Genomic DNA, 57,671 nt, shown 5'->3' with positions numbered 1-57,671 from the left:
CCAGGTCCGGCATGGCGGCCGTGATTTTCAGCTTGTCCTGGCCATGCAGCTTGATATGGCGGTTCTTCTGGATCAGCTCGATGATGCGCATCGGGTCGATGGGGGGCTTGGCCATGAATTGCAAGGTGGCCGCCTCGCCATGCACATCGATCTTGACGATGCCCACGGTTTTCGCCGCGATGCGCAGGCGGTGCGTCTCGATCAGCGCTTTCACGGGATCGGGCAGCTTGCCGAAGCGGTCGATCAGCTCTTCCTGGATATCGTCGATTTTCTCTGGCGTGGCGCAGTTGGCCAGGCGCTTGTAGATCGACAGGCGTTCGTGCACGTCGCCGCAAAAATCGGCTGGCAGCAGGGCCGGCACGTGCAGGTTGATCTCGGTGGTCGAGGCCAGCGGCGCGGCCAGGTCCGGCTCCTTGCCGGCCTTCAGCGAGCGCACGGCTTCGTGCAGCATGTCCGAATACAGCTGGAAGCCGATTTCCGTCATCTCGCCCGACTGGCTCTCGCCCAGCACCTCGCCGGCGCCGCGGATTTCCAGGTCGTGCATGGCCAGGTAAAAGCCGCTGCCCAGTTCTTCCATCTGCTGGATGGCGTCCAGGCGGCGTTGCGCCAGTTTTGTCAGGCCCTGCACGTCGTGCACCAGCAGGTAGGCGTAGGCCTGGTGATGCGAACGGCCCACGCGGCCGCGCAGCTGGTGCAGCTGCGCCAGGCCGAACTTGTCGGCGCGGTGCATGATGATGGTGTTCGCCGTCGGCACGTCGATACCCGTTTCGATGATCGTCGTGCACAGCAAAATATTGAAACGCTGGGCGACGAAGTCGCGCATGACCTTTTCCAGGTCGCGCTCGTGCATCTGGCCGTGCGCCACGGCGATGCGCGCCTCGGGTAGCAGTTCCGTCAGCATGGCCAGGCGGTTCTGGATGGTTTCCACCTCGTTGTGCAGGAAGTAGATCTGGCCGCCGCGTTTGAGTTCGCGCAGGCACGCTTCGCGGATGATCGCTTCGCCTTCGCTGCGGACAAAAGTCTTGATGGCCAGGCGCTTTTGCGGCGCCGTGGCGATGATGGAAAAGTCGCGCAAGCCTTCCAGCGCCATGCCCAGGGTACGCGGGATCGGCGTGGCCGTCAGGGTCAGCACGTCCACTTCCGCGCGCAAGGCTTTCAATGCTTCCTTCTGGCGCACGCCGAACCTGTGTTCCTCGTCGATGATGACCAGGCCCAAACGGGTAAACTTCACGTCATCGGACAGCAGCTTGTGCGTGCCGATGACGATGTCGATGGTGCCGTCGGCCATGCCCTTGAACGCCTGCGTGATCTCCTTGCCGCTGCGGAAGCGCGACAATTCCGCGATGCGCACGGGCCAGTCGGCGAAGCGGTCGGCGAAGGTTTGCGCATGCTGCTCGGCCAGCAGGGTGGTGGGCGCCAGGATCGCTACCTGCTTGCCGCCCATCACGGCGATGAAGGCCGCGCGCAGGGCCACTTCCGTCTTGCCGAAGCCGACGTCGCCGCACACCAGGCGATCCATCGGTTTGCCCGAGGTCATGTCCTTGATGACGTTGCGGATAGCCTCGGCCTGGTCCGGCGTCTCGTCGAAGCCGAAGCTGTCGGCGAAGCGCTGGTAGTCGTGCGACGAGAACTCGAACGAGTGGCCCTGGCGCAGCGCGCGGCGCGCATACAGGTTGAGCAGTTCGGCGGCCGTGTCGCGCACCTGTTCGGCCGCGCGCTTTTTCGCTTTTTCCCACTGGCCCGAGCCGAGCGAGTGCAGCGGTGCGTCTTCCGGCGACGCGCCCGAATAGCGCGAGATCACATGCAGCTGCGACACCGGCACGTACAGCTTGGTGTCCTTGGCGTATTCGAGGTGCAGGAATTCCGTCTCGCCTTCGCCAAGGTCCATGCTGGTCAGGCCCATGTAGCGCCCGATGCCGTGGTTGATGTGCACCACCGGGTCGCCGATTTTCAGTTCCGACAGGTCGCGCACCATCGATTCGACCTGCGTCACGCCTTCCTGCTTCTTGGTGCCGACGCGGCGGCCGGAGCCGGCATACAGCTCGGTTTCCGTGATGAAGGCGAGATTGCCGTCCGGCGTGAACAGCTCGAAGCCCGCATGCAGCGGCGCCACGCCCAGCATCAGCTTGGCGTCGGACTGCAAAAAACCATCGCTGCCTTCCACCGGCGTCAGGTGCAGATCGTATTCGGTGAAGTACTGCTGCAAGGTTTCGCGGCGGCCGTTCGATTCGGCGCAGATCATCACGCGGCGGCCCGATTGCAGCAGATAGCTGCGCAGATTGGCCAGCGGGTCGTCGGCGCGGCGGTTGACGGCGATGTTCGGCACGGGCGCCGACAGTTCGGAGGCCAGCGCGTCGTTCGATTTCGCAATCGCCAGGCGCGGGTAGGGCTTGGCCAGGCCGAAGAACTGCTCGTCGGACAGGAACAGCGATTCGGGCGGCAAAATCGGCCGCTCGCGGTCGGCCTTCAAAAAGCGGTAGCGCGACTGGGTATCGGTCCAGAAGCGCCCGATGGCAGAGTCGATCTCGCCCACCAGGGCCAGCGAAGCGTCGGGCGGCAGGTAGTCGAACAGGGTGGCCGTCTGCTCGAAGAACAGGGGTAAATAATATTCGATGCCGGCCGAGGCGATGCCGCTGCTGATGTCCTTGTAGACCACCGAGCGCGACGGGTCGCCCTCGAACTGTTCGCGCCAGCGGTTGCGGAAGGTGGTGCGCGCCGCTTCGTCCATGGGAAATTCGCGCCCCGGCAGCAGCCGCACTTCGTGCACGGGATACAGCGAGCGCTGGGTGTCGGCGTCAAACGTGCGGATGGTCTCGATGGTGTCGCCGAACAGGTCCAGGCGGTAGGGCAGGCTTGACCCCATGGGGAACAGGTCGAGCAGGCCGCCGCGCACCGAGTATTCGCCGGGCGACATCACTTGCGACACATGACTGTAGCCGGCCAGGGTCAGCTGCGACTTCAGGCGCGCTTCGTCGAGCTTTTCGCCCTTCTTGAAGAAGAAGGTGTAGGCAGCGAGGAACGACGGCGGCGCCAGGCGCACCAGCGCCGTGGTGGCCGGCACGATCAGCACGTCGCACTGGCGCGTCTGGATTTCATGCAAGGTGGCCAGGCGCTCGGAGACCAGGTCCTGGTGCGGCGAAAAGGCGTCGTAGGGCAGGGTTTCCCAGTCCGGCAGCAGATGGCAGCGCAGTTCCTTGCCGCCGAACCACGGGATTTCATCGAGCAGGCGCTGGCCGTCGCTGGCTTGCGCCACCACCACGGCCAGCATCTGGCCCCGCGCTTTCAAGGCCAAAGCGGCCAGCGCCAGGGCATAGGCGTCGGATGAACCATACAGGGCGGGCAGCGCATAGCGGTTGCCGGGCTTGGGGAGGGCTTTTGTTAAGTCTAAGGACATGCAGGCGATGACACTAGTGGCAGAGGCAGTTGAATGGGACAGCTGTGGTGCGCGCAGCGCCGCCAGTGACGGCGCCGACAGGCGAGATTATAGACCATCGCCCGCACGGATATTTGCAATACCGAACGGTACATGCACCATCGGGATGGTGCCGCCCGCCGATTTCAGGTGGCTCAGCTGGTCGTCGAAGAAGATATGCGGCTTGAATACGGCCAGCACGCGCGACTTGTCCATGCCGCCCAGGAAAAACGTCTCGTCGGCCGCCACGCCCCAGCTTTTCAGGGTCGTCACCACGCGCTCGTGCGAGGGCGCGTTGCGCGCCGTGATGATGGCGATGCGCAAGATCTTCTTGTAGCCGGGGTCGCGCCGCTGCGCCTTTTCTTCCAGGCGCTGCATGGTGGCCAGCTTCTGGAACAGGTCGGCCAGGGGGCCGGGGCGGTGCGGCGTGCCCACGTTCAGGGTCTCATGGGCGTGGAATTCATCGACGTCATTGTTGCGCTTGAACACGGTTTCCGCTTCGTCGTCGGCGATCACGCCGTCGAAATCGAAGGCCACGCGCAGTTCTTCGTCGTTCTCGTCGTCTTCCGTGCGCGACGGCAGCACCAGGCCGGCCGGATAGTTGCAGGCCAGCGCGCTGCGCACGTCGCCTTCATTCGCGCTGAGGAACAGCGAGGCGTTGAAGGCCGGCAGGTAGGGGTAGGGCGACTTGCCCGTCATGAAGGCGGCGCGCGAAATATCCAGGCCGTAGTGGGCGATCGAGTGCATCACGCGCAAACCCGTTTCCGGCGAATTGCGTGAAAACAGCACCACTTCCACGGGCGACTGGCGCGGATAGTGTTTGTTGATGTTCAGGAAGCGGCGGATGAAGGGAAAGGCCACGCCGCGCGGCAAGACCGTGTCGATATGCGTTTCCTGGTACTTGCGATATTCCTCGGGGCCGTTGTCGAGGTAGACCTGGTGCGATTCGGCCAGGTCGAACAGGGCGCTGGAAGCGACCCCGATCACCAGTTTGTGTTCGATAGGATATGCCATGGTCTGCCTGTTGTTTGCTTGTTGCTCATCTTATACGACTATCAACTGCGCAGCCAATAGTGGCACGCGGCGATTTTCTGCACCAAAGCGGGGCGCCAGGCCATTTTTTTTGTCCGCTGTGCAACACGCGCCACAGTAAAGAAATAAATCTTGTTTTGTATCAAGTATGTATCAGCTAGAAACATATTTTTCCTCTATGCTTGCAATTATGAATTCTCGCCAATTGTAACGAAGCGTACGCCCCAACCCCGCCACCTTTATACAAGTGTCAGCCGTTCTACCCGAACATGCCAGCCTCAACCTTGCCAGCAGCAGTTTTGACTAATAAAGGACCTAGCCATGTTTAAGAATTTACTGATCAAATGGAAGTTGGCGACCCTCGTCGCCGTGATGATGGCGGCCTTGCTGGTGGTGGGCATCTGCGGTTACACGGGCATCGCCTCCGTGGGCAACGCCGTCAATGAGGTCGGTGTGGTGCGCCTGCCGTCGATCCAGGGGCTGATGATGATGAGCGAGGGCCAGACGGCCGTCGCTGCCGCCACCCTGACGGCCGCCATCTATGAAAACAATTACCAGGCACAAGACAAGTTCGCGGAAGCGCTGCAGCTGCGCACCAAGGCCTGGAGCAATATCGAGGCGGGCCGCAAGCTGTACGAGCCGCTGCCGCAAACGCCGGAGGAAGCCGTGCTGTGGAAGCGTTTCCTGGAGGAGTGGGCCGCCTGGAAGGGCGATGACGACAAGGTGCGCGCCATCCTGCGCCAGCTGGCCGACAACCGCGACGAGCCGCAGCAAAAGACCCTGTTCGTGGCGTTCTACCAGCAGTACCAGAATTCGCGCGCGCTGTTCGGCAAGGCCGAAGGCACGCTCAACGAGATCATCAAGCTCAATAACGGCGTGGCCGACGCCAGTGTCAAGGATGGCAGCGCTGCCGTGGTGCGTTCGGAAAGCCTGATGCTCATCCTTGGCTTGCTGGCTGCGGCGCTGGGCATGGGCTGCGCCGCCTACATCACGCGCGCCATCACGCAGCCGATCAATGCGGCCGTGAAAGTGGCGCAAACGGTGGCTTCGGGAGACCTGACCAGCCAGATCGAGGTGCATACGACGGAAGAGACGGGCCAGCTGCTGCAGGCGCTGAAAGACATGAATTCCAGCCTGGTCAACATCGTCGGCCAGGTGCGCAGCGGCACCGAAACGATCGCCACGGCGTCGTCGGAAATTGCCAGCGGCAACCTGGACCTGTCCTCGCGCACGGAAGAGCAGGCCAGTTCGCTGGAAGAGACGGCATCGTCGATGGAGGAGCTGACCGCCACCGTGCGGCAGAACGCCGACAACGCCCAGCAGGCCAACCAGCTGGCGCTGAGTGCTTCCGGCGTCGCCGTCAAGGGCGGTGAGGTGGTGGGCAAGGTGGTCCAGACCATGGACGCCATCAACGATTCCTCGCGCAAGATCGTCGACATCATTTCCGTCATCGACGGCATCGCTTTCCAGACGAATATCCTGGCTCTGAACGCGGCCGTGGAAGCGGCGCGCGCGGGCGAGCAGGGACGCGGCTTTGCCGTGGTGGCGACGGAAGTGCGTAATCTGGCCCAAAGATCCGCTGGCGCAGCGAAAGAAATCAAGACCCTGATCGGCGACTCCGTGGTGGCGGTCGATGCGGGCAGCAAGCTGGTGGCCGAGGCGGGCAGCACGATGGCCGAAATCGTCTCCAGCGTGCAGCGCGTGACGGACATCATGGCGGAAATCAGCCTGGCCACGCAGGAGCAGAGCTCGGGCATCGACCAGATCAACCAGGCCATCGGCCAGATGGACCAGGTGACGCAGCAAAATGCGGCCCTGGTGGAAGAGGCGGCCGCCGCGGCCGAATCGCTGCAGGAGCAATCGGGCCAGCTGGCCGGGGTGGTCAGCGTCTTCAAGCTCGCTGGCGCACAGGTGCCTGCCACGCGCGCAAACGCGAACGCAAAGCCGCCCGCGCCGCGCGCCGTGATGGCCCGCGCCGCGCCGAAGCGTCCGGCACCGCGTCCGCCATCGCGACCTGCCGCGGGACGCCCGGCCCTGCACGCCGTGCCGTCCTCGCGCCACAGCACGCCGCGCGACGACGAGTGGGAAGTGTTCTGATGGCGTGACGGCGCCAGCATGCGCTACCGGACGGCCGCCTTGTGCGGCCGTTTTTACATGCGTACCCAGGCGCGCACTGCGGTGACTGCTTACTAAAAGAATAGGGTTATATAAATAGCTGTTTTGCCATCTAAGCAAATCTTTTCAAAACTTAACGCGACATTGCTTGTGAGATAACTCACACTGCTTGCCGTACCACCCCTTGTTCCCGCCTCGGCCACATCCCGGCTGCCCCCTTCGCCTGTTGCGTCCGGCCATACGTGGCAGGCGGCAGCCATTGCCGTCAGCCTTGCAGGCGAGTCCGGCGCGATGACCGATGCACCACACTGAAGGATGCGAATAGATGGCAAATATGAAAATCGGCACGCGTCTGCGCTGCTCCTTTGCGTTGTTGACCTTGCTGTTGCTGGCGACTGCCGTGCTGGGCGTGCTGCGCTTGTCGAGCCTGGAACTGCGCATGCGCGACGTGATCGATGATAAATATCCGAAAACCGTGCTGGCCAACGACATCATCAAGAATGTCAACATCATCGCGCGCTCCTCGCGCAATCTGCTCTTGATGAGCGAGCCGCAGCAGTTGGCGCAGGAACGCGCCCGCATCGCCCGCGCGGGCGCCGAAACGGAAAAGGAACTGGCGCAGCTGGAAAAGGTGGTGCTGTCGCCGCAGGGCCGCCAGCTGATGGTGGCCGTGAAGCAGGCGGGCGCCGCCTTCAACGGCGGGCGCGACAAGGTACTGGCCCTGCTGCAAGAGGGCGCGCGCGACGCAGCGGCCAGTTTGCTGCTCGGCACCGTGCGCGGAGACCAGCTGCGCTACATGGCGGCGCTGGAAAGCCTCATCGCGCACCAGCATGAGCTGATGGAGCAGGCCGGTGCCCAGGTGGACGCGGAATACGCCACGGCGCGCAACATGTTGCTGGCGCTGAGCGCGCTGGCCGTGCTCTTCTCGCTCGTTACGGCCTGGCTGGTCACGCGCAGCATCGTCACGCCCCTGCACTATGCCTTGAGCGTGGCGCAGACCGTGGCCGCCGGCGACCTGACATCGACCTTCGGCCGCCATGGCGGCGATGAAACGGGCAAGCTGCTCGACGCGCTGTGCATCATGAACGGCAACCTGCTCGAGATCGTGCGGCAGGTGCGCGGCGGCACGGACACCATTGCCACGGCCTCGTCGCAGATCGCGGCCGGCAATATCGACCTGTCGTCGCGCACCGAGGAGCAGGCCAGCGCGCTCGAACAGACCGCGTCGGCGATGGAGGAACTGAGCTCCACCGTGCAGCAGAACGCGGACAATGCACGCCATGCCAGCGTGCTGGCCATCGAGGCGGCGAATATCGCCGGCGCCGGCGGGCAAGCCGTGGGGCAGGTCATTCACACCATGGACGCCATCAGCGCTTCCTCGGCGCAGATCGCCGACATCATCGGCGTGATCGACATGCTGGCCTTCCAGACGAATATCCTGGCCCTGAACGCGGCCGTGGAAGCGGCGCGCGCGGGCGAGCAGGGTCGCGGCTTTGCCGTCGTGGCGACGGAAGTGCGCAACCTCGCGCAGCGCAGCGCGGCGGCGGCGCGCGATATCCGCGCCCTGATCGCCAATTCCACCTTGCAGGTCGATGCGGGTGCGGCCCTTGTCGCGCAGGCCGGCGCCACCATGCAGGAAGTGGTGGCGGCCGTGGGGCGCGTGAGCCAGATGGTGGCCGACATCACGGCCGCCAGCGCCGAGCAAAGCACGGGTATCGGCCAGGTCAGCCAGGCGGTGCTGCAGATGGATGAAGTGACGCAGCAGAATGCCGCCCTGGTGGAGGAAGCGGCGGCCGCATCGCAATCACTGGAAGGCGAGGCGGCGAAGCTGCTGCAGGTGGTCAGCGTATTTCGCTTGCAGCAGGGGCCGGCGCGCACCTTGCCACGCGGCAGCGCGCCGGCCGTGCCGCGCCTGCTGGCCTAGTGGCGCGCCTGGCAAGGTTCTGGCTCTGCTGCGTCGCGCTGTGGCGGGCGCGGCGCCAGGTGCGGGATGGGCGCGGCGGAAATAAACCGGCATCGGTGCGCAGCCGCGAGTTGCAGGCGCGCCTGGACAGCGCCATCGTCGACGGCGAATTCTGCTTCCACTACCAGGGCAAGTTCGATACGGCACAACTACGTCTGATTGGCCTGGAAGCGCTGCTGCGCTGGGACCATCCGCGCCATGGCCTGATCTACCCGAACGCCTTCATCGGCCTGGCCGAGCAGACTGACGCCATCGTCGCGCTGGGTAATTGGGGCATCGACGCCGCCTGCCGCCAACTGGCGCAGTGGCGCGCGGCGGGCTTGCCCCTGGTGCCTGTCGCCGTGAATGTCTCGGCGAGCCAGCTGTGCCAGGCGCACTTGCCCGACTTCGTGCTGCGCTGCCTGCAGCGCCACGCCATTCCTGCCGGCCTGCTGGAGCTGGAAGTGACGGAAAGCTGCTGCATCGACGACATGGCGCAGGCGACGCAGGTATTGCGCCGCCTGCGCGCGCTGGGCCTGGCCATTTCGCTCGACGATTATGGCACCGGTCATGCGGGATTGAGTCATGTCAGGATGCTGCCGATTCACACCATCAAGATCGACCGCTCCTTCATCGCCGACCTGGGGAGCAGTGACAGCGACACTGTGATCGTCGCCTCGACGATTGCCATGGCGCGCGGCCTGGGCTTGCAAGTGCTGGCCGAGGGCGTGGAAAACGGCGAACAGCTGGCGCAGCTGCGGCGCCTGGGTTGCCCCCAGGTGCAAGGCTTCTACCTGCACCGCCCGGCGCCCGTGGCCGATGTGGCCGCGCTGCTGGCCGCTGGCGCGCCGGCCGGCCGTGTAACAGCGTCGCAACATGGCGCCATGCGGCGTGGCGCGGATGCTCAGTAAAATATGGCTACTGCCAGCCGCATGCCTGAACACTTTCTCCCCCATGCAAGAATGATAAACAGTCCCGTCCCGGCCTATGTATTCGGCCCGTTTCGCCTTTTGCCGCTAGAACGGCTGTTGTTCGAGGGCGACCGCGCGCTGCGCCTGGGCAGCAGGGCCATGGACTTGCTGCTGGCCCTGCTGGAGCGCGCCGGCGACATCGTCGACAAGCATGAACTGGTGACCATCGTCTGGCCCCACGCCGTGGTCGATGACGCGACCTTGCGCGTGCACCTGGCGGCGCTGCGCAAGGCGCTCGGCGATGGCCGCGATGGCCAGCGCTACATCACCACCATTCCCGGGCGCGGCTACGGCTTCCTGGCGCCGCTGGCGCACACGGGCCGGCCGGCGCCCGGTATGGCGGGCGTGGAGCCGCGGCATAACCTGCCCGTCATGTTGACGCGCATGCTGGGCCGCGCCGAGGCGCTGCAAACGATGGCCAACCAGCTGCTGCAATTGCGCCTGCTGTGCATTGCCGGTCCGGGCGGCATCGGCAAGACCACCCTTGCCGTCGTCCTGGCCACGCGCGTGCTGCGCCGCTATGCCGACGGCGTGTGTTTCGTCGACCTGTCGCCGCTGGACGAGGGCCGCCTGGTGCCGCTGGCGCTGGCCACGGCGCTGGGCGTGGCGGTGCCGGCCGGCGACGCCATGCCGGTCCTGCTGGCCTACCTGCGCCAGCGCCACATGCTGATCGTGCTCGATAACTGCGAACACGTGATCGGCGCTGCCGCCACGCTGGCCGATGCCTTGCTCAAGGGCGCACCGCTGCTGCATGTGCTGGCCACCAGCCGTGAGCCGTTGCGCATCACCAGCGAGCAGTTGCTGCGCCTGCCCGCGCTGGAATTGCCGCCGGCCGATGCCGTGCCCGATGCGGCGGCGGCCCGGCATTTCGCCGCGGTGCAGCTGTTTTGCGAACGCTGCGCGGCCGTCGACGATGCTTTCGTGCTGGCCGACGCCGACGTGCCCGTGGTGGTGGATATCTGCCGGCGACTCGATGGCATCCCGCTGGCGCTGGAGCTGGCGGCCGGGCGCATCGGCCATTTCGGCTTGCACGAGTTGCGCCGCCAGCTCGATGACCGCTTTCGCCTGCTCACGCGTGGCGCGCGCAACATGCCCTTGCGCCACCAGACCCTGCGCGCCACCCTGGACTGGAGCTACGGCTTGCTCGATGCGCAAGAGCGCCAGGTGCTGCAGGCGCTGAGCGTGTTCAAGAACCGTTTCCGCCTGGAGTCGGCCAGCGCCGTGGCGGGTTGCGACGTGTTCGATACGCTGGCCGACCTGGCGGCCAAGTCCTTGGTCAGCATCGAGTTTTGCCGCCAGCACGTGTATTACCGGCTGCTCGACACCACGCGCGCCTACGCTAGCGCGCAGCTGTCGGCGAGCGGGGGCGCCGGCGCCGTGCTGCTGCGCCATGCGCGCCATTGCCTGGGCCTGGCGGGACGCATCGCCGCCGACTGGGAAAGCATGGCGCCGGCGCACTGGAGCGCGCGCTACGGCCGCCATGTCGATGACCTGCGCGCCGCCATCGACTGGGCTTTCGGCGAGGACGGTGACGTGGCGCTGGGCGTGGCCCTGACCTTGGCCGCACAAACCCTGTTCTATCAGCTGTCGCTGATGGATGAATACCGCGTGCGCGTCGAGCGGGCGCTCGAGCGCATGGCCACGCATGCGCTGGAGGACCCCGACAGCGAGATGCGGCTGCACGCCTCGCTGGCGCACCTGCTGCTGCATACGCAGGGCGTCACTGGCACCATGCTGCGTTCGTTCCAGCGCGGCTATGCGCTGGCCATGCGCACGGACGACGACAGCCGCCGTGCCGAAGCGATTTGCGGCATGTGGATCTGCAGCCTGAAGATGGCCGATTTCCAGGGCGCCGAGAATTACGTGGCCGAGCTTGCCGCCCTGTGCGCAGCGCGCGATGACACGGCGATGCGGCTGGTACTGGCGCGCATGCGCTCGGCGGGCGAGTATCTGCGCGGGCGGTACGCGCGGTCGGCGGCGCTGGCGCGCATGGTGCTGGCGCACCCCGAGGGCGTCGGACAGCTTGGTTTCAACAATGCCTTGCTGGCCGACCACCAGGTTTGCCTGCGCGGCACCCTGGCGCGCTGCCTGTGGATGCAGGGCCGTCCCGACGACGCGCTGGCGCTGGCGCGCGAGGCGGTGACGGTGGGCTTCGAACATAATGGCGTCACGCTGTGCGTGGCGCTGGCCATCAATGCCATTCCCGTCGCCCTGTGGTGCGGGCAGCGGGGACAGGCGCATGCCTGGATTTGCCTGCTGTGCGAGCATGCGGCCCGCTATGGCCTGCTGTACTGGAGCGCCTGGGGCGCCGCCTACCAGCGCCTGCTCGATGCGGGCGAGGCGCTAACGGAGTTCCCCTGGCCCTCGGTGCGCAGCTGGCCGATACAGATCGATTTGATGGCCACCTTGCACGACGCCGCCGCCGATAGCCATGCGCTGCGGCGCGCGCGCACGGGCCAGGCGCCGTGGAGCGCACCGGAAGTGCTGCGCCGCGACGCGCATCACCGCTGGCGGGCGTTGGCGCAAGGCGATGCGGCTGGCCTGGAAGCGGTTCGCGCGCAGCTGGAAGAGGCGCTGCTTCTGGCCAGGGGCCAGCAGGCGCCGGGCTGGGAGCTGCGCTGCGCCACCAGCCTGGCGGCCGTGCTGCAGGGGCAAGGCTGCTGCGCCGCCGCGCATGCCTTGCTGGCCCCTGTACATGCCGGCTACGCACAGGGGCACGACACGGCGGACGTGATGGCGGCAGCAGCTTTGCTGGCACAGTTGCTGGCGCAGCTGGCTTGAACGCTATTCGTAGGCGCCCAGCCGGCGCTGTTCCTCCGGCGTGAAACTGGCGTCGCGCAGCTGTTGCAGCGCTGCCGCATCCTGTGCGCCGCCGGGCAGGCCCGCCTGCTGCGCCTTCTGCGCTTGATACGCGATGATGCGCTGCTGCCACCGCGATTCCTCGCGGTCCAGTTCCGCCAGGCGCGCCGCCGCCGCTGGCGTGAAGGTGCTGGCGCGCAGGCGGTAGACTTCATTCTCGCCGCCGCCCTGGGCCCGCAGCGCCTTCACGGATTCATCCAGCTGCGCCACCCTGGCCGGTGCATCGCGCGCATCGCGCTGGGCCGGCGACAGCTTCTGGTCCAGCGCGGCCAGTTGCGCCTGGCGCTGCGCCTCGTCCAGCGTGGCGTCGCCGAGTATCGTCATGCGCGCCACGGCGTCGTCGTCATACGCGTCGCTGGCGCCGAACAGGCCCGCGCTTTCCTCGGGCGTAAAGTATTTGCCGCGCAAGGCGCGCATCGCTTGCAGGCGGGCGTGCGCCGCCAGGGCCGCATCGGCTTGCGCCGGCAAGGCTTGTTCCGCGCCGGCCAGCGCCTGCTTGTAGGCCAGGTACGCGCCCAGCAGGCGCTTCGCTTCGCGGGCGGGGATAGGCGCCAGGCGCTTGTCGAGTTCCGCCTCGATCTGGCTGCGGATGGCGGCCAGCGGCTTTTCACCCAGGCCCGCCAGGTAGTAGTCGAACAGGTGGCCCAGTTCCGCGTCGACCACCAGCTTGTCGCCGGCGGCCACCGTCACGTTGCCATCGGGCCGCGTGCCTTGCATCGAGCGCACGAACGCGAACAGGTCCGGTTCCGGCTTTTCCGGCGGCGGGGCGGGCGGTTCGCCCGGGCGCAGCACAAGGTACAGGGCCAGGGCCGCCAGGCTGGCGCCGATGATCCATTTCGCGTTCGTGCGCATCGTCGCCTCCTTACAGTCCCAGGCCTTGCAGGCGGTTGGCTTGCTGGCGGAAGACGGTGACGGGGTTCGTTTCGAACAGGTTGACGATGCCGACGAACTGGTTGACTTCATCGAGGTGGTTCATGGCGTAGTCGTCGCGGATCACCTTGCCCAGGTGGCTGGAGCAGCTGCTGACCAGACCATCGTTCTTGACGCCGCCGAAGGCCAGGCTGATGGCGGCCAGCAGCGGGTCGCCCACGTCGAGCACATTCGTGTACGGTTGCGCGCCGCTCCACGAAAAGTAATGCACGCCTTGCACCTGGTAGGCGCCTTCGCCGCAGGCGGAGGTGGGCACGCCTTGCGGGTGGCGGCTATTAAAAGCCAGCGAGCCGGCCGTGGACAGGGAGGTGAGCGAGGCACCCGCGTTTTGCGGCAAGCCCTTGTTACCCGACAAAATGCCGATCAGGGAGGCGAGCGCATTGCCCAGCGCGCCGCTGGTGTTGGGAATGGCGCCGCTGAGGATGTCGGCTACTTTCGAACCCTTGTTGACGCCGGCCACGCTGGTGACGGACGCCACCAGGTCGGGGCGCACGGAAGCGACATAGCGGGCCGTGGGGCCGCCGTGGCTGTGGCCGATCAAGTTGACCTTGGCCGCGCCCGTGGCGGCGAGGATTTGCCGCACCTGCGACAGCAGCTGCTCGCCGCGCACTTCGGTGCTGTTGGCGGCCGACACGGTGGTCACGTACACTTGCGCGCCGCCGCTGCGCAGGGCGGCGGGCACGCCATAGAAATATTCGACGGGGCCGAGCTTGTCGAAGCCGAACAGGCCGTGCACCAGCACGATCGGGTACTTCGTTTGCGTGTAGCCGGCGGCGCTGGCGCTGCCGGGCACGATGGCGAGGATGAGCAGGAGGGTCGATAGCAGTTGCCAAAAGCGTGTCTTCATTTTGTCTCCGTTATTTGAAATAGTATGGAAATGTCGATGCTGTAGCGATGTGCCGTGCGCCGCTGCACATTCTATCGATGCATTAAATATAGCGAGCGCTCGGTTTTTTGAATGTAGCACCGCTGGATTTAAATTGCTGTGAATTGCATGATGCAGCGCAATAACTGTGGCAATTTGGCCTTGCGTCTGTGCCCATTGCATGCTTGAAAGGTCACAGTTGTTTTCCTGAGCTATAATCGGCCCGGCATCAGCCGTCCCGCCGTCTTGCAGCGCCGCTCAGGCGCTGTCTTACATTGCTCATACACCGTTACTTGGGAATGCACTTGTCGACCCATTTCAATTTTGAACAGTTTCAGCAGATGACGCCTTTAAATGGCGAAAACATCTGGGAATATATTCTTGACCGCCACGCGGAACGTATTGGCGTCAAACGCCGCAAGCCGGCGCTGGAAAATCTCGAACGCATCTTCGTCGCCACCTTCCGCCTGGCCAATGACGTGGGCTTCCGTGCCATGAGCTTGCGCGACCTGTGCCGCGAAACGGGGCTGTCGATGGGCGGCCTGTATGGCTACATCACCAGCAAGGACCAACTGGCCGAAATGATCGAGGACGTGGTGCGCCACGCCACGCAAGCCTTGCCGCTGCTGTTTGCCGACGTGAAGTCGCCGCTGGACCGGCTGGAGGCGATGATACGCTCGTCGATCTACCTGTCCGAAGTGCTGCAGCCGTGGTTTTATTTTGTCTTCATGGATTCGCGCGTGCTGCAGGTGGAGCAGCGCAGCATGGCGAAGAATTCGGAACTGTATGTACAGACCCTGATCGCCGCCACCATCGCCGAAATCGAGCCGAAGCCGCAGGGCGATCCGACCTTGCTGGCCGCCCACTGCCTGGCCCTGTTCCAGGATTGGTACGTGAAGCGCTGGAAGTACCGCGCGGCGAAGGTGAATGTCGACGATTTCGCCGACAGCGTCGTCAGTACGGTGCGCGGGTATTTGAGTATGGGCGGCGTAGGTCGGATTAGCGGGGCCGCCGAGGCGTAGCGTAATCCGACACGCGCGGACGGCGGCTCATGTCGGGTTACGCCGTTCCGGCTAACCCGACCTACTGATCAGTTCGTGGTTTCTATGGGCAGCGTCTCCGGCACGGCCGCCGGATCCGTCGGCGTTTCCACGTCCATGTCCAGGGTCTTGACGCCATTCATGTCGATGAATTCATCGTACAGCCACTCACCATCGACCTGGCTCAGGCCCGCCGGCACGGCGCGCGTGATTTGCGGGCGCGTGGAGAGCGCGGTGCGCATGTAGTCGATCCAGATCGGCATGGCCAGGGTGGAACCAAATTCGCGCCCGCCCAAGGACTTGGGCTCGTCATAGCCCATCCACGCCACCGCCACGATGCCGCCGCCGTAGCCGGCGAACCAGCCGTCGACGGCGTCGCTGGTGGTACCCGTCTTGCCGGCGATGTCGCTGCGTCCCAGTTTTTTCGTCGCCGCCGCGCCCGTGCCGGTGCGAGCCACTTCGCGCAGCATGCTGTCCATCACGAAGGCGTTGCGCGGGTCCAGCGCCAGGGTCTTGTCGTCGTTCGGCGCAGGCGGCTTGGTTTGCATCAATACCGTGCCCCTGGCGTCGACGATGCGGTCGATCAGGTAGGGCTCCACCTGGTGGCCGCCATTGGCGAACAGGGCGTAGGCGCCCGCCATCTGCACGGGCGTGACGGAACCCGTACCCAGCGCCATGGTGAGATTGCTGGGCTGGCGCTTTGGATCGAAGCCGAATTTTTCCAGGAAGTCGTGCGTGGTCGACACGCCCAGCGCGCGCAGGATGCGCACCGAGGCCACGTTCTTCGATTGCGCCAGCGCGTAGCGCATGGTGATGGGGCCGTCGAACTTGAAGTCGTCATTCTGCGGCGCCCACACCTTGCCGCCCGCCTGCATTTCCAGGGGCACGTCGTTGATCAGGGTGGCCGGCGAAAAGCCTTTTTCCAGCGCCGCCGAATACACGAAGGGCTTCATGGCCGAACCGGGCTGGCGCCAGGCTTGCGTGACGTGGTTGAATTTTTGCAGATTGTAGTCGAAGCCGCCCACCATGGCGTGGTAGGCGCCCGTTTCCGCGTCCAGCGAGACGAAGGCGGCGGCCACCAGCGGCACTTGCGTGATGGCCCAGTTGCCCTTGGCATCTTTGGCGATGCGAATCACGGCGCCCGGGCGCAGCTTGATGCCGGCGCTCGCCTTGGCGGAGAGCGCGGGGGCGGCAAAGCGCAAGCCATCGCCCGTGATAGCCTTGGTGTCGCCGTCGCCCGTGTCGGCCAGCACCTTGCCGCTGGCCACTTGGGTGACGACGGCGGCGATCAGGCCGTCGCTGTCGGGGCGTTTTTGCAGCGCAGCATCGATGGCGTCGTCGCGCTGTTCCGGGTCAGTCGGCATGTCGATGAAGGTTTCCGGGCCGCGATAGCCGTGGCGCTGGTCGTAGGCGATGACGTTGCGGCGCGTCGACGCGTAGGCCGCGTCCTGATCGGCTTTCAGGATCGTCGTATAGACGCTGATGCCCTTGGTGTAACTGTCTTCCTTGAACTGCGCATACACCGCCTGGCGCGCCAGTTCGGCCACGTATTCGGCGTGCGTATCAAAACCCTGCTTGCCGCGGGTATTGAAATGCAACGGCTGCGCCAGCGCTTGCTGGTACTGGCCTTCGCTGATGTAATCGAGTTCGCGCATGCGTTTCAAGACCAGCTGCTGGCGCGCGTGCGCCTTCTTCGGGTTGCTGATCGGGTTGTGGCGCGAGGGGTTTTGCGGCAAGCCCGCCAGCATGGCCATTTCCGCGATCGACAGCTCATTCAGCGGCTTGCCGAAGTAGGTCTGCGCTGCGCTGCCGAAACCGAACGAGCGCTGGCCCAGGTACATCTGGTTCATGTACAGCTCGAGAATCTGCTCTTTCGACAGGGCCGACTCGATTTTGAGGGCCAGCATGATTTCATTGAGCTTGCGCGAGGCGACTTTTTCGCGCGTCAGGAAGAAGTTGCGCGCCACCTGCATGGTGATGGTGGAGCCGCCGCCGTGGCCGAAGCCGTGGCGCAGGTTCGACAGCACGGCGCCGCCGGCGCGCACGAAGTCGATGCCGTGGTGTTCGTAGAAGCGGCTGTCCTCGATGGCCAGCAGGGCCTTTTTCATCATCTCCGGCACTTGCGCAATCGGCACGAAGTCGCGGTGCTCCTCGCCGAATTCGCCGATCAGCACATTGTCGGCCGTGTACACGCGCAGCGGGATTTTCGGCTGGTAGTCGGTGATGACGTCCAGGTCGGGCAGGCGCGGGCGCACGTACAGGAACAGCCAGGCGGCCAGCAGCACGGCGGCGGCCAGCGCGGCACCGCCGGCGAGGATGAAGCTGCGCACGATGGCGCGGCGGGAAGGCCAGGGGAATCCGGATCGTTTGGCAGTCAAGGCAGTCTCACGTAAGCGTGCAAGGCACGGTGGCAGCGATTATAGACCAATGCGCCAGCGCTTCCTGTGCGGGCGAGGCGGCGGGGCCGGCCTCAAAAAACCTTTTCATCGAAACGCGGCTGTGCGATAGTCTCGGCTTCAAGCAAATAGCCCGGATCTCGATCCGGGCTGTTTATTTTATACAATTAAGGATTTATTTATGGCAAAAGATGCAATGCCGAGCGCCGTGAAGCCGTATATTCCGGCCGATGCGAAGCTGCCCGAGATGACCTTCCGCGCGCTGTTCATGGGCGTCATCCTGGGGATGGTCTTTGGCGCCTCCTCGCTGTACCTGGTGCTGAAAGTGGGCCTGACCGTCAGTGCCTCGATTCCCGTCGCCGTGATTGCCATCACCCTGTTTGGCCTGGCCAAGAAGGTGGGCGGCAAGGATTCGTCGATCCTGGAAAACAGCATCACGCAAACGGCTGGTTCGGCCGGCGAGTCGCTGGCCTTCGGCCTGGGCGTGACCATGCCGGCCATTCTGATCCTCGGCTTCGACCTGGAAATCTCGCGCGTCATGCTGGTCGGTATCCTCGGTGGCTTGCTGGGCATCCTGATGATGATCCCCATGCGCCGCACCATGATCGTCGACCAGCACAAGGAACTCAAATTCCCCGAAGGCACGGCTTGCGCCGAAGTGCTGAAGGCGGCCGCCACGGAAGAATCGCGCATCGCCGCCGGCGAAAGCATCGAGAAGGATTCGGCCGCCGCACTGGATGCCAAGCGCCGCGCCAAGATCATCTTCGGCGGCTTCGCCGTCGGCTTGCTGTATAAAGTCTTCAATATCTCGTTCAAGGGCTGGAGAGACACGCCGGGCGTGGAATTTGCCGCGCCGCTGAAGGGCGGCTCCATCGGCGCCGAAATTTCCCCTGAATTGCTGGGCGTGGGCTACATCATCGGCCCGCGCATCGCCGCCACCATGGCGGCCGGCGGCGTGCTGTCTTATTTGCTGCTGATCCCGATGATCAAGTTCTTCGGCGACAGCCTGACCACTGTGCTCTCGCCGGGTACCAAGTTGATCAGCGAAATGGGCGCCGACGACGTGCGCAGCGCCTACGTGCTGTACATCGGCGCGGGCGCCGTGGCCGCCGGCGGCCTGATTTCGCTGGTGCGCGCCATGCCCATGATCTGGCGCAGCCTGTCGGCCGGCCTGAAAGGCATCGGCAAGGGCGTCAAGAACAATTCCACCCTGCGCACGGATCAGGATATCCCCCTGAAATGGGTCATCATCGGCTGCCTGTCCATCATCGCCGTGATCACCTTCGCCACGCCGCTGCACATGAATTTCCTCGGCGCGCTGCTGATTCTCGTCTTCGGCTTTTTGTTCGCCACCGTGTCGTCGCGCCTGACGGGCGAAATCGGCTCGTCATCGAACCCGATCTCCGGCATGGCCGTGGCCACCTTGCTGTTTACTTGCCTGATCTTCCTGATCATGGGCTGGACGGGCGGGCGTTACTATGTGACCGCCTTGTCGGTGGGTGCCATCGTGTGTATCGCCGCCAGCAATGCCGGCACCACGTCGCAGGATTTGAAAACGGGCTACCTGGTGGGCGCCACGCCGCGCCTGCAGCAATACGCGATTCTGGCGGGCGCGCTGTCGTCGGCCCTGATCCTCGGTCCGATTTTGCTGAAACTGAACGAAGCGAGCACCGTCTACGTGCCGGCTGCGCAAGTGGCGCCTGGCCTGACGGTCGACGCGTCCAAGCTGACGGTGACGGGCGAGTTGCATGGCCCGCAAGCCGAGACGGACCACAACACGTATAAAGTCTGGCAAAAGACCGATACCGTGGGCGGCCCGGCCGGCAAGTATTTCGTCAAGGACGATGGCCAGCTGGCTTACCTGGTCGATCCGGGCATCAATGGTCATTACAGCAAGCGTCCGGACGGTTCGGAAGTGAAGAAATACGACGCGCCGAAGGCCGTGCTGATGTCCTACATCATCAAGGGCATCCTCGACCAGCAACTGCCGTGGACCCTGGTGCTGTTTGGCGTGATGATCGCCGTGGTGCTGGAAATGGCCGGCATCCCGTCGCTGGCGTTTTCCGTGGGCGTGTACCTGCCGCTGTCGTCGACCTTGCCGATCTTCGTCGGTGGCCTGGTGCGCTGGCTGGCGGACCGCCGCAACAACAAGCTGGAACACAATGCAAAACTGAACGAGGAAGAGCGCCAACTGGCGGGCGACCGCAGTTCGGGCGTGCTGCTCGCGTCCGGCTACATCGCCGGCGGCGCGCTGGCCGGCATCATCATCGCCATCACGGCCGGCGTGCTCACGCACTTCGACCAGATGATGGCCGACTGGGCCGAGCACGGCAACCCGTTCTACGCGGGCCTGCATTCGGATGCGCTCTCGCTGCTGCCGTATGCGGTCATCATCGTGCTGCTGTATATCGTGGCGCGCGAGAAGAAAGCGGGCAGTTCGCAGGCTTGATGTTGTAGCCAGCCCAAGGAAAACCGCCCGGTGTCATGACGATCCGGGCGGTTTTTTTATGCGTGCCCGATGGGCCGCGCCGCCAACTGCGCCGCGCTGGCGTAGATCGTCACGTGTTCGGACGCCAGCTGGTGCAGGTGCGCATAAAACGCCTGCGCGGGAATGCACCACGACGCCGCGTCGCCAACTTGCCCATTGACGCGCAGGCCGGCGGCATCGAATTCGCGCGCAAAATAATCGCGCAAGTCATCCCGGCTTGCATGGTCGATGCGGCGCTGGGCGACGGCTTGGTCGAACGGGCGCACGGGCACCTCCCAGCGCCGGCCGGCGTGGTCCAGGCAGGCCAGCAGCTTTACATCGTGTTCCCACACGGGCACGGGAAAGGCGTCGCCCATGGCGTCTTCCAGCGTGTGATAGAACGTCACGGGTCCCATGGAAATGCCCAGGCCCAGCACCTTTGCGTGCTCGCAGCCGATGAAGCGCTGCCAGGGAGAGCCCATGCCGAAGATCGAGGGGGAGCGGTGGTGCGCCTCGGTGAGATCGGCGGCATGGCGGCCCCACGCGGACACGGAGTGAGTCGGGTGGATGCTGCGCCGGACATTGGCGCTGGCGAGGAACGCTTCGGGCAACCGCCCCATGTGCGTGCCATGGCGGCGCGGGTCGAATACATAGTCCGGCATGGCGCAGGTGGCGCGCACGGTGCCGCCGGGCAGATAGTAGGTGGGCAGCAGCAGGGTGCCTTGCGGGCCGACGGCGTCCTGCAGGGCATGGACCACGGTCGCCGCGCCGCCTTCCACATAGCCCAGGCTTTTCAGCGAGGAATGCACGAAGAGCGTATCGCCGTGCGCGATGCCCAGCCGCGCCAGACCGGCGGCCAAGCTGGTGCGCGTCACGTGGGGCCTGCTCTGGCGCAGGTGCCGTACGCTGGCGGCGCGGCGCCACGCTTCCAGCGCGGCATGGATGGCGCTTTTTGTCTTTTCAAGCATCGCCAATTTGTATTTCCAGCAGGTTGGCATCGATGCAGAACTTGGCGGCCCAGTTCAGGTAAGCCCAGGTGCCGTAATCGCCATCGACGGGAAACGAGCCCTTGACGCCGCCGCGTGCGTGCGCGGGACCGTCGATGCTGATCGAGCGCCGCACGTAACGGTTCAGCCGGCGCCCCGCGTCGAGGTAGCGCCGCTCGCCGGTGATCCGATACAACAGGAACAAACAATGCGCGATTTGCGCGGACCCCGTGAGGCAGGCGTAATCGGCGGCGGGCTGGAAGTCGGGACCGAGGCGGCCCGCCAGGTAGCCATCGGCCGCCACGGCGTTGGCGATGCCCGTGCCGGTGCGCACGGCGGCGTCCAGCAGGTCGGCGCGCCCCGCAAAGCGGTGCGCTTCGAGCACGCCGCGCAAGGCGTAGCCGATGGTGTGGGTCAGGGGCAGCAGCGGGTTGTCCAGGCAGTTCGAATCGAACCAGCCATTGGGACGCTGTTTTGTCAACGCCCAGTCGACCTGGCGCAGGCCCGCCGCGCCATAGCCGTGGCCCGGCGCGATGCGGTCCGCTTCGAACAAGCCCCAGGCCACGTGCGTTTCGTAGGCCTTGTCGCCGGGCCTGGCGAACGGCGTCGGATGCCGGCGCCAGCAACCGTCGGCATCCTGGCTGTCGCGCAGCCATCTTGCCGCGCGCTGCATGGCGTCCTGGTAGGGCGCGCCGTACGCCTCGACGCCGGCGGCCAGGCCAAGCAGGATCTGGCCCGTGTTGAAGGTAACGGGCACGCGTGGCAGCGAATCGATCTTCCCGCCCTGGAAACCGCCTTCGGGGAACTGGATGGCCACGCACCAATCGAGCATGCGCCGCGCCCGCCCGTGCAGGCCAGCGTCGCCCATGCGCTGCGCCAGGGTGATCAGGGTGGGGATGATGTAGCCGGTGGTCTCCGGGTAGGAGCTGGCCCAGCCTGTCAGCAGGCTGTAGTCGCGCGCGACGCCGCCGTCGTTGGAACTGGAATGGTCCTGTGCCGCGCACAGCCAGGCGGTGCAGGCCTTGACGACGGCTTGCGGGCCGGGGTCGACGGCGGGCAGGCCGCGCCGATCCGACAGCCGCTCCATGCGCGCCGCCGGCAGGCTCGCTTGCGGCGCCAGAGTGTTCCTGATCTTCTTGAGCAAGGTGCGCATGGCAGTAATGGCTGGTGGTGGGCTCAGGCTACTGTAGCGCCAGCGGCGGGCAGGGCTATTGACTTGCCGCAAGGATTAGCCCTCGCGTCGCTGCCGCTGGAATTGACGCATAATGGATACTCTACCAACGTCGACGAGGCCCGCCATGAACAGCGTCACGCTTGAATACACTGTCGTCACCAATCCCGACTCCTTTGTCGGCTTCAAGTATTACGTCAAGGCGGGGCAGGCATTCGATGCCGATGATTTCGCCTATTCCTACAAGCTGAACCGGTCCGACCTGGACCCGGACAGCGTGCTGGCCACCCGCGAGGCGGCGGCCAGCCTGCAACCGGGCGAGTGGCTGACGGTGTCGCATTCGATGGCGGCGTAGCGCGCAAGCTGTGCGCTTCTCCCCGGCGGACTGTGGCGGCCCGCCAAGTAAGAGATATCGGCGCTGCGGATCGCAAGGCAGGATTCGGCTGTTGCGTCGGAAGCCAGTGTCAGGGCAGGGTATCGTCGGCACTGATCTTGCCGAGCTGCTCACTTCTGCCTATAATTGAGAATAATTCTCATTAAGTTTGCGCTATACGCCAGACCTGCCGCTCCATGTCCGCCGACCACGTCTCTCTGCATGACTTCGATGACATCGCCATTCTGTATCGCCAGCACCACGGCTGGTTGCGCGGCTGGCTGCAGCGCAAGGTGGGCAACGCCTTCGACGCGGCCGACCTGGCACAGGCCACCTTCCTGCGCGTGCTCGCGCCGCAGGGCATGCAAGGCGTGCAGGAGCCGCGCGCCTACCTGACGACCATCGCCCGTAACCTGCTGATCAATCATGTGCGCCGGCGCGCCATCGAGCAGGCCTACCTCGATGCCCTTGCCCTGATGCCGGAACCGGTGGCGCCGCCGCCCGAGGTGCGCCTGATGTTCCTGGAACGGCTGGTGGAGCTGGATCGGCGCCTGGCCGCGCTGCCTGCGCAGACACGGCAAGCATTCCTGCTGGTGCAGCTCGACGGCATGGGGCAGCAGGAGGTCGCCGCCGAGCTGGGAATTTCCCTGTCCACCGTCAAGCGGCATCTGGCCAGGGCGGCCCTGCGCTGTTTTTTCCCGGAGCAGCACGATGAGTGAGGATGTGCAGGCCCCCTTGGGCGGAGCAGACGCTGCCGCACGCGTGGCGCCTGCCGTGGCGCGGCAGGCCGTGCAGTGGTGGCTGGCGCTGCAGGGTGGCGACGCCACTGCGGTACAGCTCAATGCATGGCGGCGCTGGCGCGCCGAGGACGCCGAACATGAACTGGCCTGGCAGCGTATCGAGGCGGTCAGCGGCCAGCTGGCCGGCATTCCGCCGCCGTTGGCTGGCGCCGCCCTGGCCGCGCCCGCAGGCGCCCATCGGCGCCGCGCGGTGCGCCTGCTGACGGTGCTGGTGGTTGTGGGCGGCAGCGCCGCCATGCTGCGCCAGGGCTCCGCATGGCAGGCGTGGAGCGCCGATGCCAGCACGGCCACGGGCGAGCGGCGCACCTTGCGCCTGCCGGACGGCGGCACGCTGGTGCTCAATACCGATAGCGCCATCCAACTGCGCTATGACGCCAGCGCGCGCGTGGTGCAGCTGCTGCGCGGCGAGGTACTGGTGCAGACGGCGCCCGATGCACAGCGGCGGCCCTTCCTCGTGCACACCGCCGATGGCACGGCGCGGGCGCTGGGCACGCGGTTTATCGTGCGCCAGCACGACGGCTTCGTGCAGGTCGGCGTGCTGGAGGGCGCCGTCGAGCTGCAGCCTGCGGCGGCCCACGCCCAGTCACGCGTGTTGCAGGCGGGCGAGGAGGGCAGTTTTACCCGCGACGGCGTGGGCGCGGCGCACATCCTCGATGCCACTGCTGGTGCCTGGACCGACGGCATGCTGGTCGCCGCGCACATGCGCCTGGACGCCTTCCTGCAGGAGTTGTCGCGCCACCGGCGCGGCCACCTGGGATGCGACCCGGCGCTGGCGCATCTGCTGGTGTCGGGCGCCTATCCGCTGGCCGATACCGACAAGGTACTGCTGGCGCTGACGCAAGCCTTTCCCGTCGAGCTGCATTACCTGACGCGTTACTGGGTCACGCTGCGGCCACGCGCGTCGAAAAATTAAACTGAAAATACATGGACTGTTTTTGCACGCCGCCTTGTCAAGGGAAGTGAGGGCGCAGGTTTTGGCCCGTTCCACCCATCCCATGATACGAAGGCATGCCATGAACGATCGCAGCACACTTCATCCATCCACGCGCTTGCGCGCACCGGGCCTGCTGGCAATGACGCCGCTCGCCCACCTGGTACATGCCCTGTGCCTGGGCGCACTGGCCAGCCTGGCCGGCGGGCCGGCGCAGGCGCAGACGGTCGGGCAGGCAGAGGCCCTGCGCCACTACGCCATCCCGGCGGGGCCGCTGGAAGCGACATTGAACCGGCTCGGGCGTGAGGCGGGCTTGCTGATCGCCTTTGGCTCGGCGGCGACGGAAGGCTTGCGCAGCGGCGGCGTCAGCGGCAGCTATGCGGTGGACGATGCGCTCGCTCGCGTACTGGCCGGCACCGGACTCGCTGCCGTGCGCACGGCCGGTGGGGGCTATGCGTTGCGCGCCGCCACCGCGTCCGCTACCGGCGCGGCGGCGGACGGCGTGCAGACGATGGCGCCCGTGACCGTCAGCGCGCAGGCGGAAGAGGAAAACCCGTGGGGCAAGGTGAGCGGCTATGTGGCGCGGCGGGGCAGTACGGCCACCAAGACCGATGCTTCCTTGCTGGAAGTGCCGCAATCGGTGTCCGTCATCACGCGCGACCGCATGGATGACCAGGGCGTGCGTACCCTGAACGACGCCATCCAGTACACGGCCGGCTTGCGCAGCAACACGGCAGGCGCCAATCCCGCCGATGACAGCCTGTCGGTGCGCGGCTTCAGCCAGTTTTCGGGCGCGTTCTACCTGGACGGCATGCGCCTGATGCCCATGGGGACGCTGGGCTTCTTTGGCGTCGAGCCGTATGGTGCCGAACGCGTGGAAGTGCTGAAGGGGCCCTCGTCCGTGTTGTACGGCCAGAATGCGCCGGGCGGCATCGTCAATTTCGTCGCCAAGCGCCCTGCGGCGGACCAGCTGAACCAGGTCGAACTATCGCTTGGCAGCTACGCGCGCAAGCAGCTGGCCCTCGACATGGGCGGCAAGCTGGCGGACGATGGCAGCCTGCAGTACCGCCTGGTGGGGCTGGCGCGTGATGCGGACCAGCAGATCGATTACATGAAGGACGACCGCTACTATCTGGCGCCCAGCCTGACGTGGGCACCGAACGCCCGCACCAGCATCACCTTGCTGGGCTTTATCCAGAAGAATCGCGCCATGCAATCGTCGAATGTCCAGTGGGAGGCCTTGAACGGCAGTAATCCCAACGGCCGCCTGCCGCTGACGCGTTTCCTGGGGGAGCCCGGCTTCGACCACGAGGAGACGAACGTGGCATCCGCTGGCTACGCGGCGCGCCACACCTTCGACAGCGGATGGACGGTCAGGCAGAACTTCCGCTACCTGCACGCGGATAACCATGAACAGTATATGTTTCGTTACGGCAATTTAATCGACAAGGCGATCACCAACCGCGAGATCGATACGCGCGACGGCAAGGGCAGCGTGTACTCGCTCGACACCAGCGTGACGGGCCAGGTGGCGACCGGCGCGTTGCGCCATGAAGTCGTTGCCGGCATCGATTACAGCCGCAGCAATACTTCGTTCAGCTCGTATATCGCCGACGGTCCGCAGATCGATATCTACCGCCCCGTCTACGGCAGCGCGCTGGACCTGGCGGTGCTGGCGCCCGACGCCCTGCGCCGCGAGCATAACCGGCAGCTGGGCGCGTACCTGCAAGACCGTGCGCAGTACCGCAACTGGGTCTTCACCGTGGGCGGGCGCCAGGACTGGACGCGCCAGGAGCAGCGCAACCTGCTGACATCGCCATCGACCACGACCTTGCGCAAGCCCAGGGCATTCACGGGCCGCGCCGGCATCACCTACCTGGCGGCGAACGGGCTGGCGCCTTACGCCAGCTACAGCGAATCGTTCTCGCCCGTTTCCGGTGCCGACCGCCTTGACCGTCCATTCGAGCCGGAAACGGCCCGGCAAGTGGAGGTTGGCGTGAAATATGCGCCGGGCGCGCATCTGTCCGTGACTGCCGCCGCATTCGAACTGCGCCGCCAGAACGTGCTGACGACGGACCCGGACGACCCGAATTTTTCGATCCAGCAGGGGGAGGTGCGCTCGCGCGGTATCGAGCTGGAAGTGGCGGCACAGCCGAGCAGCCAGCTGAAACTGCTGGCGTCCCTGACCTACAATCCCCTGAAAGTGACGAAGGCGAATCCCGACATGTGGGGCACGAATGTGCAGGGCAAGTCGCCGTATGAAGTGCCCAGGCAGATGGCGTCCGCCTGGGCCGACTACGCCTTCGCGGGCAGCTTGCGTGGCCTGTCGGCCGGCGCCGGCGTGCGCCATGTCGGCGCCAGCTGGGGCGATGCGGACAATACCTTCCAGGCGCCGGCGTTCACGCTGGCCGACCTGTCGCTGCGCTATGACCTGGGCCAGGCACGCAGCGACTGGCGTGGCCTGAGCGTCAGCATGACGGTCAAGAACCTGTTCGACAAATACCATGTCGCCTCATGTTTCTCGGCACGGGCCTGCAATTATGGCGAGCAGCGCAACGTCGGTGTGCGCATGGCCTACCTTTGGTAGCGCGCCTTACGCTGGATCAAACCAGGCACGCAGTTCATCCTCGGCGCGCTGCGCCGCCGCCTGCGTCAAGGTCAGCACGATGATCTTTTCCTGTGCCGGGCGATGCCCATCGCCGTCGGCCAGCTCGATGACTTGCTCGAAACTCGTGTAGTCGTGGCCGAATTCACGCGGGCATTGCTGCACGATGCGCGCCGCCTTGCCAGCGTTGCGGTCGGCCAGGTTGACGATGGGATTGCCGTCATGGAACGGCTGGCCATTCGCAAACGCGGTGCGCAGATACGGCGCGCATTGGCCGTCGAGGAAGGCCAGGCGTGCCTGCCACCAGGCCTCTGCCGCCGCATACGCGGCCTGGTCCTCGAGAAAATCGGCAAACAGGAAATCGTCCATCATATTTTCGCGGCTAGATGCCGAACACTTTCAAAATGGCGTCCGTCAACCCCTCGAACCAGCTGCCCACCTTGCCCGGCTGCTTGCCGTGGCGCGGGGTTTCCTCGTACAGGTAGACGCCATTCTTGCCGTCGAAGCGGTCGTTGAGCAGTGCCTGCTGGCCGCGCAGGTAGGGGAGGAAGGTTTCGCTGCGCATCGTCGAGTACAGCACGTCGGTGCTAAAACCCAGGGTGGCGGACTGGCTGATGGCGCGGCCCTGGCCCGCTCGCTCCAGGCGCACGCCGCGGCAGCCGCGCACGATCAGCGTGACGGGGCCGCGAAAGACGATGAAGCGCAGCTGCAGGGTGAGCCAGGCATGCAGGCTGCCCAGGCGCCAGTGGCTCGATATCGCCAGCGGCTGGTTCGAGTCGCAGATCAATCCCACCAGGCCCCGTGGCTGGAATACCAATGCGCTGCCGGCCGGCAGGTGGACCACGGCGATCTCCAGCAGCGGATCGTCGCTGGCGGAAATCGTCACGGATGCAGTCACGTCGCTGTGCAGGCGCGTCAGCGCCACCATGCCGGCCGCCAGGCTGGTGAACGGGAAGCGCCAGTCCAGCAGCCACTGCGTGCGCTTGGTGCTGCTGACGGGCGACGACTGCAGGTATGCGGGGTGGATCAGCATCTGCTGGCCCGGCTGCAGCAGCAATGCCTGCGAGACGGCGGAAATGCGCGATTCGCCCTGCGGCGGCAGGGGCAGGCTGGCATCGCCGGCTTGCAGCGCGCGCGCGATCGACAGCGGCGGCAAGCGCGCGGCCAGGGGCGCCAGCACGAAGTAAAAGAAGGCCTTGATGGCGACGGGCAGAAGGATGGCCGACAGCACCAGCAGGGCGGCCGTGGGCGCCACGTCCAGCACGGGCGCGCGCCAGCGGGCGATCCAGTTGCGCGCCAGCTGCGCCTCGCTCGTGGCGATGGCCGCCTGCACGGGCGCCAGTGCGCCGGCCAGTGCCGCGTTGTCGATGGCGAATGGGGCGGGGCGGGCCGCATTGTTGGTGCGCGCGCGCTGCGCTGCCCAGGCGCGATACGCTTGCAGGTTGATGTCGCGCAAGCGCTGACCTTCCGCTTCGAGGCGCGACAGCTGCGCGTAAGCGTCGCTGCCAGGCAGGCGCGCCGCGACCGGGTGCTGCGCTTCCAGTTCCCGGCGCTGGCCCAGGTTGTGCTGCAGCGCGGCATACGCGCTGACGTGTTCCGCATGCAGGCGCGCCAGCGTGTACCGCGCATCTTCGCCGCTGATCGCCGCCTGCAGGGCGCTCAGATAACGGGCTTCCTGGGCCAGCACTTCGATTTCCACGCGGCGCGCCGCTTCATCTTGCGCATGCAAGGCCAGGGTGTTCGTGTCGGGCAGGGGAAGGGAAAACAGCGACGGTTGCTGCCGCGCGCGCAAGGCTGCCAGTTGCGTTTGCACTTGCTCCAGGCGGGCGGCGATGGCCGCTTGCGAGGCCGTTTGTGAGGCCTTTTGCAGGGCGTTGACGCGCAGCGTGGCCGCCTCGGCCAGGCCGGCGCCATGATGCTCGGCGCCGTCGGCGGCCAGCCTGAGCGCCGTGACGGTCTCGCTGCCGGCGCTGTAGGCGCGCCATTCGGCCAGCAGCGATCGTCCGGCCAGCAGGATGACGATGAACAGGGCGAACTGCAGCGCGTGGCGCAGCAGGAAGCGCAGCAGGGCCGTCAGCAGCAGGCGCAAGGAGATGCGTCCTTAGCTGGCCGCGCTATCGGCGTCGGCACAGCATTTCTTGTACTTCTTGCCGCTGCCGCAGTGGCACGGGTCGTTGCGCCCCGTTTTTGGCAGTTCACGCAGCACGGTGGCGCCCGGCTGGCTTTGTTTCAGGTGGCGCTGGCGCGCCCAGGCGGCGTTGATGGCGATGACCGCGGGAATCACGCCATCCATGGCCGTTTCGGCCGCATCGTCATCGAGTGCGCTGGCCGTGGCCAGGTGCTGGAACGGCGCCAGGTACTCCGGGTGGCTGACGGCCAGGGCCGCCCACTGGGGCTTGTCCAGACTCGTGCCAAGGACAAAACCGGCACACCAGGCGGGCACGCTCCATTCGGGGCCGCAGACGTAGATGGGCTCGAAGCTGTCCGGGTCTTTCGCCAGCCATTCGACCATGTAGGCGTGGTGGCGCCGGGCCAGGCTGGCCGCCCGTTCGCAGGCTTCGTCCTGTGCGGGCGCGGCGCTGCCGGCCACCTTGTCCCAGACCCATGCCAGCCATTGTTCCGGCGTGATCTGCTTCGGACTCAGGGCGATGGCCGTGAGGAAGCCTTCCAGCATCGATACGTCCATGGCGGCGCCGGCCAAGGCGGGCGCGGCCAGCAGGGTGTCGAGTTCGGCGTATTCGTCGTCGGAGAGGGGTGAGGTAGTGGAGATGCTGGACATGGGATTCTTTGTATAAGTTGGTGGATGGCCGCTGGCCCTGGCCGTATTGTACCGCCCGGCAAGGGGGAAACCGGCGCCGCCATGAAAAACGGCGGCCCGCAGGCCGCCGTCTTTATCCAAGGCAGAACGCTTACTTTACGCCGTGCATCAGTTTGTTGATCAGCGGTGCGATCAGGAACAGGATCACGCCGGCGCCCAGCAGGGACCAGAAGCCGAAGGTGTAGCCGGACAGGGCCGACTGCACCGACATGCCGCTGGTGCCGCTGACGTGGCTGGCGAAAATGCCCGACAGGTTGTTGCCGATACCGGTCGACAGGAACCAGCCGCCCATGCCCAGGCCAACCAGGCGCACTGGCGCCAGTTTGGTCACCATCGACAGGCCGATAGGCGACAGGCACAGCTCGCCGATCGATTGCAGTACGTACACTGAGGCCAGGGTCCAGAACGGGATCTTGTTATCGGCGCCAACCAGGCTCGACAAAGCGAAGATCAGCAGGCCGAAGGCCAGCGCATTGCCCAGCAAGCCCAGGCCGAATTTGCGCGGGATCGACGGATTGACGTTGTGGCGTGCCAGGAAGACCCAGACGGCGGCGATGATAGGCGCGAAGACGATGATGGCAACCGAATTGACGGTCTGGAAGTAGGCGGTCGGGAAGATCCAGAAGCCCAGGTCGCGGTTGACGATCTTGTCAGCCAGGAAGGTAAACGAGCTGCCAGCCTGTTCGAAGAACATCCAGAACAGGATGTTGAAGACAAAGATCAGCAGCATGGCGATGACGCGGTCACGCGCCACTTTACCGTTGCGTATGCCTTCGATCATCAGCATCACGGCCAGGCCGACGAACAGCACGGTCAGGACGATTTGCAGCTTTTCAGCGCCGACGGTCAGCAGGAAGTACATCAGCGGGATCACGCACAGGCAGCCCAGGGCGACCCAGATGACGCGCATCGGGTTGCCGGCACCGGCTTCCGGTGCGCCGATGCCCTTCAGGGCGCGGCGGCCGATGAAGAACCATACCAGGCTGATCAGCATGCCGAAACCGGAGGCCATGAAGACCATCTTGTACGCAGGCATGTCGCTAGTGCCGAAGATCGACCCGGCCAGCCATTGCGTGAAGATAGGGGCGGCCATGGCGCCCATGTTGATGCCCATGTAGAAGATCGTGAAGCCACTGTCGCGGCGCGGATCGGCGGTCGTGTACAGCTTGCCGACCATGGTCGAGATGTTCGGCTTGAACATGCCGTTACCGACGATCATGGTGGCCAGGCCCAGGTTGAAGATGTCCTGGTTCGGTACCGAGATGCAGAACAGGCCGGCAGCCATGAAGACGGCACCCAGCAGAATCGAGCGCTGGTAACCGATGACCCGGTCGGCGATGTAGCCGCCGAACAGGGCGCCGGCGTACACCAGCGCGAGGAAGGAACCGTAGGTAAGGTTGGCCGCTGCCTGTCCCGAACCGTCGCCGCCGTGGAACTGGGCAACGATGTACAGTACCAGCGCCCAGCGAACTCCGTAGAACGCGAAGCGTTCCCAGAATTCAGTCATGAACAACATCCACAATGGGCTTGGATGGCCCATAATCTGCTTGAACTCGGGAATAACGGCTTCCTTGTTGGGCGTAGTCGCACCGCTCATGCGGTTCCTCCTGAAAAATTATTATAGTCAATCGATACAACAAACTTATGGAAGCCTGCGGGCGGCGGGGACTCTCATGAAGAACCTCACGCACGGGAATTCCAATAGGCAGGCATTCTAATCTACAAATTGCGCTGAAAGAAGGTTTCCATTCGCATTAGCAAGAATGACTGTTTCATATTAATCAAACCGGTTTGCAGGCAAGGGCGGCCCGGGCGATTTTGCGGCGGCACAGCACAACTTGCCCGACTTGTCGTATATTAAGGTCGCAAGACCTTCGAGCATCGATTTTTAAAGGGATTTTTCGCATTATGGAACACGACGTTATCGATACTCTGGTTTCACCGGAAGGCCGCCTGGACGTGCTCTCCAAGACTGAAGTCAACAAACTGCTCGACACCAGCCAGGGCGGCCTGTACAACACTTTCCGCCGCTGCGCGCTGGCGGTCTTGAATTGCGGCAGCACCATCGACGATGGCCGCGCCTTGCTGGAGCGCTACCAATCGTTTGAAATCTCCATCATCCAGCGCGAGCGCGGCATCAAGCTCGACATCAAGGGCGCGCCAGCCATCGCCTTTGTCGATGGCAAGATGATCAAGGGCATCCACGAGCACCTGTTTGCCGTACTGCGCGACATCATCTTCGTCAGCGATGAAGTCACGGGCAACCCGAAGTTCGACTTGCAGAGCACGGAAGGCGTGACGGACGCCGTCTTCCACATCCTGCGCAACGCGAATGTGCTGCAAACCCAGCTCAACCCGAACCTGGTCGTCTGCTGGGGCGGCCATTCGATCAACCGCGCCGAATACAATTATTCGAAGGAAGTGGGCTACCAGCTGGGCTTGCGCGGCCTCGACATCTGCACCGGCTGCGGCCCGGGCGCCATGAAGGGCCCCATGAAGGGCGCCACCATCGGCCACGCCAAGCAGCGTTTGCACAATGGCCGCTACCTGGGCATCACCGAGCCGGGCATCATCGCGGCCGAATCACCGAATCCCATCGTCAATGACCTGGTCATCATGCCGGACATCGAAAAGCGCCTGGAAGCGTTCGTGCGCGCCGGTCACGGCATCGTCGTGTTCCCTGGCGGCGCGGGTACGGCCGAAGAGATCCTGTACATCCTGGGCATCTTGCTGCACCCGGACAATGCGGACATCCCGTTCCCGCTGATTTTCACGGGGCCGGAAACCTCGCGCGAGTACTTCGTGCAGATCAACCAGTTCATCAGCGACACCCTGGGCCCGGAAGCGCAGCAGCGCTATAAAATCATCATCGATGACCCGGAACTGGTGGCGCGCGAAATGCTCGAAGGCATACGCCTGGTGCGCGAGTTCCGCAAGGCGCACAGCGACGCGTATTATTTCAATTGGCTGCTGAAGATCGACCACGAGTTCCAGAAGCCGTTCCAGCCCACGCATGAAAACATGCGCAACCTGAGCCTGCACAAGAACCAGCCCACGCACTTGCTGGCGGCCCAGCTGCGCCGCGCGTTTTCCGGCGTGGTGGCGGGCAACGTCAAGGATGACGGCATCCGCTCGATCGAAGAGCATGGCAACTTCGAGATCCATGGCGATAAATCCATCGCCGGCCCCATGGATGCGCTGCTGGCCTCATTCGTGGCGCAGCACCGCATGAAACTGGCGGGTACGGCGTATGTGCCTTGCTATACCGTGGTCCAGTAAAACAGTCGTGACAGCATCGCGCCGCCCCCTCCGCATTTTCCGGGGCAGGGTGGCGCTTTTCACATTTGCCCCAGCGTGTGCTTTCGCCACCACAAGTCATCAAATCGCTTGCGTCATCGATGCGTGGGTGCTATCTTTGGAACCGGTTCCAAAATAAAAATATGAACGTCAACAGGTAGTGGAGAGCTAGCTTGGATTCAGTACGCGGCAATAAAAAAACCCTCTCCGGCGAGCCGGCACGGCCCGTGACCATCGCCCAGGTGGCGCGCGAGGCGGGCGTGTCGAAGACCAGCGTATCGCGCTTTCTCGGCGGTGAACTGGACGCTTTGTCCGAGAACATCCGCCAGCAGATCGAAAGCACCATCGCGCGCCTCGGCTACCAGCCGAACCAGATGGCGCGCGGCCTCAAGCGCGGCCGCACGCGCCTGATCGGCATGGTCGTGGCCGACATGCTCAATCCCTACACGGTGGCGGTGCTGCAAGGCGTGGAAGCGGCTTGCCAGCAACATGGCTATACCCTGATTTTGTGTAATACCGGCAATGACGAACAGCGCGAGCGGCAGTCGCTGGCCGCGCTGCGCTCGTACAGCGTGGAAGGGCTGATCGTCAACACGCAAGGGCGCAATATTCAGTCGTCCGACTTGCAGCAGGCGGACATGCCCATCGTGCTGGTCGACCGCCGCATCGAGGGCGCCGACTTCGACCTGGTGGGCCTGGACAATGTGCAGGCGGGCCGCCTGGCAACCCAACACTTGATCGAGCAGGGTTTCGACGCCATCGCCTTCGTCTCGCCGCCATTGACGGGCGTCAGTTCGCGCCTGATGCGCGCCGACGGTTTCCAGGCCGTGATGGCCGAGCATCCGGGCTGCGTGGGCGAAGTGCTGGCGGTGGACCTGGACGACCGGCCTTCCATCGACGCGCAGGTGCGTCTATGCTTGGCGCAGTGGCGCGGCCGCCGCGTGGCGCTGCTGGCGTCGAACGGCATGGTGGCGCTGGAACTGGCGCTGATGCTGCAGCGCCTGGCATTGCGCATGCCACAGGACGTGGGCTTGCTGGGCTTTGACGAATTGCCGTGGTCGCCATTGGCGGGCCTGAGCACGATCGAGCAGCAGACCTATGAAATCGGCTTTTCGGCGATGACGTGCATGCTGTCGCGCCTGCAGGGCGAGCAGTGCCCGCCGCGCGAGGTGCTGTTGCCAGGTAAGTTGATTGTACGTAATTCCACCCAGGGAGGAATTGCGGGCAAGGGCGGTGATTGACGGGGGGGAGGGCGTTGCCCTTTTTTTTGGGTAAGTTATGGAACCGGTTTCATAGAGTGTGTTCACGCTGGAAAGGGGCGTGGATAGTCAGGCAGGGCAATGGTTGGCATGCAGTTGGAGTGATACGGCAAGAGACGAAATAAATCGTCCATTTGACACTATTCCCGGAAGTGCCTCGACGAGGCCGGTACCGGGATCACAGGAGACGGAAACATGAAGATGACGACACTGTTCTATTCGAAGATACTGGCTTGCGCACTGGCTTGCGCACTGGCTTGCGCACTGGCAGCCACCTGCGCCCTCGGTGCGGCGGCCGATGCCGGCGCCCAGACGCTTGGCGACTTGATCAAAAAAGGCAAGCTGACCATCGGCGTGGTCAGCGGCACGCCGCCGTTTGGCAGCATCGACGCCAAGGGCGCGCCCGTCGGCTATGACGTCGATGTCGCCAACCTGATCGGTAAATACATGAACCTGCCCGTGGAAGTGGTGCCCCTGACGGCGCCCTCGCGCGTGCCGTCGCTGGAATCGGGCAAGGTCGATTTCCTCGTGGCGACCCTGGCGCCCACGCCGGAACGGGCCAAGACCCTGATGTTCACCATGCCCTACAGCGCGTTTGAACTGGCGATCGTCGCGCCGGTCGGCGGCAAATTCAAGGCCCTGGCCGATTTGAAAGGCAAGAAGGTGGGCGTGACGCGTGGCACCACGAATGACACGGCGCTGAGCCGCATGGCGCCGGCCGGCACGGCCATCGTGCGTTTCGAGGACGACGCCACCGTCACCCAGGCCTTGCTCAGCAAGCAGGTCGATGCCGTCTCTATCCCCAGCACGATGGCGCTCGACATCATCAAGACGCGCGGCGCGGGCAAGATCGAGGTCAGGTTCACGTATTCCGTGCAACCGAACTCGATGGCCGTGCGCCGCGGCGACTTCGAGCTGCACCAGTGGCTCAACAATTTCATCTACTACGTCAAGCTGAACGGCGAACTCGACGCCATCGCGCGCAAGTGGAGCGGCGCACCGCTGCCGCCATTGCCGACCTTCTGATACCGCAAGCCGCATAGGGAAAGTGTTTGTCCGTACGGCGCGCCACCGTGGTGGCGTCGCCGGGGATGCGCACGTAGATAAGGAGTTGAGTATGCCGTATGAATTTCATTTCGAACTCGTCATGCAATCGCTGGACCGCTTGTTGTGGGGCGCGGCACTGACGATACGCCTGAGCGCCCTGGCGATGGTGCTGGGACTGGCGGTGGGCGTGTGCGCCGCCGTCATCCTGAAGAATGGTCCCGCCTATGCCCGTGCTTTGGTGCGCGCGTATGTCGAGGTGATCCGCAGCACGCCGTTCCTGGTGCAGCTGTTCATCATTTACTTCGGCTTGCCGTCGCTGGGCTTGCAACTGGACGCGAACGGTGCCGCGCTCGTCGCCATGACGGTCAACCTGGGCGCCTATGCGGCGGAAATCGTGCGCGCCGGTATCGGCGCCGTGCATCCCTCGCAGCTGGAGGCGGCGCAGGCGCTGGGCATGACGCGCTGGCAAGTGATGCGCCATGTTGTGCTGCTGCCGGCGCTGGAAAAAGTGTATCCGGCGCTGGCCAGCCAGTTCACCTTGATGATGCTCGCCTCGAGCGTGGTGTCGGCCATTTCCGCCGAAGAGCTGACCGCCGCCGCCCACCTGCTCGACTCGGAAACCTTCCGCAGCTTCGAGATCTACATCGTCGTGATGGTGCTGTACATCCTGCTGGCCCTGCTGTTCCGCTTCAGCTTCTGGGTGTTGGGCCAGATCGTCTTCAAACGCCGCCGCCGTCTGGGCGCGGTGCGCATGGGAGCATGACATGATCAGTGACTTTTCCTGGGATAACCTGCAATTTCTGCTCGAGGCCACGCGCTGGACCATCGGCCTGTCGCTGATCGTCTTCATCACGGGCGGCATCGCCGGCTTCGCGGTGGCGCTGCTGCGCACGGCGCGCAGCCCGTTCCTGCGTTGCATCAGCGCCCTGTACATCCAGCTGGTCCAGGGCACGCCCGTGCTGATCGTGCTGTTTTTGACCTATTACGGCCTGGCTCTCTTTGGCTACAAGCTGTCGCCGATCATCGCGGCCGGCGCGGCGATGACGATCTTTGCCAGCGCCTACCTGGGCGAGATCTGGCGCGGCTGCATCGAAGGCGTGCAGCGGCAGCAGTGGGAAGCATCGGCCGCGCTGGCGCTGAACCGCTACCAGCAGCTGCGCTACGTCATCCTGCCGCAGGCGCTGCGCCATTCGCTGCCGCCGACGGTGGGCTTCATGGTGCAGATCATCAAGAATACCTCGATCACCTCGATCATCGGCGTGGTGGAACTGACGCGCGCAGGGCAACTGGTCAGCAACGCGACCTTCCTGCCTTTCATCGTCTTCCCCGTCGTCGCCCTGATCTACTTCGCGATGTGCTATCCGCTGTCGCGCTACAGCCATTCACTGGAAAGGAAATTCCATGCCCATCGTTGAAATCGACAATATCAGCAAGAGCTTCGGCGCCAATCACGTGCTCAAGGGCGTGTCATTCGCCGTCGAGCGGGGCCAGGTGATCGCCGTGATCGGCCGCAGCGGTTCCGGCAAGAGCACCATGCTGCGCTGTATCAACGGCCTGGAAACCATCGACAGCGGCAGCATCGTCGTGGCCGGCCATACGCTGACGGCACGCCAGGAGCATCTGCTCGACTTGCGCAAGGATGTCGGCATGGTCTTCCAGAGCTACAACCTGTTCCCCCACCTGACGGTGGAAGAAAATGTCATGCTGGCGCCGCGCATCGTCAAGAAGGTGCCCGATGCGCAAGGCCGCGCCACGGCGCTGCGCGTGCTCAAGCAGGTGGGCCTGGACCACAAGCGCGAGGCCTATCCCGAGCAGCTGTCGGGCGGCCAGCAGCAGCGCGTGGCGATCGCCCGTTCGCTGGCGATGGAACCGCAGGTGATGCTGTTCGACGAAGTGACGTCGGCGCTCGACCCGGAACTGACGCAGGAAGTGCTGAAGGTGATGGAAGAGCTGGCGCAGGCGGGCATGACGATGCTGCTGGTGACGCACGAGATGGAGTTCGCGCGGCGCATGGCCGACGTCACCGTCTTCATGCACCAGGGATTGGTGTGGGAGAGCGGGCCGTCGGAAGCCTTCTTCAGCAACCCGCAAACGCCTGAAGCGCGCCAGTTCGTCGGCGCGGGAGCGATCAAATGAGCCCCGTCCTGGTGGCGGCGTCGGCTTATGGCGCAAGCAGGGTCAGGCAGCTGGGGCAAAGCCATTTCATCGACGTGGTGGCCGATGCGGGCGGCGCCGGCATCGAGATCCGCCGTGAACTGTTCACTTCCGACTTGCCGGACCTGGCGCGCATGGGCGCGGCGGTGGCCGCGCGCGGCCTGTATTCCGTGTATTCCACGCCCATCGAATTGTGGGACGCGGACGGGCTGCTGCGGCACGAGCTGCTGCAGCAGATGCTGGACGAGGCGGCGCGCCTGGGGGCGCGTTACCTGAAGGTGTCGCTGGGCCACTACCCGGCCGCGCCGGACTTGCCGGCCTTGAAGGCCCGGCTGGTGGCGGCGCCCGTGGCGCTGCTGGTGGAAAACGACCAGACGGCCCATGGCGGCGCGCTGGCGGCGATGGCGCGCTTCCTGGCGGCGGCGCGCGAAGCCGGGCTGCCGGTGGGGTTGACGTTCGATATCGGCAACTGGCGCTGGGTGGGCGAGGATGCGCAGCTGGCGGCGCGCCTGCTGGCGCCGTACGTGCGCTATGTGCACTGCAAGGCCGTCCTGGAGGACGGGGGGCGGCTGTCCGCCTGCGCCGTCTCCGATGCCGATCCGGCCTGGCGCGCCGTCTTCGCGCATTTCGCGCCTGGCGTGCAGCGGGCCATCGAATTCCCGCTGGAGGGCGCCGACCTGGTGGCCGAAACGGGCCGCTACATCCAGATGCTGGAGGCCGCATGAGGGAACAAGAACTGACGCAAGGAGCGCACGCGCTCGACGTCGTCACCTACGGCGAAGCGATGGCGATGTTCGTTGCCGAGGAAACGGGCGACCTGGCGGCCGTGGCGCACTTCACGCGCCGCCTGGCCGGCGCCGAGACGAACGTCGCCATCGGCCTGGCGCGCCTGGGCTTGCGCGTCGGCTGGCTGAGCCGGGTGGGCGATGATTCCTTCGGCCGCTTCATCCGCGCCAGCGTGCAGGCCGAGGGCGTCGATTGCAGCCGGGTCGTCACCGTCGCCGGCCAGACCAGCGCCTTCCAGCTCAAGGCCCGGGCCGAGAACGGCGCCGACCCGATGGTCGAATACTTTCGCAAGGGTTCCGCCGCCAGCCGGCTGGCGCCCGAGCACTTCGACCCCGCCTATTTCCTGTCGGCGCGCCACCTGCACGCCACGGGCGTGGCGGCGGCGCTGTCCGCCACCAGCCTGGCGTTCGCCGGCCAGGCCATCGACTTCATGCGCGAGCATGGCCGCACGGTGTCGTTCGACCCGAACCTGCGGCCCACGCTGTGGCCGTCGCAAGCCGTCATGGTCGAACAGGTCAACCGCCTCGCCTGCAAGGCGGACTGGGTGCTGCCTGGCCTGGGCGAAGGAAAAATCCTCACCGGCCACGACCTGCCGCACGACATCGCCGGCCATTATTTGCAGCAGGGCGTGCGGCTGGTGGTCATCAAGCTGGGCGCCGACGGCGCCTATTACCGCACGGCCGAGGGCGACAGCGGCATGGTGCCGGGCGAGCGCGTGGCCAATGTGGTCGACACGGTGGGCGCCGGCGACGGCTTCGCGGCTGGCCTGGTCAGCGCCTTGCTGGAAGGCTTGCCGCTGGCGCAGGCGGTAGGGCGCGCCAACCGGGTCGGCGCCTTCGCCATCCAGGTGGCCGGCGACATGGAAGGCTTGCCGACCCGCGCCCAGCTCGACGCGCTGGTCCAATCTTGAATCGAACAGGGGAAACACTCGTGAAAAAACATGTGGTTGTATATAAAAAACTGGCCGAGCCGCTGCTGGCGCGCCTGCGCGCCGAATGCGAGGTGACGTACTTCGAGGCGATCGATGCGGGTAATCGGGCCGCGTTCGCCGACGCCATCCGCAGCGCGCATGGCTTGCTGGGTGCCAGCGTGCGCCTGGACCGCGAATTGCTGGACCCGGCCTTTGACCTGCGCATCATTTCCACCATATCGGTGGGCGTCGACCAGTTCGACGTCGATTACCTGCGCGAACGGGGCATCTTGCTGGCCAATACGCCCGACGTGCTGACGGAAACGACGGCCGACACGATTTTCGCGCTGATCCTGGCCAGCGCGCGGCGCGTCGTCGAACTGGCCGAATTCGTCAAGGCGGGAAGCTGGACGCGCAGCGTGGGCGAAAGCCAGTATGGCGTCAACGTGCACGGCAAAACCATCGGCATGCTGGGCATGGGCCGCATCGGCCGCGCCGTCGCCCGCCGCGCGGCGCTCGGTTTCGGCATGCAGGTGCTGTACGTGAATGGCGAAGCGGTGCCCGAGGTGGAGACGGCGCTGGGCGCGCGCCAGGTGGCGTTCGACGACTTGCTGGCCGGCTCCGATTTCGTCTGCGTGGTGCTGCCGCTGACGGCGCAGACGGAACGCATGATGGGCCGGCGCGAGTTCGCGCTGATGCGCCCCGGCGCCATCTTCATCAACGGTTCGCGCGGGCGCATCGTCGACGAGGCGGCGCTGATCGAGGCGCTGCAGCAGGGCACCATCCACGGCGCCGGTCTCGACGTGTTCGAGCGCGAACCGCTGGCGCCGGACAATCCGCTGCCGCGCATGGCCAATGTGGTGGCGCTGCCGCACATCGGCTCGGCCACGCACGAAACGCGCTACGCCATGGCGCAGCAGGCGGTGGACAACCTGCTGGCCGGCCTGCGCGGCGAGCGTCCGCGCCACCTGGTGAGCTAAGCGCAGTTTCCATCAAAAGACAGACAGGGCAAGACATGAAGAACAAGGTAGTAGGAGCAATGATCATCGGCGCGGGCGCCTGCGGCGGCCTGTGTAGCGCGCAGTCGAACGTGGCCATGTACGGCATCATGGATCTGGGCGTGGTGTCCGAAAGCGGCGGCCCCGGCGGCCGGGTGCTCAAGGTGACCAGCGGCATCGCCAACGGCTCAAGGCTCGGTTTCAAGGGCAGCGAAGACCTGGGCGGCGGCATGACGGCGATCTTTACGATGGATGCGGGCATCCTGGCCGACACGGGCGCTTCGGCCCAGGGCGGCCTGCTGTTCGGGCGCCAGGCATTCGTCGGCCTCGCCGGCGCGGCGGGCACCTTGCGCCTGGGCCGCCAGTACACCTTCATCGATAGCAGCCTGGGCGCGCTGGACCCGTTCTACCTGGGTTTTGCTGGCAGGATGAGCAACGTCTTCACGGCCGGCTACATCAGCCGGGTCGACAACAGCATCACCTACAGCTCGCCCGTGCGCGGCGGCCTTTCCGGCGAACTGGCGTACGGCTTCGGCGAAGTGCCCGGCGACGCTTCGGCCAGGCGCTACATGGGCGCGGCGGCCACCTATGCCAGCGGGCCGCTGTACCTGCGCATGGCGCACCAGGACGCCAACACACTGTCAACCGCGCTGGTGGCGGGAACGGCGAGGAACACGGTGCTGGGCGCCACCTGGGACTTCGGCGTGGTCAAGGCGCATGGCGCCGTCGCCATCAGCAAGAGCACGGCGGGCGCCGCCACCACGGTCGACAGCGCGGACCTGATGCTGGGCGCCACCGTGCCTTTTGGCCCGCACCGCGTGTTGTTCTCGTACGTGCGCCGCGACGACCGGCGCGCCGCCAACGGCGACGCTTCGCAGATCGGCATCGGCTACACGTATGCGCTGTCGAAGCGCAGCACCTTGTATGCGGCCTACGCGCATATCGACAACCGCAACGGTGCCGCCTACCTCGTGGGCAACGCCACCGACAACGGCACCGGCAACCAGGCCTGGAACCTGGGCCTGCGCCACACTTTTTAACTGGAGAATCGAATGAAGAAGATCGGATGGATTTTGGTTGGCGCCAGCACCGTGGCGCGCGAATGGATGGTCGACGCGATCGGCCAGCAGGGCGATGCGGAAGTGCTGGCCGTGGTCAGCCGGGACGCCGCGCGCGGCGCCGCCTTTGCCGAGCAGTTCGGCATAGCCGCCAGTTATACCGACCTCGATGCGGCGCTGGCCCATCCGGGCGCGGATGCCGTGTACATCAGCACCACCAACGAATGGCACATGGCGCAGACCTTGCAGGCGGCGCGCGCCGGCAAGCACGTGCTGTGCGAAAAGCCGCTGGCGCTGAACCTGGAGGACGCCCGCCGCATGGTCGATGGCTGCGCCGAAGCGGGCGTGGTGCTGGGGATTAACCACCACCTGCGCAACGCCGCCACGCACGGCAAGGTGCGCGAGCTGATACGCGCGGGCGAGATCGGCCAGCCCCTGTATTGCCGCGTGCTGCACGCGAACAACCTGCCGCAGCACCTGCGCGGCTGGCGCCTGGATGCGCCGGAGTCGGGCGGCGTCACGCTCGACATGTTCGTGCACGACGTCGACACCCTGCGCTTCCTGCTCGATGCGGAACCGCGCCACGTCACAGCCTGCGCCACCAGCGGCGGCATGACGGTGGCCGGGCTGGAGGAGGGCCTGATGGCCGTCATCGAGTTCGACAACGGCACCCTGGTGCAGGTGCACGACGCATACAACGCGCCGCATTCGCTGTCCGGCGTGGAAATCATCGGCACCAAAGGCACCATATTCGCCACCGGCGTGATGACGCAGCGCCCCGTCGGCAGCATCAGCCTGACGCGCGACGGCGGCAGCATCGACATCCCCGTCGAGCATGAAAACCTGTACGTGCGCTCGGTGCGTGCCTTCCAGCGCGCCATGCGCGGCGAAGGGCAGCCGGCCGCCACCGGCGGCGACGGCATGCGCGCGCTGGCCACGGCACTGGCGGCGCAGCAGGCCAGCCGCAGCCACCAGCGCGTGACCCTGGCCGGCTGATCGCAGTCCGCACAAGTAAAAAAGCCGCCTGATCTTGCGATCAGGCGGCTTTTTATTGGCTTGCGTCCGGGATTAGTCTTCGCGGCGCAAGTGAGGGAACAGCAGGACGTCGCGGATGTTCGGCGAATCCGTGATGATCATCATCAGGCGGTCGATGCCGATGCCGCAGCCGCCGGCTGGCGGCATGCCGTATTCCAGCGCGCGGATGTAGTCGGCGTCGTAGAACATCGCCTCTTCATCGCCGGCGTCCTTGGCGGCGACTTGTGCCAGGAAGCGGGCCGACTGGTCTTCCGCGTCGTTCAACTCGGAGAAACCGTTGGCGATCTCGCGGCCCACCATGAACAATTCAAAGCGTTCGGTGATGCCGGCCACCGTGTCGGAAGCGCGTGCCAGTGGCGACACTTCGACAGGGTAGTCGATGATGTAGGTCGGTTCCCACAGCTGCGCTTCTGCCGTCTCTTCGAACAGCGCCAGTTGCAGCGCGCCCAGGCCGGCCGTGGCGAACGGCTTGACGCCGAATTTCTTCAGCTCTTCCTTGATGAATTCCGCATCGTTCAACTGCTCCGGCGTGTAGCCCGGCGCGTATTTGTTGATCGCTTCGACGATGGTCAGGCGGTGGAACGGTTTTGCCAGATCGAGTTCGCGGCCGCCGTAGGTCAGGGTGGCGGTGCCGTGCGCGTCGATGGCGGCCTGGCGGATGACGGCTTCGGTAAAATCCATCAGCCATTTGTAGTCGGTGTAGGCCGCGTAGAATTCCATCATCGTAAATTCCGGGTTGTGACGGATCGACACGCCTTCGTTGCGGAAGTTGCGGTTGATTTCGAACACTCGGTCGAAGCCGCCCACGACCAGGCGCTTCAGGTACAGCTCGGGCGCGATACGCAGGAACATCTGCATGTCCAGCGCATTGTGGTGCGTGATGAATGGCTTGGCCGCCGCGCCGCCAGGGATCGTGTGCAGCATCGGCGTTTCCACTTCCATGAACTCGTTCTTTTCCATGAAGCGGCGGATCGACGAGATGGCGGCGGTACGCGCCTTGAAGGTGCGGCGCGTCTCTTCGTTCATGATCAGGTCGACGTAGCGCTGGCGGTACTTCGTTTCCTGATCGGCCAGGCCGTGGAATTTGTCCGGCAGCGGGCGCAGCGACTTGGTGATCAAACGCAGTTCGGTGACCTTGATGGTCAGTTCGTCCGTCTTGGTCTTGAACAGCGTGCCCGTCACGCCCAGGATGTCGCCCAGGTCATAGTGGTGCAGGGCGGCCATGGCCGCTTCGCCGGTGAGGTCCAGGGTGGCGTAGATCTGGATGCGGCCGTCGGCTTTCGGGCCGGAAGCGTCTTGCAGGGTGGCGAAAGCGGCTTTCTTGCCCGCTTCGCGCTTGAGCATCATGCGGCCGGCCAGCACCACGGTGACAGGTTCGGCTTCCAGCTCTTCGCGCGTCTTGCTGCCGTATTGCGCGTGCAGATCGGCCGCCTTGTGCTCGGGGCGGAAATCGTTCGGGAAGGCGATGCCTTGTTCGCGCAGTGCGGCCAGCTTGACGCGGCGCTCGGCGATGATCTTGTTTTCATCGGGGGCGGCGGCTTGTTCTTGGATATCCGTAGTCATGGTGTTCTTCGTTGGGGATTATTGATGATGTGGTGCCAGCGCTGGCGCCACGCTGGCAAACAGTGCGTCGACGTCGAGTGCGGAGAAATCCGGCACGATGGCAATCACGTTGTCGAAGGCGGCAAACGCTTCGGCCGGCAAGGTGGTGGTGAGCACCACGACGCGCATGCCGGCACGGCGCGCCGCTTCCACGCCCAGGGGCGCGTCTTCAAAGACGATGCAGTTGTGCGGCAGCGCGCCGGCCAGCAGCGCGCCTTTCAGGAAAACGTCCGGGTGCGGCTTGCCCCGTTCCACGTCGGCGGCACCGACGATGGCGTCGAAGCGGTGCCGCAGGTCCAGGCCGTCCAAGGTGAACGCGATGTTCTCGTCCGGCGCGGCCGTGCCCACCACCAGCCCGACGCCAGCCTGGCGCGCGCTGGTGATCAGCCGGTCGAAGCCAAGCACAGTGGCCAGGTGCGGGCCATACAGTTCGCGGTAGACGACTTCCTTTTCAGCCAGCAGGGTGACGTGGTCGGCGTCCGCGCCCAGGTATTGGGCGATGATTTCGTGTCCCTGCCGTCCTGCCGTGTCGCGGAAAAAGGCATCCGCATCCAGCGCATGGCCGTGGCGTTCAAAGAACGCCAGCCACGATGTCGTGTGGAAAGCCATGTTGTCGACGATCGTGCCATCCATGTCGAACAGGAAGGCGCGCTGCGCCAGCGCCGGAGTAGAAGTCATTACACGCCTTGCTTGAGCGATGCGGAAATGAACTCGTCGATGTCGCCATCGAGCACGCCCTTGGTATTGCCCGTCTCGAAACCGGTGCGCAAGTCCTTGATGCGGGACTGGTCCAGCACGTAGGAGCGGATCTGGTGGCCCCAGCCCACGTCCGTTTTCGAGTCTTCCAGCTTTTGCTGCTCGCTCATGCGCTTGCGCAGTTCATGCTCGTACAGCTTGGCTTTCAGCATTTCCATCGCTTCGGCGCGGTTGCGGTGCTGCGAACGGTCGTTCTGGCACTGCACCACGATGCCGGTCGGCGCATGGGTCATGCGGACGGCGGAGTCGGTCTTGTTGATGTGCTGACCACCGGCGCCCGACGCGCGGTAGGTATCGACGCGGATATCGGCCGGATTGACGTCGATCTCGATCGAATCGTCGACTTCGGGATACACGAACAGCGACGTAAACGACGTATGGCGGCCGTTGGCCGAGTCGAACGGCGACTTGCGCACCAGGCGGTGCACGCCCGTTTCCGTGCGCAGGAAGCCGTAGGCGTGATCGCCCTCGACCTTCAGGGTGGCCGTCTTGATGCCGGCGACCTCGCCATCGGACTGCTCCAGGATCTCGACCTTGAAGCCTTTGCGTTCGCAATAGCGCAGGTACTGGCGCAGCAGCATCGAAGCCCAGTCCTGGGCTTCCGTACCGCCGGCGCCGGCCTGGATGTCGATGAAGCAGTTGTTCGGGTCCATCGGATTGTTGAACATCCGGCGAAATTCCATGCTTTCGATGACCTTGCGGATTTCCTGCACATCCTGCTCGATTGCTTCCAGCGTCTCGTCGTCGCCTTCTTCGCGCGCCATGTCGAACAGGTCGCGGGTGTCGCGCAGGTCGGCATCGGCACGGGTCAGCGTGAAGACGATCGCTTCCAGCGCCTTCTTCTCTTTACCGAGGTCCTGGGCGCGCTTGGGATCGTTCCAGACGGTCGGATCTTCCAGCTCTTCGTTGACTTGCTCTAGTTTCTCCGACTTGACAGTGAAGTCAAAGATACCTCCGAAGTTCGGCTTCGCGGACCGTCAGGTCGTTCAGCAGGGCGGAGATGATATTGATGCGTTCGGCTTCCATAATGTTCTGGTCTTCTATGGTGAAATCAAACCTTGAATTATACGCGAGCGCGGCCGGTTTCCGCTGCCGCTGCGGCGCAATTGCTGTTGCACAAGGCAATAAAATCGTCATTTTGCTGCATTTGCGACAATATTTTTGCCTTGAAGATGGCTGGCGTGCTGCGTATGATGCTGGCGATATTGTCTTTCCACAGGAATACATCATGCTTCAACTTCCCCGTCTTGCCCTGTTACCGCTGCTACTGGCCGGCTGCGGCGCCTTGTCGCCCGCCGCCCACGAACCGGTCCGCGTGATGGCCGCGATGCCAGCGGGCAGCACGGCCACCCTGGCCCTGCTGGAGACGACGGACTTGCACGCGAATGTGCTCAGTTATGATTACTACAAGCTGCAGGCGGAACCGTCGATTGGCCTGGAACGCACGGCAGCGCTGATCGCCCAGGCGCGCGCGCAATTTCCGAACAACCTGTTGCTCGATAACGGCGACACCATCCAGGGCACGGCGCTGGCCGACTACCAGGCATTGGTAAAACCGCTGGCCTGCGACCAGACCCTGGCCATCTACAAGGCCATGAATCTGCTGAAGGTCGATGGCGGCGGCATCGGCAACCATGAATTCAACTACGGCCTGGCGTTCCTGAGCCAGGTGACGGGCAATCAATTCGACGTCGACAGCGTCGATGCCGGCAAACCGCGCTGCGCTGGCCCCGCGTTTCCGCAAGTGCTGGCCAACGTCTACAGCGTCAGGACGGGCAAGCCCCTGTTTGCGCCGTACCACATCATCGACAAGCAGATCACGGCGACCGGCCCCGATGGCAAACCGGTGATCAGCAGCGTGAAGGTGGGCATCATCAGCTTTGCGCCGCCCACCATCATGGCCTGGGACAAGCGCTGGCTGGAAGGCCGCGTCTACACGCAGGGCGTGCGCGAGACGGCGGAAAAATTCATCCCCGAGATGCGCGCCAGGGGCGCCGAGCTGGTGGTAGCCATTTCGCACGGCGGCCTCGATGACAGCCCGTACTCGCCCACCATGGAAAACGGCAATTACTACCTGTCCCAAGTGCCGGGCGTGGATGCCATGCTGATCGGCCACTCGCATCAGCTATTCCCGAACGCGGCCAGCACGGTGCCGCAGTTTAATCTGCCCGGCGTCGACAAGGTCAAGGGATTGGTCAACGGCGTGCCTACCGTGATGGCCAATTTGTGGGGCAAGCACCTGGGCGTGATCGGCTTGCACCTGCGCCACGACGGCAAGCAGTGGGTCGTCGACAAGAGCGCCACCACGGTGGAAGCGCGCGGCATCCAGAACGCGGATAAAAGCTATGTGGAGCCCGATGCGGCCATCGCCAAACTGGTGGCGGAAGAGCACGCAGCCACCATTGCCTACGTGCAGACGCCCGTCGGCGCCACGGACTTCCGCCTGTCGACGTATTTCGCCGACGTGGGCGACGTCAGCGCCATCGAAGTGGTGAACCAGGCGCAAGCGGGCTACCTGGCCGCGTATGTCAAGGCGAACCTGCCGCAGTACGCGCACTTGCCCGTGCTGTCGATGTCGTCGCCGTTCAAGAGCGGCTCGGCCGGTGTATCCGACTACACGGATGTCAAGGCGGGCAATGTGGCGCTGAACAACGCGGCCGACCTGTATTTATATCCGAACGCGCTGTACGGCGTGAAGATGAATGGCGCGGAACTGAAAGCCTGGCTGGAACAGTCGGCACGACGCTTCAATACCATCGATCCGCACAAGGCCGAGCCACAGGAACTGGTCAACACGGCCCACCCCAGCTACAACTTCGACGTCATCACCAGCAAGGATGTGAAGTACGAAATCGACATCACGCAGCCGCCGGGCCAGCGCATCAAGGCGCTGACCTACCAGGGCAAGCCGATGGATTCTAGCCAGGAATTCCTCATCGCGACAAATAACTACCGCGCCAGCGGCGGTGGCAATTTCCCTGGCCTCGACGGCAGCAAGACGGTGGTAGCCTCGCCCGACAATAACCGCGAACTCTTGATTGCCTACGTCACGCAGCAGAAAAACCTGACGCGGGCGAAAAAAGGTTCGGCGCGCAGCTGGCGCTTCGCCAAGGCCGCCACGAAAGGCCCGGTGGTGTTCCACTCGGCGCCGAACGTGATCGACCTGGCCAAGGCGGCCGGCATCACCAATGTGACGCAGCTGAAGCTTGAGGATGGCGCGGGCAAGGGCTTTGCGCTGTACCAAGTCGACCTGTCGAAATGATGCTGGCAAACTTGCTGCTGGCCGCCGCGCTGGCCTCGCCCGTTGTGCCTGCGCCCGACGTCACGGCCCAGGCCAAGACCCTGATGCGCGCGGGAGAAGCGTCCCAGCCGCAGGCGCGCGCGCTGTTCGCACAGGCGGCGGGGCAGGGCAGCGGTCCCGCAGCGTACTACCTGGGCCTGATGCTGAAAAACGGCATGGGCGGGCCGCAGGACAGCGCCGCCGCGCTGCGCTGGCTGGAGCTGGCCGCGCAGCGCCAGGTGGCGCCGGCCATGTTCATCGTGGCGAACCTGCTGCAGGACAGTGACGAGGAAAAGGCGCGCTATTGGCTTGATGCGGCCTGCGACCTTGGCTACCCGGAAGCGCTGCAGCAGAAATCCGTGGCCCTGAGCGAAGGGCAGATGGGCTATGCGCACAACGAGGAGCAGGGCAACCTGTACCTGAAGATGGCCACGCACGCCATGGGCCATCGCCCGCCCGAACCCTGAATCAGGCCGGTGCTTCCTTCTTCGGCTTGGCTCGCAAGCTGGCCGCCGCCTCGCCGATGGCGAACGGGTCGCGCGACAGGATGGCCGCGCCCAGGTCGACCAGCCTGGCCGCCGCGGCGATGGCTGCCTTGACGTCGGCGATGCGCTTGAGCTGCAGTTTTCCCTTCGCGATGGCGCCCTCGATATCGCCGCGCGCCTGCTCGGCGCCTTCGGCCGTCAGGTAAATGCCATACGCGCGGAACAGGGCCACCATCTGGTCCAGGTGGTTTTCATATTGTTCCAGCATTGCGCGCTTGTCCGGCGCCAGCGCCTCGCGTTCGCGGATGCGCAATTCCAGCACCAGGCTTGACGCTTGCGCCAGGCTGTCGGCGATGGCGTAGCTTTGGTCTTTCGTCAGTTCGGTCAGTGGGGCCATGGGATACTCCAGTGTGCGCGCCGCTTACCAGCGGGCGGGACCATAGAAAACAGCCTGTTTTTGCAGCGTGGCGACGTCGCGTGAAAATTGCGCCAGCTGCCGCTCCAGTTCGGGCGCCTGCAGGCGATCGAGATTGGCCCGCAGCGCGGCTACGCTGGCTTGCAGGGCGTCGACGGCGGCGACATACGCGGCGACGATCTTTTCCCTTTCCTGCAATTGCCGCCCTTCCAGGTGCAGACGCGTGCGGATGTAGTTGGCGGCCAGCGGTTCGCGCGGCGCGGCCTTGTCGACGGCGCCGCGCAGCAGGTCCAGGTCGCGCAATTCATCCTGCAAGCCGGCGCGGTAGCTGCGCTGGGCATACTCCTTGAGCGCATTGCTGACGATATCGACGGCTTCCTGCTCGTCGAGCAATTCGCGCAAGGCCGATTTCTGTACGCGCTGCGTGGCCAGGCGGCTCAGGTGTTCGCTCAATTTGACGACCTTGGACAGCTTGTTCGCATCGAGCAGGGGCGCGCCGGTGCCCGGCTGTGCCAGGCCGCCCAGCGCATCGCCGAGTCCGCCAAGCTCTTCCTTGTAGACGGGCAGCTTGTCATCGGCCAGCGCCGCCATGGTGTGGGCGTAGCGCAGCAGGACATCGTTCAGGCTGGCGACCGACACGCTGGCTTGCGCGATCGCGGCGCAATCGGCGCGCGCCGCCTGTTCACTGGCTTGCGCATCGAAACGCTCGGCCAGGATCAAACGCTTGCGCATGGCATTGTCCATGCAGCTGTGGACGCCGCCCGCCAGCATGGGTTCGAAGTGCTGCGACATCTTTTGCGTTTGCTCGGCAAAGGTGCGTACGGGTGCCAGCTTGCTGGCACAGCCGCCCAGCAGCAAGCTGGCGGTGGCGTAAAGAAGCAGGGTGGAAACGGATGAGTTCTGCGGGCGCTGCATATGGCCTCCATGCGGTAGCAGTGGCTGATTGGACCGGCGCGCATGCGCTGGCATGGCCGACCTTAGCATGCTGGACAGTGCCAATATTGCGCCAGATCAGCGGCTTGGTGAATCGCCGAGCTCGCCTATTTTCCTGGCGTGTTTTTCCACGGATTGTTACCCGATGGCGCAAGTGCGCCAATTTGCGTCATATTTTCCTTACAAAAGACTGACATCGGGCCAGCAATTCGGTCTTTTCTGCATGTTGCGATGCGTCATATGTAGTTGTTGCTGGTGCATGTTTACTCACCTACAATGATTTATCGATGGGGCGGTTATCCAGCGTACGACAATAAAAATAAGTGGCATTAAAAACGTTGTAACAGAGGAGATGACAATGAATTTGAAACAGAAATTGCTCGTGGCAAGTTTGGTTTTGGGTTTCTCGCAGGCGGCAGTCGCAGCCGACCCCATCAAGATCGGCGTGTCCGGTCCGTTCACGGGCGGCTCCGCGCCGATGGGCGTGTCGATGCGCGACGGCGTCAAGCTGGCCGTCGCTGAAATCAATGCCAAGGGCGGCGTACTGGGCCGTTCCCTGCTGCTGATCGAGCGCGACGACGAAGCGAAGAACGAACGGGGCGTGCAAATCGCCCAGGAGCTGATCAACAAGGAAAAAGTCGCCGCCACCGTCGGCTACATCAACACGGGCGTGGCCCTGGCCTCGCAGCGCTTCTACCAGGAAGCCAAGATTCCCGTCATGAACAATGTGGCGACGGGATCCATCGTCACCAAGCAGTTCGCCGACCAGCCGGAAAACTATATCTTCCGCAACGCGGCCAATGACACCATCCAGTCCGGCATGATCGTGCATGAGGCCATCGAGAACCGCAAGTTCAAGAAAGTGGCGATCCTGGCCGACTCGACCAACTATGGCCAGCTGGGCCGCGAAGACCTGGAAAAGGCGCTGGAAAAGAAAGGCGTCAAGCCCGTCGCCATTGAGAAATACAATATCAAGGACGTCGACATGACAGCCCAGCTGCTGAAAGCCAAGCAGGCTGGCGCGGAAGTGGTGCTGACCTACGGCATCGGCCCGGAACTGGCGCAGATCGCCAACGGCATGGAAAAATTGGGCTGGAAAGTGCCGCTGATCGGCAGCTGGACTCTGGCCATGGGTAACTTCATCGACAACGCCGGCAAGAACGGCAACGGCACGCGCATGCCGCAAACCTTCATCCAGGATGCCAGCACACCGAAGCGCAAGGCCTTCATCGACGCCTATGTGGCTGCCTACAAGCCATCGGGCGGCCGCATGCCGTCGGCCGTCTCGGCTGCGCAAGGCTACGATTCCATCTACCTGCTGGCCGCGGCCTTCAAACAGGCGGGCGGCACGGATGGCCCGAAAGTGCGCGCCGCGCTGGAAAACCTGACTGACAAGGTGGAAGGCGCCGTGACGACCTACAACAAGCCGTTCAGCAAAACCAACCATGAAGCGATCACGGCCGAGCTGACCGTGTTTGGCGAAGTCAAGGACGGCAAGGTCGTCCTCGCCAAATAAGTCCGGCTAATTCCAAGTATCTAGCCGCGCAATGGCCAGCCTTGAGGAATCAGGACTGGCCATTTTTTCATCTTTCGTCTTCCGGGGAATACCATGGAAATCTTCCTGCAGCTTGTCTTCAGCGGCGTCGCGCTGGGCATGATCTACGCCGTCATCGCCTTCGGCTACCAGCTGACCTTCGCCACTTCCGGCACCCTCAATTTCGGCCAGGGCGAGTCCCTGATGCTGGGCGCGCTGGTGGGCCTCTCCCTGGTGGGCACCATCCATGGCGGCCCTTACATGAGCTATTTGCTGATGGTCCCCATCGTCATCGCCTTCGGCGCCTTGCAGGGCGTGTTCGTCGAATGGATAGGCGTGCGGCCCGCCATCAAGATCAAGTCCGAATTCGGCTGGATCATGTCGACCATCGCGCTGGCCATCATCTTTAAAAACGTGGCGGAAAACATCTGGGGCAAGGACGACCTGACCTTCCCGTCGCCGCTCTCGGCCGCGCCGTTCAAGGTGCTGGGCGCGAACGTGCAGCCGATGCAGGTGGCCGTCATCGTCGGCGCGCTGGCCATCATGCTGGCCGTCGAGCTGTTCAACCGCAAGTCGATCTACGGCAAGGCCGTGGTGGCGACGGCAAACGACCGCGACGCGGCCGGTTTGATGGGTATCAACACGGGCATGGTGATCACCTTTTCGTATGCGCTGTCGTCGGCCACGGCCGCTTTCGCGGGCGTGCTGGTGGCGCCTTTGACCTTGACCGGTGCCACCATGGGCGCCTCACTGGGCTTGAAGGCGTTCGCGGTGGCCATCATCGGCGGGTTGACCTCGGGCGTGGGCGCCATCGTCGGCGGCCTGATCCTGGGCATCGCGGAGACCACCACCGGCTATTACATTTCCACCGGTTACAAGGAAGTGCCAGGCCTGCTGCTCTTGCTGCTGGTGCTGGCCGTCAAGCCGTCCGGCCTGTTCGGCAAAGCCGCGATCAAGAAAGTCTGAGGATCACATGAACAAGAAATTCACCATGCTGGCGCTCTGCGCGGCGGGCCTGGCCGCGCTCGTGCTGTTCCCGATTGTCATCCCGAATCCGTATTACATCCACCTGGCCGAGACCATCCTGATCTACGCCATCCTGCTGTTCGGCCTCGACATCGTCGTCGGCTACACGGGGCAGGTGTCGCTGGGCCACGCAGGCCTGTTCGGCATCGGCTCGTATGCCACGGGCGTGCTGGTGTTCAAGCTGGGCCTGTCGTTCTGGCTGGCCATCCCCGCCAGCATCTTGGGCGCGGCCCTGTTTGGCGCCATCCTGGCCTTGCCGGCCCTGCGCGTGACGGGGCCGTACCTGGCCATGGTGACCCTGGCTTTCGGCACCATCATACAAATCCTGATCAATGAAATGAGCTTCCTGACGGAAGGGCCGATGGGCATCAAGATCCACAAGCCCGTCCTGTTCGGCCACAGATTGAGCGAGGTGGAGTACTACTACATGGTCGCCGCGCTGATGGTGATCTCGCTGGTGGTCGTGCACCGCATCCTGAAGTCGAACCTGGGGCGGGCGTTTGAAGCATTGCGCGACAGCCCCATCGCCTCGGACTGCATGGGCGTGTCCGTGTATCGCTATAAAGTGTATGCGTTTGTCATCAGCGCCGGCTTCGCGGGCCTGGCCGGCAGCCTGTATGCGTATTCGGAAGAATATATCTCGCCCAATACCTACAACTTCGAGCTGACCATTCTGTTCCTGCTGGCCGTCATCATGGGCGGGCGCAAGACGCGCTCGGGCGCCTTGCTCGGCGCCCTGATCGTCGTCATGCTGCCCAGCCTGCTGGCGGACATCGAGTTGTTCCGCAAGATCGCCGTGGCTGCCGCCGTGCTGGGCGTGATCGGTTCCGCCTTCATGCTGGCCAAGAAGCGCTCCACCGTGCGCGGCGTGCTCGTGCCGCTGGTCGCCACCATCGGCCTGGCCGCGTATTCCTATAAGCTGGACAATATGATCGACTGGCGCCTGACCATCTTCGGCCTGATGACCTTGTTTGTCGTCTACTACCTGCAGGACGGCATCGTCGGCTTCCTGATGAGTTTTGTGGGCAAGGGCCGGCGCCATGTGCAGGCGGTCGCCTCGCACGGCGTGGCGCCTTTTGACCACGCCCAGGGTGGACAGCGCGGCGAAACGCTGCTGCGCGTGGACCAGGCGCTGATGCAGTTCGGTGGCCTGAAAGCGCTGAACCAGGTGGACTTGAACGTCACACAGGGCTCCGTGCACGGCTTGATCGGGCCGAACGGCTCGGGCAAGAGCACGATGATGAATGTGCTGACGGGCATCTACAAGCCGACGGCGGGCAAGGTCGAATTTGCCGGCGCCGTCATTTCCGGCCGCACGCCGTCCGAAATCGCCCTGGGCGGCGTGGCGCGCACCTTCCAGAACGTGCAGCTGTTCGGCGAGATGACGGCCACCGAAAACGTGCTGGTGGGCTTGCACAACACCTTCAAGTCGAACATGCTGGACGTGATGCTGCATACGCCGCGCTACAAGCGCGAAGAGCGCCTGGCGCGCGAGCGGGCCGCCAGCATCCTCGAATTCGTCGGCCTGGCCGACCTGGCCAACGAAGAGGCGCGCAATCTGCCGTATGGCAAGCAGCGGCTGCTGGAAATCGGCCGCGCGCTGGGCCTCAATCCGCGTTTGCTGCTGCTCGACGAACCGGCGGCGGGCCTGACGGCGCCCGACATCAAGGAGCTGATGGCCATCATCCGCAAGATCCGCGACCACGGCATCACCATCATCCTGATCGAACACCACATGGACGTGGTGATGGCCCTGTCGGACGTGGTGACGGTGCTGGACTTCGGCCAGAAGATCGCCGAAGGCGCACCCGCGCTTGTCCAGAGCGATCCGAAAGTGATCGAAGCCTACCTGGGCGGCAGCGCCGACACCCTGAGCCCCGCGGCGCACTGAGAGGAAGACCATGCTGACCATTCATAATCTGCACGCCGCCTACGGCAAAGTCGAAGTCCTGCACGGCATTTCGCTTGAAGTCCCGAAGGGCAAGCTGGTGACCCTGATCGGCTCGAACGGCGCCGGCAAGACCACCACCATGCGCGCCATTTCCGGCATGCTCAAACCCAAGTCCGGTACCGTCACCCTGGGCGGCAAGGACGTCACGGGGCTCGACTCGCACAAGATCGCGCGCGCCGGCCTGGCCCATTCGCCGGAAGGCCGGCGCGTGTTTTCCTCCATGTCGGTGACGGACAACCTGCTGCTGGGCGCCTTTCCCCGCTTTACGCGCGCGCGCCCGAAAGGCGATATCAAGGGCGACCTGGACAAGGCGCTGGAACTGTTCCCCCGTCTGAAGGAGCGGCGCGACCAGCTGGCCGGCACCTTGTCGGGCGGCGAGCAGCAGATGCTGGCCATGGCGCGCGCCGTGATGCTGAACCCGGAAGTGATCCTGCTCGACGAGCCGTCGATGGGCCTGGCGCCCATCCTGGTGGAGGAAGTGTTCCGCATCATCACGCGCCTGAAAGGCGAAGGCGTGACCATGCTGCTGGTGGAGCAATTCGCCGCCGCCGCCCTGAACGTGGCCGATTACGGCTACGTGCTGGAAAACGGCAGCATCTCCGTGCACGGCCCGGCCGAAAGTCTGAAGACCGATCCGAAGGTGATCGCCGCTTATCTGGGGGGAGGGCATTGAGAAGACGTTTGACGCGCGTGCTCCAGCTCCTGCACTGACGATGGTGTCAGTGCAGGAGATACATGGGCAGTGTCAAATCATGGCTTGACGTATTTGCTTCAATCACAGCAGCGGCACGCTCGCGCCGGCCCTGGCTGAGTTCAAACCCGGCGATACCGTCGCCTTCACCGACAAGTACCTGGCGTACGCGTCGGCACCATTATCGGCATGAATACCACAAGCTGCTGCCTGCTGCCTGCTGTGCGATGGCGAGCAGTGGTGCGTGTCGCCGTCAGTGCTGCGGGAAATCATCGATTTAAAACGTAGCGCTTACCGTCAAATCGACCAGAAACTGCTTGATCGACGCGCCGTTTGAGCATTTTGCGCGCCAAACTCGCCAGGAAAGCGAATCGATGCGCACTTTCTCAATATAAAAAATAAAGACGGTCAGGTTGTAAAGCGGAACTGTTACAGTATGGGAACTATTAAATTAATTTTTGGCAACTTTGCCTCCCACCGCTGATTCTGTGATCGAGAGGATTCTTTTGCGCGCCAAACTCCTGCCCCTGACCTTGCTGCTGTTGATCCAGAACGCGTACGCTGTCGATCCCCCCAGCGCAGGCAGCCAGCTGCAGCAGATTCCCGTCGCGCCCCAGTTGCCGAAGGCGGCACCGGCCATCCGCGTGCAGCAGGGCAATGTGCCGGCCACCACGCTGGGCGATACCACGCGCATCACGGTGCAGCGCCTGCAGATCGCGGCGCCGCCCGTCTTTGCCGAGAGCGAACTGATCGCCAGCACGGGTTTCGTGCCGGGTAGCGAGCTGACCCTGGGCGAGCTGCGCGTCATGGCGTCAAAAATTGCCAGCTATTACCAGAACCGTGGCTATTTCCTGGCGCAGGCGTATCTGCCGGCGCAAGACATCCAGGATGGCGTGGTGCAAATCACCGTGCTGCCGGGCCAGTATGGTCAGGTGCAACTGCGCAACCAGAGCAATCTGTCCGACGGCCTGGCCGGCACGATACTGTCCGGTCTCGACGGGCAAGTGATTTCCACGCCGCCGCTGGAGCGGCGCTTGCTGCTGCTGTCGGACTTGCCTGGCGTGCAGGTGAGCTCGACCCTGGCGCCGGGCGCGTCCCTGGGCGCGTCCGACCTCATCGTCGAGGTGCAGCCGGGATCGCGCTTCAACGGCAGCATCGACATCGATAACCAGGGCAACCGCTACACGGGCCGCAACCGCATCGGCGCCACGCTGAACATCAATGAACTGGCCGGCATCGGCGACGTGGCCACCGTGCGCGCGTTTACCTCGGCCGACGGGCTCAATTACGTGCGTGGCGCGTACCAGGGGCAGGCCGGTTTGCTGCGCCTGGGCGGCGCCTATACGTATATGGATTACAAGCTGGGCAAGGAATTTGCCGTGCTCGACGCCAAGGGTACGGCGAAGATCGCCAGCGCCTACGGCAGTTATCCGCTGATCCGCTCGCGCGGCAGCAACCTGTATGCACAGGTCAGCTACGACGACAAGACGTTCCAGGACCGCACGGAATCGACGGGCACGGTCAACGACAAGACGGCCAGGGTGTGGATGCTGAACCTGAACGGCGACGCCAAGGATGGCTGGGGCGGTGGTGGCGTGAGCACCTATTCCATCACTTACACCACGGGCAAGATCGAGATCGAGACGCCGCTGGCACGCCGGATCGATCAGCTGACGGTGAAGAGCAACGGCCACTTCAACAAGCTCGCCTTCAACGCGGCGCGCGTGCAAAGCCTGGGCGGCGAGACGAGCTTGTTCGGCACCGTCAGCGGCCAGGCGGCGTCGAAAAATCTCGACGTCTCTGAAAAGATGGGTATCGGCGGCGTGGGCGGCGTGCGCGCCTATCCGGGCGGCGAGGCGTATGGCGACCAGGGTTACGTGCTGAATCTGGAACTGCGCCAGAACGTCACGGCGTTTACGGCCTTGCCCGGCCAGCTGCAGGTGCTGGCCTTTGCCGACACGGGCAGCGTCAAGCTGAACCGCGACGCCTGGAGCGCCGGCGAGAACCGCCGCACCCTGAGCGGCGCCGGCGTGGGCGTGACGTGGACGGGCGCCAATGCGCTCGTGCTGAAGGCGTATTACGCACACAAACTGGGCAATGCCAAGGCGACCTCGGCACCGGATGCGGCAGGCCGTTTCTGGCTGCAAGCCGTCAAGTATTTCTAAATTAGTACAAGTTAAAAAACTCAGGACACCGCCATGAACCGCATCTACCGCTCCATCTGGAACCAGGCCACCGGCGCGTACGCCGCCGTGTCCGAAAACGTCAAATCCGCCGGCAAGCGCTCGATGCCAGGATGCAGCGGCGGCGGGGCGCATTTCGCCTTGACCAGCATGGCGGCGGCGCTGATGTTGGGCTACGGCAGTCTTGCGCTGGCCGGACCCACGGGCGGCGCGGTGGTGGCGGGCCAGGCAACGATCAATGGCGCGCCGGGCGCCACGGTGATCAGGCAGGGCAGCCAGAACGCCGTCATCAACTGGGCCAACTTCAATATCAACAAGGGCGAGTCGGTGCAATTCGTTCAGCCGAACAGCAATGCGGTAGCCCTGAACCGCGTACTGGGCAGCGACGGCACGACCATCCTCGGCAACTTGTCGGCCAACGGCAAGGTGTTTATCGTCAACCCGAACGGCGTGCTGTTCGGCAAAGGAGCCTCGGTCAACACGGCGGGCCTGGTGGCGTCCACCCTGGACATCAACAACGCCGACTTCATGGCCGGCAAGTACCAATTTAGCGGCAAT

The 57,671-nt window shown here is 64.6% G+C and carries 46 protein-coding genes (1 of these 46 running past the window's edge); 29 read left to right on the top strand and 17 right to left on the bottom strand.

Features of this window, described 5'->3' with window-relative positions; translation table 11 throughout:
* Together mfd and O0882_RS15290 are read right to left on the bottom strand one after the other, a co-directional pair.
* Window positions 1–3,394 carry the 5' portion of a transcription-repair coupling factor gene (gene mfd, locus O0882_RS15295; RefSeq protein ID WP_289949268.1) on the bottom strand. It extends 50 nt beyond the left edge of the window, so the window shows 3,394 of its 3,444 coding nt (coding positions 1–3,394); the start codon lies at window positions 3,392–3,394; the stop codon falls past the left edge of the window.
* Window positions 3,395–3,481: 87 nt separating this feature from the next.
* Window positions 3,482–4,426 carry a 5'-nucleotidase gene (locus O0882_RS15290; RefSeq protein ID WP_289949266.1) on the bottom strand — a complete coding sequence of 315 codons (945 nt, stop codon included), beginning with the start codon at window positions 4,424–4,426 and terminating at the stop codon, window positions 3,482–3,484.
* Between the two features lie 339 nt (window positions 4,427–4,765).
* On the opposite strand from O0882_RS15290, the gene O0882_RS15285 reads away from it, so the two are divergent.
* The 4 genes from O0882_RS15285 to O0882_RS15270 all read left to right on the top strand — a co-directional run bounded on the left by O0882_RS15285 (window position 4,766) and on the right by O0882_RS15270 (window position 12,253).
* Entirely contained in the window at window positions 4,766–6,541 is a 1,776-nt protein-coding gene (locus O0882_RS15285; protein WP_289949264.1) for a methyl-accepting chemotaxis protein, read from the top strand.
* A gap of 343 nt (window positions 6,542–6,884) precedes the next feature.
* Window positions 6,885–8,483, top strand: a complete 1,599-nt coding sequence (locus O0882_RS15280) for a methyl-accepting chemotaxis protein (RefSeq protein ID WP_289949262.1) — start codon at window positions 6,885–6,887, stop codon at window positions 8,481–8,483.
* 95 nt (window positions 8,484–8,578) lie between these two features.
* On the top strand, window positions 8,579–9,412 hold the full coding sequence (locus tag O0882_RS15275) for an EAL domain-containing protein (RefSeq protein ID WP_289949260.1): 834 nt from the start codon (window positions 8,579–8,581) through the stop codon (window positions 9,410–9,412).
* A gap of 117 nt (window positions 9,413–9,529) precedes the next feature.
* Window positions 9,530–12,253: a winged helix-turn-helix domain-containing protein gene (locus O0882_RS15270; RefSeq protein ID WP_289949258.1), complete on the top strand. Its 2,724-nt coding sequence runs from the start codon at window positions 9,530–9,532 to the stop codon at window positions 12,251–12,253.
* Window positions 12,254–12,256: 3 nt separating this feature from the next.
* Here the strand turns inward: O0882_RS15270 and O0882_RS15265 are convergent, their stop codons facing one another.
* Together O0882_RS15265 and O0882_RS15260 are read right to left on the bottom strand one after the other, a co-directional pair.
* Window positions 12,257–13,183 (bottom strand): lipase secretion chaperone, encoded by a 927-nt coding sequence (locus O0882_RS15265; protein WP_289949256.1) that lies wholly within the window; start codon window positions 13,181–13,183, stop codon window positions 12,257–12,259.
* Window positions 13,184–13,193: 10 nt separating this feature from the next.
* Window positions 13,194–14,108, bottom strand: coding sequence for a triacylglycerol lipase (locus tag O0882_RS15260; RefSeq protein ID WP_289949254.1), 915 nt, complete (start codon window positions 14,106–14,108; stop codon window positions 13,194–13,196).
* A gap of 359 nt (window positions 14,109–14,467) precedes the next feature.
* On the opposite strand from O0882_RS15260, the gene O0882_RS15255 reads away from it, so the two are divergent.
* Window positions 14,468–15,148 carry a helix-turn-helix domain-containing protein gene (locus O0882_RS15255; RefSeq protein ID WP_289949252.1) on the top strand — a complete coding sequence of 227 codons (681 nt, stop codon included), beginning with the start codon at window positions 14,468–14,470 and terminating at the stop codon, window positions 15,146–15,148.
* A 68-nt stretch (window positions 15,149–15,216) separates the two neighbouring features.
* On the opposite strand, the gene O0882_RS15250 is transcribed toward O0882_RS15255, so the two are convergent.
* Entirely contained in the window at window positions 15,217–17,544 is a 2,328-nt protein-coding gene (locus O0882_RS15250; RefSeq protein WP_289949251.1) for a PBP1A family penicillin-binding protein, read from the bottom strand.
* Window positions 17,545–17,743: 199 nt separating this feature from the next.
* Here O0882_RS15250 and O0882_RS15245 point away from each other — a divergent pair, with 199 nt between their 5' ends.
* On the top strand, window positions 17,744–20,011 hold the full coding sequence (locus O0882_RS15245) for an oligopeptide transporter, OPT family (RefSeq protein WP_289949250.1): 2,268 nt from the start codon (window positions 17,744–17,746) through the stop codon (window positions 20,009–20,011).
* A gap of 56 nt (window positions 20,012–20,067) precedes the next feature.
* On the opposite strand, the gene O0882_RS15240 is transcribed toward O0882_RS15245, so the two are convergent.
* Together O0882_RS15240 and O0882_RS15235 are read right to left on the bottom strand one after the other, a co-directional pair.
* Window positions 20,068–20,997, bottom strand: coding sequence for an AAC(3) family N-acetyltransferase (locus O0882_RS15240; RefSeq protein ID WP_289949249.1), 930 nt, complete (start codon window positions 20,995–20,997; stop codon window positions 20,068–20,070).
* Window positions 20,990–22,168, bottom strand: coding sequence for a hypothetical protein (locus O0882_RS15235; protein ID WP_289949248.1), 1,179 nt, complete (start codon window positions 22,166–22,168; stop codon window positions 20,990–20,992). The genes O0882_RS15240 and O0882_RS15235 overlap by 8 nt, the downstream gene beginning before the upstream one ends.
* 145 nt (window positions 22,169–22,313) lie before the next feature.
* Here O0882_RS15235 and O0882_RS15230 point away from each other — a divergent pair, with 145 nt between their 5' ends.
* The 4 genes from O0882_RS15230 to O0882_RS15215 all read left to right on the top strand — a co-directional run bounded on the left by O0882_RS15230 (window position 22,314) and on the right by O0882_RS15215 (window position 26,877).
* Window positions 22,314–22,541 (top strand): hypothetical protein, encoded by a 228-nt coding sequence (locus O0882_RS15230; protein ID WP_289949247.1) that lies wholly within the window; start codon window positions 22,314–22,316, stop codon window positions 22,539–22,541.
* 215 nt (window positions 22,542–22,756) lie between these two features.
* A complete protein-coding gene (locus tag O0882_RS15225; RefSeq protein WP_289949246.1) occupies window positions 22,757–23,278 on the top strand; it encodes a sigma-70 family RNA polymerase sigma factor in 522 nt (173 codons plus the stop codon).
* Entirely contained in the window at window positions 23,271–24,272 is a 1,002-nt protein-coding gene (locus tag O0882_RS15220) for a FecR domain-containing protein (protein ID WP_289949245.1), read from the top strand. The genes O0882_RS15225 and O0882_RS15220 overlap by 8 nt, the downstream gene beginning before the upstream one ends.
* 100 nt (window positions 24,273–24,372) lie before the next feature.
* Window positions 24,373–26,877: a TonB-dependent siderophore receptor gene (locus tag O0882_RS15215; protein WP_289949244.1), complete on the top strand. Its 2,505-nt coding sequence runs from the start codon at window positions 24,373–24,375 to the stop codon at window positions 26,875–26,877.
* A gap of 6 nt (window positions 26,878–26,883) precedes the next feature.
* Here the strand turns inward: O0882_RS15215 and O0882_RS15210 are convergent, their stop codons facing one another.
* The 4 genes from O0882_RS15210 to O0882_RS15195 all read right to left on the bottom strand — a co-directional run bounded on the left by O0882_RS15210 (window position 26,884) and on the right by O0882_RS15195 (window position 31,310).
* Window positions 26,884–27,267, bottom strand: a complete 384-nt coding sequence (locus O0882_RS15210; RefSeq protein WP_289949243.1) for a hypothetical protein — start codon at window positions 27,265–27,267, stop codon at window positions 26,884–26,886.
* A gap of 10 nt (window positions 27,268–27,277) precedes the next feature.
* On the bottom strand, window positions 27,278–28,984 hold the full coding sequence (locus O0882_RS15205; RefSeq protein WP_289949242.1) for a hypothetical protein: 1,707 nt from the start codon (window positions 28,982–28,984) through the stop codon (window positions 27,278–27,280).
* A gap of 12 nt (window positions 28,985–28,996) precedes the next feature.
* The gene (locus O0882_RS15200; protein WP_289949241.1) at window positions 28,997–29,674 is read right to left on the bottom strand and encodes a UPF0149 family protein; all 678 of its coding nucleotides are present in this window, start codon (window positions 29,672–29,674) and stop codon (window positions 28,997–28,999) included.
* 130 nt (window positions 29,675–29,804) lie between these two features.
* Window positions 29,805–31,310: an oligopeptide:H+ symporter gene (locus tag O0882_RS15195; RefSeq protein WP_289949240.1), complete on the bottom strand. Its 1,506-nt coding sequence runs from the start codon at window positions 31,308–31,310 to the stop codon at window positions 29,805–29,807.
* A gap of 311 nt (window positions 31,311–31,621) precedes the next feature.
* On the opposite strand from O0882_RS15195, the gene ppnN reads away from it, so the two are divergent.
* The 11 genes from ppnN (at window position 31,622) to O0882_RS15140 (ending at window position 42,218) form a co-directional block, all read left to right on the top strand.
* Complete coding sequence (ppnN, locus tag O0882_RS15190; RefSeq protein WP_116744802.1) at window positions 31,622–32,992, top strand: nucleotide 5'-monophosphate nucleosidase PpnN; 1,371 nt, start codon at window positions 31,622–31,624, stop codon at window positions 32,990–32,992.
* A 191-nt stretch (window positions 32,993–33,183) separates the two neighbouring features.
* Complete coding sequence (locus O0882_RS15185) at window positions 33,184–34,251, top strand: LacI family DNA-binding transcriptional regulator (protein WP_289949239.1); 1,068 nt, start codon at window positions 33,184–33,186, stop codon at window positions 34,249–34,251.
* Window positions 34,252–34,464: 213 nt separating this feature from the next.
* Entirely contained in the window at window positions 34,465–35,295 is an 831-nt protein-coding gene (locus O0882_RS15180; RefSeq protein ID WP_289949238.1) for a transporter substrate-binding domain-containing protein, read from the top strand.
* A 91-nt stretch (window positions 35,296–35,386) separates the two neighbouring features.
* Window positions 35,387–36,079, top strand: a complete 693-nt coding sequence (locus O0882_RS15175) for an amino acid ABC transporter permease (RefSeq protein ID WP_071076791.1) — start codon at window positions 35,387–35,389, stop codon at window positions 36,077–36,079.
* Between the two features lies 1 nt (window position 36,080).
* Complete coding sequence (locus tag O0882_RS15170; RefSeq protein WP_289949237.1) at window positions 36,081–36,731, top strand: amino acid ABC transporter permease; 651 nt, start codon at window positions 36,081–36,083, stop codon at window positions 36,729–36,731.
* Window positions 36,718–37,452, top strand: coding sequence for an amino acid ABC transporter ATP-binding protein (locus O0882_RS15165; RefSeq protein WP_034755389.1), 735 nt, complete (start codon window positions 36,718–36,720; stop codon window positions 37,450–37,452). The genes O0882_RS15170 and O0882_RS15165 overlap by 14 nt, the downstream gene beginning before the upstream one ends.
* Complete coding sequence (locus O0882_RS15160; RefSeq protein WP_289949236.1) at window positions 37,449–38,195, top strand: TIM barrel protein; 747 nt, start codon at window positions 37,449–37,451, stop codon at window positions 38,193–38,195. Before O0882_RS15165 ends, O0882_RS15160 begins: the two co-directional genes overlap by 4 nt.
* Window positions 38,192–39,166 (top strand): sugar kinase, encoded by a 975-nt coding sequence (locus O0882_RS15155; RefSeq protein ID WP_289949235.1) that lies wholly within the window; start codon window positions 38,192–38,194, stop codon window positions 39,164–39,166. The genes O0882_RS15160 and O0882_RS15155 overlap by 4 nt, the downstream gene beginning before the upstream one ends.
* A 20-nt stretch (window positions 39,167–39,186) precedes the next feature.
* A complete protein-coding gene (locus O0882_RS15150; RefSeq protein ID WP_289949234.1) occupies window positions 39,187–40,146 on the top strand; it encodes a D-glycerate dehydrogenase in 960 nt (319 codons plus the stop codon).
* Between the two features lie 35 nt (window positions 40,147–40,181).
* A complete protein-coding gene (locus O0882_RS15145; RefSeq protein WP_289949233.1) occupies window positions 40,182–41,204 on the top strand; it encodes a porin in 1,023 nt (340 codons plus the stop codon).
* 12 nt (window positions 41,205–41,216) lie between these two features.
* A complete protein-coding gene (locus tag O0882_RS15140) occupies window positions 41,217–42,218 on the top strand; it encodes a Gfo/Idh/MocA family oxidoreductase (protein WP_289949232.1) in 1,002 nt (333 codons plus the stop codon).
* A 72-nt stretch (window positions 42,219–42,290) separates the two neighbouring features.
* On the opposite strand, the gene lysS is transcribed toward O0882_RS15140, so the two are convergent.
* The 4 genes from lysS to O0882_RS15120 all read right to left on the bottom strand — a co-directional run bounded on the left by lysS (window position 42,291) and on the right by O0882_RS15120 (window position 45,752).
* Window positions 42,291–43,820, bottom strand: coding sequence for a lysine--tRNA ligase (lysS, locus tag O0882_RS15135; protein WP_289949231.1), 1,530 nt, complete (start codon window positions 43,818–43,820; stop codon window positions 42,291–42,293).
* Between the two features lie 18 nt (window positions 43,821–43,838).
* The gene (locus O0882_RS15130; protein ID WP_289949230.1) at window positions 43,839–44,537 is read right to left on the bottom strand and encodes an HAD family phosphatase; all 699 of its coding nucleotides are present in this window, start codon (window positions 44,535–44,537) and stop codon (window positions 43,839–43,841) included.
* A protein-coding gene (gene prfB, locus O0882_RS15125; protein WP_289949229.1) for a peptide chain release factor 2 occupies window positions 44,537–45,641 on the bottom strand; the annotation gives its coding sequence in 2 pieces (ribosomal slippage) (window positions 44,537–45,559 and window positions 45,561–45,641; 1,104 coding nt in all). The genes O0882_RS15130 and prfB overlap by 1 nt, the downstream gene beginning before the upstream one ends.
* Window positions 45,558–45,752 carry a hypothetical protein gene (locus tag O0882_RS15120; protein WP_289949866.1) on the bottom strand — a complete coding sequence of 65 codons (195 nt, stop codon included), beginning with the start codon at window positions 45,750–45,752 and terminating at the stop codon, window positions 45,558–45,560. Before O0882_RS15120 ends, prfB begins: the two co-directional genes overlap by 84 nt.
* 181 nt (window positions 45,753–45,933) lie before the next feature.
* On the opposite strand from O0882_RS15120, the gene O0882_RS15115 reads away from it, so the two are divergent.
* Window positions 45,934–47,877 (top strand): bifunctional 2',3'-cyclic-nucleotide 2'-phosphodiesterase/3'-nucleotidase, encoded by a 1,944-nt coding sequence (locus tag O0882_RS15115; protein ID WP_289949826.1) that lies wholly within the window; start codon window positions 45,934–45,936, stop codon window positions 47,875–47,877.
* On the top strand, window positions 47,874–48,362 hold the full coding sequence (locus O0882_RS15110) for a hypothetical protein (RefSeq protein ID WP_289949228.1): 489 nt from the start codon (window positions 47,874–47,876) through the stop codon (window positions 48,360–48,362). The genes O0882_RS15115 and O0882_RS15110 overlap by 4 nt, the downstream gene beginning before the upstream one ends.
* A 1-nt stretch (window position 48,363) precedes the next feature.
* On the opposite strand, the gene O0882_RS15105 is transcribed toward O0882_RS15110, so the two are convergent.
* Window positions 48,364–48,777 carry a hypothetical protein gene (locus O0882_RS15105; RefSeq protein ID WP_289949227.1) on the bottom strand — a complete coding sequence of 138 codons (414 nt, stop codon included), beginning with the start codon at window positions 48,775–48,777 and terminating at the stop codon, window positions 48,364–48,366.
* A gap of 24 nt (window positions 48,778–48,801) precedes the next feature.
* Window positions 48,802–49,710 carry a hypothetical protein gene (locus O0882_RS15100; protein ID WP_289949226.1) on the bottom strand — a complete coding sequence of 303 codons (909 nt, stop codon included), beginning with the start codon at window positions 49,708–49,710 and terminating at the stop codon, window positions 48,802–48,804.
* Between the two features lie 376 nt (window positions 49,711–50,086).
* Between O0882_RS15100 and O0882_RS15095 the strand changes: the two genes are divergently transcribed.
* From O0882_RS15095 to O0882_RS15070, 6 genes are all read left to right on the top strand, one after another.
* The gene (locus O0882_RS15095) at window positions 50,087–51,244 is read left to right on the top strand and encodes an ABC transporter substrate-binding protein (RefSeq protein WP_096235813.1); all 1,158 of its coding nucleotides are present in this window, start codon (window positions 50,087–50,089) and stop codon (window positions 51,242–51,244) included.
* Window positions 51,245–51,337: 93 nt separating this feature from the next.
* The gene (locus tag O0882_RS15090) at window positions 51,338–52,228 is read left to right on the top strand and encodes a branched-chain amino acid ABC transporter permease (protein WP_100873371.1); all 891 of its coding nucleotides are present in this window, start codon (window positions 51,338–51,340) and stop codon (window positions 52,226–52,228) included.
* A gap of 7 nt (window positions 52,229–52,235) precedes the next feature.
* The gene (locus tag O0882_RS15085) at window positions 52,236–54,179 is read left to right on the top strand and encodes a branched-chain amino acid ABC transporter ATP-binding protein/permease (protein ID WP_289949225.1); all 1,944 of its coding nucleotides are present in this window, start codon (window positions 52,236–52,238) and stop codon (window positions 54,177–54,179) included.
* A 10-nt stretch (window positions 54,180–54,189) separates the two neighbouring features.
* On the top strand, window positions 54,190–54,912 hold the full coding sequence (locus tag O0882_RS15080) for an ABC transporter ATP-binding protein (protein ID WP_289949224.1): 723 nt from the start codon (window positions 54,190–54,192) through the stop codon (window positions 54,910–54,912).
* Between the two features lie 524 nt (window positions 54,913–55,436).
* Window positions 55,437–57,095 (top strand): ShlB/FhaC/HecB family hemolysin secretion/activation protein, encoded by a 1,659-nt coding sequence (locus O0882_RS15075; protein ID WP_289949223.1) that lies wholly within the window; start codon window positions 55,437–55,439, stop codon window positions 57,093–57,095.
* Window positions 57,096–57,128: 33 nt separating this feature from the next.
* Window positions 57,129–57,671, top strand: a 543-nt coding sequence (locus O0882_RS15070) for a filamentous hemagglutinin N-terminal domain-containing protein (RefSeq protein ID WP_289949222.1), incomplete at its 3' end; no start/stop codon positions are given.

Source organism: Janthinobacterium sp. SUN073 (assembly GCF_030397665.1).
In the GTDB taxonomy this organism is placed as follows: Bacteria; Pseudomonadota; Gammaproteobacteria; order Burkholderiales; family Burkholderiaceae_D; genus Janthinobacterium.
Note: the sequence above shows the minus strand (reverse complement) of the source record. Positions and strands in the feature narration are given on the sequence as shown.

Bases quoted from the DNA above. Each gene is read 5' to 3' on its own strand.
- O0882_RS15290 (WP_289949266.1), bottom strand. From the start codon at position 4,426: ATGGCATATCCTATCGAACACAAACTGGTGATCGGGGTCGCTTCCAGC.
- O0882_RS15285 (WP_289949264.1), top strand. From the start codon at position 4,766: ATGTTTAAGAATTTACTGATCAAATGGAAGTTGGCGACCCTCGTCGCC.
- O0882_RS15280 (WP_289949262.1), top strand. From the start codon at position 6,885: ATGGCAAATATGAAAATCGGCACGCGTCTGCGCTGCTCCTTTGCGTTG.
- O0882_RS15265 (WP_289949256.1), bottom strand. From the start codon at position 13,183: ATGCGCACGAACGCGAAATGGATCATCGGCGCCAGCCTGGCGGCCCTG.
- O0882_RS15260 (WP_289949254.1), bottom strand. From the start codon at position 14,108: ATGAAGACACGCTTTTGGCAACTGCTATCGACCCTCCTGCTCATCCTC.
- O0882_RS15255 (WP_289949252.1), top strand. From the start codon at position 14,468: ATGACGCCTTTAAATGGCGAAAACATCTGGGAATATATTCTTGACCGC.
- O0882_RS15245 (WP_289949250.1), top strand. From the start codon at position 17,744: ATGGCAAAAGATGCAATGCCGAGCGCCGTGAAGCCGTATATTCCGGCC.
- O0882_RS15240 (WP_289949249.1), bottom strand. From the start codon at position 20,997: ATGCTTGAAAAGACAAAAAGCGCCATCCATGCCGCGCTGGAAGCGTGG.
- O0882_RS15235 (WP_289949248.1), bottom strand. From the start codon at position 22,168: ATGCGCACCTTGCTCAAGAAGATCAGGAACACTCTGGCGCCGCAAGCG.
- O0882_RS15230 (WP_289949247.1), top strand. From the start codon at position 22,314: ATGAACAGCGTCACGCTTGAATACACTGTCGTCACCAATCCCGACTCC.
- O0882_RS15225 (WP_289949246.1), top strand. From the start codon at position 22,757: ATGTCCGCCGACCACGTCTCTCTGCATGACTTCGATGACATCGCCATT.
- O0882_RS15220 (WP_289949245.1), top strand. From the start codon at position 23,271: ATGAGTGAGGATGTGCAGGCCCCCTTGGGCGGAGCAGACGCTGCCGCA.
- O0882_RS15215 (WP_289949244.1), top strand. From the start codon at position 24,373: ATGAACGATCGCAGCACACTTCATCCATCCACGCGCTTGCGCGCACCG.
- O0882_RS15210 (WP_289949243.1), bottom strand. From the start codon at position 27,267: ATGATGGACGATTTCCTGTTTGCCGATTTTCTCGAGGACCAGGCCGCG.
- O0882_RS15200 (WP_289949241.1), bottom strand. From the start codon at position 29,674: ATGTCCAGCATCTCCACTACCTCACCCCTCTCCGACGACGAATACGCC.
- O0882_RS15195 (WP_289949240.1), bottom strand. From the start codon at position 31,310: ATGAGCGGTGCGACTACGCCCAACAAGGAAGCCGTTATTCCCGAGTTC.
- ppnN (WP_116744802.1), top strand. From the start codon at position 31,622: ATGGAACACGACGTTATCGATACTCTGGTTTCACCGGAAGGCCGCCTG.
- O0882_RS15180 (WP_289949238.1), top strand. From the start codon at position 34,465: ATGAAGATGACGACACTGTTCTATTCGAAGATACTGGCTTGCGCACTG.
- O0882_RS15175 (WP_071076791.1), top strand. From the start codon at position 35,387: ATGCCGTATGAATTTCATTTCGAACTCGTCATGCAATCGCTGGACCGC.
- O0882_RS15170 (WP_289949237.1), top strand. From the start codon at position 36,081: ATGATCAGTGACTTTTCCTGGGATAACCTGCAATTTCTGCTCGAGGCC.
- O0882_RS15165 (WP_034755389.1), top strand. From the start codon at position 36,718: ATGCCCATCGTTGAAATCGACAATATCAGCAAGAGCTTCGGCGCCAAT.
- O0882_RS15160 (WP_289949236.1), top strand. From the start codon at position 37,449: ATGAGCCCCGTCCTGGTGGCGGCGTCGGCTTATGGCGCAAGCAGGGTC.
- O0882_RS15155 (WP_289949235.1), top strand. From the start codon at position 38,192: ATGAGGGAACAAGAACTGACGCAAGGAGCGCACGCGCTCGACGTCGTC.
- O0882_RS15145 (WP_289949233.1), top strand. From the start codon at position 40,182: ATGAAGAACAAGGTAGTAGGAGCAATGATCATCGGCGCGGGCGCCTGC.
- O0882_RS15140 (WP_289949232.1), top strand. From the start codon at position 41,217: ATGAAGAAGATCGGATGGATTTTGGTTGGCGCCAGCACCGTGGCGCGC.
- lysS (WP_289949231.1), bottom strand. From the start codon at position 43,820: ATGACTACGGATATCCAAGAACAAGCCGCCGCCCCCGATGAAAACAAG.
- O0882_RS15130 (WP_289949230.1), bottom strand. From the start codon at position 44,537: ATGACTTCTACTCCGGCGCTGGCGCAGCGCGCCTTCCTGTTCGACATG.
- O0882_RS15120 (WP_289949866.1), bottom strand. From the start codon at position 45,752: ATGACGATTTTATTGCCTTGTGCAACAGCAATTGCGCCGCAGCGGCAG.
- O0882_RS15115 (WP_289949826.1), top strand. From the start codon at position 45,934: ATGGCCGCGATGCCAGCGGGCAGCACGGCCACCCTGGCCCTGCTGGAG.
- O0882_RS15110 (WP_289949228.1), top strand. From the start codon at position 47,874: ATGATGCTGGCAAACTTGCTGCTGGCCGCCGCGCTGGCCTCGCCCGTT.
- O0882_RS15105 (WP_289949227.1), bottom strand. From the start codon at position 48,777: ATGGCCCCACTGACCGAACTGACGAAAGACCAAAGCTACGCCATCGCC.
- O0882_RS15100 (WP_289949226.1), bottom strand. From the start codon at position 49,710: ATGCAGCGCCCGCAGAACTCATCCGTTTCCACCCTGCTTCTTTACGCC.
- O0882_RS15095 (WP_096235813.1), top strand. From the start codon at position 50,087: ATGAATTTGAAACAGAAATTGCTCGTGGCAAGTTTGGTTTTGGGTTTC.
- O0882_RS15090 (WP_100873371.1), top strand. From the start codon at position 51,338: ATGGAAATCTTCCTGCAGCTTGTCTTCAGCGGCGTCGCGCTGGGCATG.
- O0882_RS15085 (WP_289949225.1), top strand. From the start codon at position 52,236: ATGAACAAGAAATTCACCATGCTGGCGCTCTGCGCGGCGGGCCTGGCC.
- O0882_RS15080 (WP_289949224.1), top strand. From the start codon at position 54,190: ATGCTGACCATTCATAATCTGCACGCCGCCTACGGCAAAGTCGAAGTC.